We start from the raw sequence: 57274 nt of genomic DNA on the forward strand, positions 1-57274 counted from the left end.
ATCTTCCTGGACGAGGGCGAGCCGCACTTCCGCGAGCTGGAGCGCTCGGCCGTGCGGACGGCGCTGGCCGAGCACACGGGCGTGCTCGCGCTCGGCGGCGGCGCCGTACTGGCGGACGAGACCAGACAGCTGCTGGCCGGACGCCCGGTCGTCTTCCTGGAGATGGGGCTGACGGAGGCCGTCAAGCGCGTCGGTCTGGACGCCCCGCGCCCGCTGCTCGTCATCAACCCGCGCCAGCAGTGGCGCAAGCTGATGGAGGAGCGCAGACCGCTGTACACCGAGGTCGCCCGCGTCGTCGTCAGTACCGAGGACCGTTCGCCGGAAGAGGTCGCCGACGAGATCCTCACCGCCCTTCAGCTACCGTCCACCCAGCCGGAGAAGCAGCAATGACCACCCAGGAACCCGCCGCAACCCGCATCGCCGTCGGCGGCACGGCGGGTACGGCACCCTACGACGTGCTCGTCGGACGGCAGCTCCTCGGCGAGCTCACCGGCCTGATCGGCGCCGACGCGCAGCGGGTCGCCGTACTGCACCCCGAGGCGCTGGCCTCCACCGGCGAGGCGCTGCGCGAGGACCTGGCCGGCCAGGGGTACGAGGCCGTCGCCATCCGGTTGCCCAACGCGGAGGAGTCCAAGACCGCGGAGGTCGCCGCCTACTGCTGGAAGGCGCTGGGCCAGACCGGGTTCACCCGCACCGATGTGATCGTCGGCGTCGGGGGAGGGGCCACCACCGATGTGGCCGGGTTCGTCGCGGCGACCTGGCTGCGCGGGGTGCGCTGGGTCGCGGTGCCGACCACGGTGCTCGGCATGGTCGACGCGGCGGTCGGTGGCAAGACCGGCATCAACACCGCCGAGGGCAAGAACCTGGTGGGCGCCTTCCACCCGCCGGCCGGGGTGCTGTGCGATCTGGCGGCGCTGGACTCGCTGGGCGTCCACGACTACGTCAGCGGCCTCGCGGAGATCATCAAGGCGGGCTTCATCGCCGACCCCGCCATTCTGGAGCTGATCGAGTCCGACCCGCAGGCCGCCCGCAGCCCCCAGGGCCCGCACACCGCCGAGCTGGTCGAACGCGCGATCCGGGTGAAGGCCGAGGTGGTCTCGGAGGACCTGAAGGAGTCCGGCCGCCGGGAGATCCTCAACTACGGCCACACCCTCGGTCATGCCATCGAGAAGAACGAGCGCTACAACTGGCGGCACGGCGCGGCCGTTTCGGTCGGTATGGTCTTCGCCGCCGAGCTGGGGCGGATCGCGGGACGGCTGGACGACGCGACGGCGGACCGGCACCGCGCGGTGCTGGAGTCGGTCGGCCTCCCGGTCACCTACCGCGGTGACCAGTGGCCCAAGCTGCTGGAGACGATGAAGGTCGACAAGAAGTCGCGCGGTGACCGACTGCGCTTCATCGTGCTCGAAGGGCTCGCCAAACCGGCCGTCCTGGAGAGCCCCGACCCCGCGATGCTGCTGGCGGCGCACGCCGAGATCGCCGCCTGAGGCCCACCCCGTGCCCGGCGCGGCCCGGGCCCGGCGGACGCCGGGGCAGGGAACCGCGTTGATTGCCGCGCGCGTCGGGCACTCGGGAGCGGATCCGGCCGTTCACACGGGGACGGCCGGGGAAGGTACCGTCAGTATTCGCACAACACCTGGCGTTGCGTCGCAACGCCTTCACACGTGGGACGGAGTTGGGGTCCGGATGCAGCACAGCGGTGCCCAAGGCGCCTACGGAGGCTTCGGGGCACAGTGGCCCGCACCCCCGCCGGCCCCCGGCGCCCGCTCGGCACAGGGACAGGCTCGGCAGCAGTCGCACCCGCATCCGCACCCGCACCCACCGCCGCCGCGTCCTCAGCCGCAGCTTCCGCCGCCGCATCCCCACTCCCCGCCCCACCCGCACGCTCCGGCGCCCCAGCCGCCGCAGCCCCCGCAGCCACCGCCGCAGCAGCCCTCGCACCCGCGTCCCCTCCCGGCCCAGCCCCCGGCCAACCCCGTGCCGCCCGCCGGCGCGCCGCCGCAGCCGGGCAGCGGTGCGCCCACCGGGGAGTCGACGGGCCATGTGAAGCTGCCACCGGGCGGCCCGGTCCAGGTCCCGGCGCCGGGGGCGACCCCGGCCCAGCTGGACGCCACCCGGGCCGCCGTCGCCGTCCTGCTGATCGGTCCGGCGGGTGCGGGCAAGACCACCGTGGCGCGCTACTGGGCGGACCACCGTGCCGTCCCCACGGCCCACATCAGCCTCGATGACGTGCGTGAGTGGGTGCGTTCGGGCTTCGCGGATCCGCAGACGGGCTGGAACGAGAACTCCGAGGCCCAGTACCGTCTCGCCCGCCGCACCTGCGGCTTCGCGGCCCGCAACTTCCTGGCCAACGGCATCTCCTGCATCCTGGACGACGCCGTCTTCCCCGACTGGCCCGTCATCGGGCTCGGCGGCTGGAAGCGGCACGTGGGCCCCGGCCTCATCCCGGTGGTGCTGCTGCCGGGCCTGGACATCGTCCTGGAGCGGAACGCGGAGCGCTCGGGCAACAGGCGGCTGTCCGACGAGGAGGTGGCGCACATCCACGGCCGGATGGCGGGCTGGTACAGCTCCGGGCTGCCGATCATCGACAACTCCCGGCAGGATGTGGCCAGCACCGCGCAGATGCTCGACAACGTGGTCGCACGCAGCCTCGCCAGCCCCGTGAGCTGGTGAGCGGCGGCCGGCCGGCCCGGCACCGGGACCCTTTCCGCGGCGCGTGGCGCCGGCAGCTGAGCTGACAATCCTCATCGCTTCGCTCGCACGGCCGTGTCCGGGCGGCTGAGCGGCCGGGTGCTGCGTACTCTCGGCATATGTCCGAGGTGCATGTGTCCCGCCGTGCCCGGCTGCGCGACCGCTGTGCGGCGAACACCGCCCATGACGGTCCTGCCGACGCGGTGCTGATCTCCCGCCCCGCCAACGTCCGGTATCTGACCGGCCGCGCGGCGCCCAGCAGCGCGCTGCTGCTCGGCCCGGACGGTCAGGACACCCTCGTCTCGGCTCCCGGGGAAGGGCCCGCCAACGGCGCCCACCCGGCCGACGATCTGCGCGAGGTCACCCTGGACGTGCCGAGCGGGGCGCACGCCGCCGAACCGCAGGGCGGGGCCAGGAGCGACACCGCCGTGGCCGCCGCCGGGCTCGCCGAACGCGGTGGGGCGCGGGCGCTGGCCGTGGAGGAGCACCATCTGACCGTCGCCCGGCACCGGGCGCTGGCCGCCGTGGCGCCCTCCGTGCGCCTGACGGACCTCGGCCTGGCGGTGGAGCAGCAGCGGGTCGTCAAGGACGAGGAGGAGATCTCCGCGCTGCGGATCGCCGCCGAGATCACCGACCAGGCTCTCGGCGAGCTGCTGGAGTCGATTCTGGTGGGCCGTACGGAGCGCCATCTGGCGCTGGAGCTGGAGCGGCGGCTGATCGACCACGGGGCCGAGGGCGCCGCCCTGCCCACCTCCGTCGCCACCGGTCCCAACTCCGGGCTCGCCGGTCACCGCCCCACCGACCGGCGGGTGGAGGAGGGAGATTTCCTCTCCGTGCGGCTGGGCGCCCGCTACCGCGGATACGGCTGCCAGATCGGCCGTACGTTCGTCATCGGCACCGCGCCCGAGTCCTGGCAGATCGAGCTGTACGACACCGTCTTCGCCGCTCAGCGTGCCGCACGGGAGTCGCTGGGTCCGGGGACCGAGTGCCGGGAGGTGGACCGGGCGGCGCGTCAGGTGCTGGGGGCGGCGGGGCACGGCGGGGCGCTGGGTGAGTCCACGGGTCACGGGGTCGGACTGGAAATCGGTGAGGACCCTCGGCTCTCCCCCGAGGCCGTGGGTAAACTGGACGCTTGTGTGCCGGTCACCGTCGAGCCGGGGGTCCATCTCCCGGGCCGGGGCGGTGTCCGGATCGACGACACGCTCGTCGTCCGCCCGCAGGCGGACGGCGGACCCGAGCTACTCACCATCACGACCAAGGAGCTGCTCGCCCTCTAGCCCCCGCGGGGGCTCAGCCCACGGGCCGTCGGAGGCGGGTGGCCGCCCTGGTCTCCGCAGCAGTCTCAGGAGATTCCGCGACCGTGGCATCCACGAACGACCTCAAGAACGGCATGGTGCTCAAGCTCGACGGCGACCAGCTCTGGTCCGTAGTCGAGTTCCAGCACGTCAAGCCCGGCAAGGGGCCCGCTTTTGTCCGTACGAAGCTGAAGAACGTCCTCTCCGGCAAGATCGTCGACAAGACGTTCAACGCGGGCACCAAGGTCGAGACGGCCACCGTGGACCGACGTGACATGCAGTTCTCGTACATGGACGGCGACTACTTCGTCTTCATGGACATGCAGACATTCGACCAGCTCCACGTCGACCGCAAGACCGTCGGCGACGCGGCCAACTACCTCATCGAGGGCTTCGACGCCACGGTCGCGCAGCACGAGGGCGAGGTGCTCTACGTCGAGCTGCCCGCCGCCGTCGAGCTGGAGATCAAGCACACCGAGCCGGGCGTGCAGGGCGACCGCTCCACCGGCGGCTCCAAGCCCGCCGAGCTGGAGACCGGCTACAGCATCCAGGTTCCGCTCTTCATCACGACCGGCGAGAAGATCAAGGTCGACACGCGCTCCGGTGAGTACCTCGGTCGGGTGAACAGCTAACCGTGGCTGCACGCAACAAGGCCCGCAAGCGCGCCTTCCAGATCCTCTTCGAGGCCGACCAGCGCGGTGCCGACGTGCGCACCGTGCTCGCGGACTGGTTGCGGCTCGCCCGGACGGACACCCGGCAGCCGCCGGTCTCCGAGTACACGATGACGCTCGTCGAGGGCTACGCGGGGAACGCCGCACGCATCGACGAACTGCTGTCCACATATGCGGTGGGCTGGACGCTGGACCGGATGCCCGACGTGGACCGGAGCATCCTGCGGCTGGGCGTGTACGAACTGCTCTGGGTCGACGACGTTCCGGACGCGGTGGTCATCGACGAGGCCGTCCAGCTCGCCAAGGAGTTCTCCACCGACGAATCGCCGGGCTTCATCAACGGCCTGCTGGGCCGACTGAAGGAACTGAAGCCGACGCTGTTGCGGTGACCCCTGGTGGCCCGGGACCGAAAGACAGGACGGGGTGCCCTCTCACACCGGGTGTGAGGGGGCACCCCCTTGTCGCTTGTCGGACCGGTGTCGGCGGTCAGACCTCTTCGTGCGAGACGGCCCGCCGCGCGTCCGCGTCCAGTACGCCCCAGCTGATCAGCTGCTCTGTGAGCACGGACGGCGACTGGTCGTAGATGACGGCCAGGGTCCGCAGGTCGTCCTGGCGGATGGAGAGGACCTTGCCGTTGTAGTCCCCGCGCTGCGACTGGATCGTCGCGGCGTACCGCTGGAGCGGACCTGCCTTCTCGGCCGGTACATGGGCCAGGCGCTCAAGGTCGAGCACCAGCTTCGGCGGCGGCTCGGCGGCCCCGCCCGGAGTCGTTCCCGGCAGCAGCTCCTGCACCGGCACTCCGTAGAAATCAGCCAGCTCGGCGAGGCGCTGCACGGTCACGGCCCGGTCGCCGCGCTCGTACGAGCCCACCACGACCGCCTTCCAACGGCCCTGGGACTTCTCCTCGACACCGTGGAGGGAGAGGCCCTGCTGGGTGCGGATGGCGCGGAGCTTGGCTCCGAGCTGTTTGGCGTATTCGCTGGACATATGGCTCCCCGGACGCTGTATCGCTGAGCGGCTGCGCCACGCGGTTCTCTGCGCCGCGCGCCTCGCGCTTCGTAACTCACTGTGAGGTTACGCAGCGTAATGTGCCGCGTCAAGCCGAGGGGGTCCGAACGGCTGGCACCGCCCTGGGGCGGACCCGGATCCGGGCCCTGGTAGCGTTGAGCAGCGACAGTGCAGGCGTCCTTTAAGGCCCGTCCCGTGAGGCGGGGAAGGAGGTCCGATTCCCATGGACGACAGCAGCTCGAATTTGCATCCGGCACGCCCCGTACTGGAGGCGCCGGACATCAAGCGGGTACTCACCCGTATCGCCCACGAGATCGTCGAGCGCGCCAAAGGCGCCGACGACGTGGTACTTCTCGGCATTCCCACCCGCGGTGTCTTCCTCGCCCGACGGCTGGCCGCCAAGCTCGAAGAGATCACCGGCAGCGCCATCCCCGTCGGTTCGCTCGACATCACGATGTACCGGGACGATCTGCGTCTCGGCCCCGCGCGGGCCCTCGCGCACACCGAGATCCCGGCCGAGGGGGTCGACGGACGACTCGTCGTCCTGGTCGACGACGTGCTCTACTCCGGCCGCACGATCCGCGCCGCACTCGATGCCCTGGGTGACATCGGGCGTCCCCGCGCGGTGCAACTCGCCGTTCTCGTGGACCGTGGTCACCGCGAGCTTCCGATCCGCGCCGACTACGTCGGCAAGAACCTGCCCACCTCGCAGCGCGAAACCGTCAAGGTGCAGCTGACCGAGGAGGACGGCCACGACGGCGTACTGCTCGGCACCCGCGCACCCGCGTCCGAGCACGCCGAATCAGGCGCACGCCCGCGTCGCGGCACGGCTCCCGCGGGCTAGCGGCCACCCGAACCGCGTCCAGGCGCGCCCGCCCGGCGCACGTCTGCGGCGCGCGGAGCCAGGCCTCACGCCCGTGTGCTGCGCTGCACGGACCCGCCCGGCCGACGCGCCGCCCCGACGCGCCCGCTGCCCCGCCGCCCCGGTGCGCAACTCCCCAGGCCCCGGCCGGGAGGTGCCCCGGCGTGCGAGCTCTCGCGACGACCACACATCCCACCCCACGGAAGGCACAAGGCAACAGATGAAGCGTCACCTCATCTCGGCCGCCGACCTCACCCGCGACGACGCCGTCCTCATCCTCGACACCGCCGAGGAGATGGCCCGGTTCGCCGACCGGCCGATCAAGAAGCTGCCCACCCTGCGCGGCCGCACCGTCGTCAACCTCTTCTTCGAGGACTCCACCCGCACCCGGATCTCCTTCGAAGCGGCGGCCAAGCGGCTGTCGGCGGACGTCATCAACTTCTCCGCCAAGGGCTCCTCGGTCTCCAAGGGCGAGTCCCTCAAGGACACCGCGCTCACCCTGGAGGCCATGGGCGCCGACGGTGTCGTCATCCGGCACGGCGACTCCGGGGCCCCGCACCGGCTGGCGACCTCCGGCTGGATCGGCGGCTCCGTGATCAACGCCGGGGACGGCACCCATGAGCACCCGACCCAGGCGCTGCTGGACGCCTTCACCATGCGTCGGCGGCTGGTCGGGGAGGAGGGCGCCGCGCTCGACGGCAGGCGGATCACCATTGTCGGCGACATCCTGCACAGCCGTGTCGCCCGCTCCAACGTCCATCTGCTGAGCACCCTCGGTGCCCATGTCACCCTCGTCGCACCGCCCACCCTGCTGCCCATCGGGGTGGAGCGCTGGCCGTGCGAGGTCTCCTACGACCTGGACGCCGTACTGGCCAAGTCCGACGCGGTGATGATGCTGCGCGTCCAGCGCGAGCGGATGAATGCCGCCTTCTTCCCCACCGAGCGCGAGTACGCCCGCCGCTACGGTCTCGACGGCGAGCGCATGGCGCGGATGCCCGAGCACGCCATCGTGATGCACCCCGGGCCGATGAACCGCGGTATGGAGATCACCGCCGCGGTGGCCGACTCGCCCCGCTGCACCGCCGTGGAGCAGGTCGCCAACGGCGTCAGCATCCGGATGGCCGTGATGTACCTGCTGCTGGGCGGTGCCGAACCGGCCCTGTCCCGCGAAGACTCCGCCCACCCGTCACCCGCCACCACCCCGGACGGAGGCGCTGCGCGCCGCCCGGCCGTAGAGGAGAACAACTGAGATGACTGAGCAGAACAGGACACTGCTGCGCGGTGCCAAGATCCTCGGTGGCGAGCCGCAGGACGTGCTGATCGAGGGCGGCACCATCGCGGAGATCGGCCGGGACCTGCAGGCGGCGGGCGCGGAGGTGGTCGAGACCGACGGCGCGGTGCTGCTGCCGGGGCTGGTCGACCTCCACACCCATCTGCGCGAGCCCGGCCGCGAGGACTCCGAGACCGTACTGACCGGCACCCGGGCCGCCGCCAAGGGCGGCTACACCGCCGTACACGCCATGGCCAACACCTTCCCCGTCGCCGACACCGCCGGTGTGGTCGAGCAGGTGTGGCGGCTGGGCAAGGAGTACGGCTACTGCGATGTGCGCCCCGTCGGCGCCGTCACCGTCGGACTGGAGGGCAAACAGCTCGCCGAGCTGGGGGCCATGCACGACTCCGCCGCCGAGGTCCGGGTCTTCTCCGACGACGGCAAGTGCGTCGACGACGCGGTGATCATGCGGCGCGCTCTGGAGTATGTGAAGGCGTTCGACGGTGTGGTGGCGCAGCACGCCCAGGAGCCGCGGCTGACCGCCGGTGCCCAGATGAACGAGGGCATCGTCTCGGCGGAGCTGGGGCTGGCCGGCTGGCCCGCGGTCGCCGAGGAGTCGATCATCGCCCGGGACGTGCTGCTCGCCGCGCACGTCGGCTCCCGCGTCCACATCTGCCACCTGTCGACGGCCGGCTCCGTGGAGATCGTCCGCTGGGCAAAGTCCAAGGGCTGGAACGTCACCGCCGAGGTCACCCCGCACCATCTGCTGCTGACCGACGAGCTGGTCCGCTCCTACAACCCCGTCTACAAGGTCAACCCGCCGCTGCGCACCGAGGCCGACGTACTGGCGCTCCGGGAGGCGCTGGCCGACGGCACCATCGACTGCGTCGCCACCGACCACGCACCGCACCCGCACGAGGACAAGGACTGCGAGTGGGGCGCGGCCGCCATGGGGATGGTCGGGCTGGAGACCGCCCTGTCGGTGGTGCAGCACACCATGGTCGACACCGGGCTGCTGGACTGGGCGCAGGTCGCCGACCGGATGTCCTTCCGGCCGGCCGCCATCGGGCGGCTGGAGGGCCATGGCCGTCCCGTCTCACCCGGCGAGCCAGCCAACCTGGTTCTTCTCGATGCCGACTACCGTGGACAGGTGGACCCCGCGGGCTTCGCCTCCCGCAGCGCCAACACCCCCTACGAGGGCCGTGAGCTGCCCGGTCGCGTCACCCACACCTGGCTGCGGGGCCGCCCGACGGTCGTGGACGGGAAACTCGTGGGAGCAGCGTGAGCGGTGTGAGCAGTGTGAGTGCAACAAACCTCCCTCTGATCGGCCTTGCGGCGGATCAGAAGTCACAGCAGGTCACCGACTGGGCCGCCCGGATCGGCTGGGTCGTCGGCCTCGTCCTGTTCGTCGCGCTGCTGTACTGGCTGATGCGCCAGGGCTGGAAGTGGCGCGGCACCCTCCAGGGCGACCTGCCCGAGCTCCCGCAGTCGCCGGAGCACAGCGGCGAGCCGCTGCTGAGCGCCACCGGCCGCTACCACGGCTCCACCAGCGCGGGCCAGTGGCTCGACCGGATCGTCGCACACGGTCTGGGCACCCGCAGCCGCGCCGAGCTGGCACTGACCGAGCGCGGAGTGGATGTCGTACGGCCCGGCGCCCAGGACTTCTTCGTCCCGGCGGACCAGTTGCGCGGCGCCCGGCTCGACACCGGTATCGCCGGCAAGGTCCTCACCGAGGGCGGCCTGCTGATCGTCACCTGGGAGCACGGCGGACGGCGGCTCGACTCCGGATTCCGCTTCGACCACTCGGCCGACCAGGCCCGATGGGTCGAGAAGATCAACGCAATGTGCGGCGACAACGGCGTCGCGGCAATGCAGCAGCACAAGGAAGGCGCATGATGACGACCTCCGCCAGGGGAGCGACCGGAACCACGGCGAATCCCGCCCTTCTCGTCCTGGAGGACGGCCGTACCTTCCGCGGACGTGCCTACGGGGCCGTGGGGGAGACGTTCGGGGAAGCCGTGTTCTCCACCGGCATGACCGGATACCAGGAGACCCTGACCGACCCCTCCTACCACCGCCAGGTCGTCGTCATGACGGCCCCGCACGTCGGCAACACCGGCGTCAACGACGAGGACCCCGAGTCCGCCCGGATCTGGGTGGCCGGCTACGTCGTGCGCGACCCGGCGCGCACCCCCTCCAACTGGCGCGCCACCCGCTCCCTCGACCAGGAGCTGCGCGACCAGGGCGTGGTGGGCATCAGCGGCGTGGACACCCGCGCCCTGACCCGGCACCTGCGCGAGCGCGGGGCCATGCGTGTCGGCATCTTCTCCGGCGACGCCTGCGCGGCCGGGGAGGAGCAGCTGCTGGCCCGGGTGCGCGAGGCCCCGGCCATGAAGGGCGCCGACCTCGCCGGCGAGGTCGCCACGCAGCAGGCCTACGTCGTCCCGGCGATCGGAGAGAAGCGGTTCACCGTCGCCGCCGTCGATCTCGGCATCAAGGGCATGACCCCGCACCGGATGGCCGAGCGCGGCATAGAGGTGCACGTCCTGCCCGCCACGGCGAGCGTCGAGGACATCTACGCGGTGCGGCCCGACGGGGTCTTCTTCTCCAACGGCCCGGGCGACCCGGCCGCCGCCGAGCACCCTGTCGCCCTGATGCGGGGCGTGCTGGAGCGCGGCACCCCGCTGTTCGGGATCTGCTTCGGCAACCAGATCCTCGGCCGCTCCCTCGGGTTCGGCACCTTCAAGCTCAAGTACGGTCACCGCGGCATCAACCAGCCCGTCCAGGACCGTACGACCGGCAAGGTCGAGGTCACCGCGCACAACCACGGCTTCGCCGTGGACGCGCCGCTCGACCGCGTCAGCGATACCCCCTTCGGCCGCGCCGAGGTCTCGCACGTCTGTCTCAACGACGGCGTGGTCGAGGGGCTGCGGCTCCTGGACAAGCCCGCCTTCAGCGTCCAGTACCACCCCGAGGCGGCAGCCGGACCGCACGACGCCGCCTACCTGTTCGACCGGTTCGTCGCGCTCATGCGGGACAACCCCCAGCACAGCGCCAAGCTCATGGAGGACCAGCGTGCCTAAGCGCACCGATATCCAGTCCGTCCTGGTCATCGGCTCAGGACCGATCGTCATCGGGCAGGCCGCCGAGTTCGACTACTCCGGCACCCAGGCGTGCCGCGTGCTCAAGGCCGAGGGCCTGCGCGTGATCCTGGTCAACTCCAACCCGGCCACGATCATGACCGACCCGGAGATCGCCGACGCCACGTACGTCGAGCCGATCACCCCCGACTTCGTCGAGAAGATCATCGCCAAGGAGCGCCCCGACGCGCTGCTGCCCACCCTCGGCGGCCAGACCGCGCTCAACACCGCGATCTCCCTGCACGAGGCCGGGACGCTGGACAAGTACGGCGTCGAGCTGATCGGCGCCAACGTCGAGGCCATCAACAAGGGCGAGGACCGCGACCAGTTCAAGGAGGTCGTCGAAGCCGTCCGCGGCAAGATCGGCCACGGCGAGTCCGCCCGCTCCTACATCTGCCACTCCATGGACGACGTACTGCGCGGCGTCGAGGAGCTCGGCGGCTACCCGGTCGTCGTCCGCCCCTCCTTCACCATGGGCGGCGCCGGCTCCGGCTTCGCCCACGACGAAGAGGAGTTGCGCCGTATCGCCGGGCAGGGGCTGACCCTCTCGCCGACCACCGAGGTGCTCCTGGAGGAGTCGATCCTCGGCTGGAAGGAGTACGAGCTGGAGCTGATGCGCGATCACCACGACAACGTGGTGGTCGTCTGCTCCATCGAGAACTTCGACCCGATGGGGGTGCACACCGGCGACTCGATCACCGTCGCGCCCGCCATGACGCTCACCGACCGTGAGTACCAGATCCTCCGTGACATCGGCATCGCCGTCATCCGTGAGGTCGGCGTCGACACCGGCGGCTGCAACATCCAGTTCGCCGTCAACCCGGCCGACGGCCGGATCGTCGTCATCGAGATGAACCCGCGGGTCTCCCGGTCCTCGGCGCTCGCCTCCAAGGCCACCGGCTTCCCCATCGCGAAGATCGCCGCCAAGCTCGCCGTGGGCTACACACTGGACGAGATCCCCAACGACATCACCGAGGAGACCCCGGCCTCCTTCGAGCCCACGCTCGACTACGTCGTCGTCAAGGCGCCCCGCTTCGCCTTCGAGAAGTTCCCGGCCGCCGACTCCCAGCTCACCACCACCATGAAGTCGGTCGGCGAGGCCATGGCCATCGGCCGCAACTTCACCGAGGCGCTGAACAAGGCGCTGCGCTCGCTGGAGAAGAAGGGCAGCCAGTTCGACTTCGCCACGCCCGTGGCCGAACTCGGCGACAAGGCCGAACTGCTCGCCCTGGCCGCCCGCCCCACCGACGGCCGGATCAACACCGTGATGGCCGCCATCCGGGCCGGCGCCACCCAGCAGGAGGTCTTCGACGCCACGAAGATCGACCCCTGGTTCGTCGACCAGCTCTTCCTCATCAAGGAGATCGCCGACGAGATCGCCGCGGCCCCCGAGCTGAGCTCCGGGATGTTCGCGGAGGCGAAGCGGCACGGCTTCTCCGACGCGCAGATCGCCGCCATCCGCTCGCTGCGCGAGGACGTGGTGCGCGAGGTGCGGCACGCGCTGGGCATCCGCCCTGTCTACAAGACCGTGGACACCTGCGCCGCCGAGTTCGCCGCCAAGACCCCGTACTTCTACTCCTCCTACGACGAGGAGACGGAGGTCGCGCCGCGGGAGAAGCCCGCGGTGATCATCCTGGGCTCGGGCCCCAACCGCATCGGTCAGGGCATCGAGTTCGACTACTCCTGCGTCCACGCCTCCTTCGCGCTGGGTGCGGCCGGGTTCGAGACCGTCATGGTCAACTGCAACCCGGAGACCGTCTCCACCGACTACGACACCTCCGACCGGCTCTACTTCGAGCCGCTCACTCTGGAGGACGTGCTGGAGATCGTCCACGCCGAGCAGCAGGCGGGTCCTGTCGCCGGCGTCCTCGTCCAGCTCGGCGGCCAGACCCCGCTCGGCCTCGCCCAGGCGCTCAAGGACAACGGTGTGCCCATCGTCGGCACCTCGCCCGAGGCGATCGAGCTGGCCGAGGAGCGCGGCGCGTTCGGCCGGGTGCTCACCGAGGCCGGGCTGCCGGCCCCCAAGTACGGCACGGCCTTCTCCTTCGAGCAGGCCAAGGGCATCGCCGCCGAGATCGGCTACCCCGTCATGGTCCGCCCCTCCTATGTGCTGGGCGGCCGCGGGATGGAGATCGTCTACGACGAGCCCTCGCTGGAGTCCTACCTTCAGCGGCACGCCGGGCTGATCGAGAAGCACCCGGTCCTCATCGACCGCTTCCTCGACGACGCCATCGAGATCGACGTCGACGCGCTCTACGACGGCCACGAGCTCTACCTCGGCGGCGTCATGGAGCACATCGAGGAAGCCGGTATCCACTCCGGTGACTCGGCCTGTGCCCTGCCCCCGATCACCCTCGGCGGCTACGACATCAAGCGGCTGCGGACCTCCACCGAGGCCATCGCCCGCGGCGTCGGCGTCCGAGGCCTGATCAACATCCAGTTCGCCATGGCGGGCGACATCCTCTATGTGCTGGAGGCCAACCCGCGCGCCTCCCGCACGGTGCCCTTCACCTCCAAGGCCACCGCCGTCCCGCTCGCAAAGGCCGCAGCCCGGATCTCGCTGGGCGCCACCATCGGCGAACTGCGCGCCGAGGGGCTGCTCCCGGCCGAGGGCGACGGCGGCGACCTGCCGCTGGACGCGCCGATCTCCGTCAAGGAGGCGGTCCTGCCCTGGAGCAGGTTCCGCGATGTCCAAGGGCGCGGCGTGGACACCGTGCTGGGCCCGGAGATGCGCTCCACCGGCGAGGTCATGGGCATCGACACGGTGTTCGGCACCGCCTACGCCAAGTCGCAGGCCGCCGCGTACGGGGCGCTGCCGGACAAGGGCCGGGCCTTCGTCTCGGTCGCCAACCGCGACAAGCGCTCGCTGATCTTCCCCGCGCGGGAGCTGGTCGCCATGGGCTTCGAGCTGCTGGCGACCTCCGGCACCGCGGAAGTTCTCAAGCGCAACGGGATCAACGCGACGGTCGTCCGCAAGCACAGCCAGGGCCCCGGCCCGCAGGGCGAGCCGACGATCGTGCAGCTCATCCACGACGGCGTGGTCGACCTGATCGTCAACACCCCGTACGGCACGGGCGGCCGTCTGGACGGGTACGACATCCGCACCGCGGCCGTCGCCCGGTCGGTGCCGTGCCTGACGACCGTCCAGGCGCTGGCCGCGGCGGTCCAGGGCATCGACGCCATGGCCCGCGACGAGGTCAGCGTGCGGTCCTTGCAAGAGCACGCCGATCACCTGGTCGCCGCCCGCCGGAGCTGATCGCACCACCCTCCCCCGGCCAGGCCGGGGGAGGGGCCGGGCCACTCCCACCGACAGGAACCCACCACACTCCATGTACGGACTCCTCTTCCGCGCCGTCTTCTGCCGAATGGACCCGGAAAAGGCCCACCACCTGGCCTTTTCCTGGATCCGCTCAGCAGCCCGCACCCCCGTTCTGCGCACCTTCGCGGCAGCCGCTCTGGCCCCGCGCCGCAAACAGCTCCGCGTCGAGGCGCTGGGCCGCCGGATGCACGGCCCGTTCGGTCTGGCCGCCGGGTTCGACAAGAACGCGCAGGGCATCGACGGTCTGGCCATGCTCGGCTTCGACCACGTCGAGATCGGCACCGTCACCGGCAGCGCCCAGCCCGGCAATCCGAGGAAGCGGCTGTTCCGCCTGGTCGAGGACCGGGCACTGATCAACCGCATGGGCTTCAACAACGAGGGCTCGGCCGCCGTCGCCGCCCGGCTGGCCGCCCGGAAGCCGGTCTTCCGTACGACCGTCGGCGTCAACATCGGCAAGACGAAGACCGCGCCGGAATCCGCCGCGGTCGCCGACTACGTCACCTCCACCGAGGCGCTGGCGCCGCACGCCGACTACCTGGTCGTCAACGTCTCCTCACCCAACACTCCCGGCCTGCGCGACCTGCAGGCCACCGAGCAGCTGCGCCCGCTGCTGACCGCCGTACGCGAGGCCGCCGACCGCACGGTCACCACGCGCCGAGTCCCGCTCCTGGTCAAGATCGCACCCGATCTGGCGGACGAGGACATCGACGCGGTCGCTGACCTGGCCGTCGAACTCGGGCTGGACGGGATCATCGCCACCAACACCACCGTCGCGCGCGACGGGCTCGGCCTCGCCGCCGACCCCGCACTGACCGCCGAGACGGGCGGGCTGTCCGGCGCCCCCGTCCGCGACCGGTCCCTGGAGGTGCTGCGCCGGCTGTACGCACGCGTCGGCGACCGGCTCACGCTCGTCGGTGTCGGCGGCATCACGACCGCCGAGGACGCCTGGCGCCGCATCCTGGCCGGGGCCACGCTCGTGCAGGGCTACACGGCGTTCCTGTACGAGGGTCCGTTCTGGATGCGGCGGATGCACCAGGGGCTCGCCGAGCTGCTGGCGGCCAGCCCCTACGCCACTCTCGCCGAGGCCGTCGGCGCCGAGCACCGGCACCCCCGGGAGGCAGCAGCGTGACCGTTCAGGAGACCACCCCGCAGGAGCCCTTCGGCGCACGGTTGCGCCGCGCCATGGACGCCCGGGGCCCGCTGTGCGTCGGTATCGACCCGCACGCCTCCCTGCTGCACGCCTGGGGGCTGGAGGACGACGTGGCGGGGCTGGAGCGGTTCAGCCGCACGGTGGTGGACGCGCTGGCCGACCGTGTCGCCGTGCTCAAGCCGCAGGCCGCCTTCTTCGAGCGCTTCGGCTCACGCGGCGTCGCCGTGCTGGAGCGGACGGTGGCCGAGGCCCGGCAGGCGGGTGCGCTGGTGGTCATGGACGCCAAGCGCGGCGACATCGGCTCCACCATGGACGCGTACGCCGCGGCCTTCCTCGACCCCGGCAGCCCGCTGTTCTCCGACGCGCTGACCGTCAGCCCCTATCTGGGGTTCGGCGCGCTGGAGCCCGCCGTTGCCGCGGCCACCGCGAACGGGTGCGGGCTGTTCGTCCTGGCGCTCACCTCCAACCCCGAGGGGCAGGAAGTCCAGCGCGCGGTCCGCGAGGACGGCTCGACGGTGGCGGCCACGGTACTGCGGCACCTTGCCGACCGGAACGCGGGAGCCGAGCCGCTGGGCTCCTTCGGCGCGGTGGTCGGCGCGACGCTGGGCGACCTCTCGGCGTTCGACCTGGCGGTGAACGGCCCCCTGCTCGCCCCGGGCATCGGGGCGCAGGGTGCGACCCCCGCGGATCTGCCCGCGGTCTTCGGCGGCGCGGTCCGCAACGTGGTGCCGAGCGTCAGCAGGGGAGTGCTCCGTCACGGGCCCGACACAACCGGACTGAGAGATTCCGCGATCAGCTTCGCCGACGAGGTGCGCAGCGCGGTGGGCTGAGCGGGACGTGATCCCACGCCGAGAGCGGAAAATGTGCCGGTTTTGCCCAAAAAAGTCCGGGTCGGCAGAGGCTGACCTGGACTTTTCGTCTGTTCTCGCTGACTCCGGCGCTCACGCCCGCTAGTCTCCGTCGAGAGCACCGCGAACAGGCGCGTTGCTCGTTGCTCCGCAGGTGCGGGCCTACTAGGTTCCTCACCGATCCGTATCCGACAGTTCAACATCCGAGGTGACGTAGGCGTGGCTCTTCCGCCCCTTACCCCTGAACAGCGCGCAGCCGCGCTCGAAAAGGCCGCCGCGGCTCGCCGGGAGCGCGCCGAGGTCAAGAACCGGCTCAAGCACTCCGGCGCGTCTCTGCACGAGGTCATCAAGCAGGGCCAAGAAAACGACGTGATCGGCAAGATGAAGGTCTCGGCGCTCCTGGAGTCCCTGCCCGGCGTCGGCAAGGTCCGCGCCAAGCAGATCATGGAGCGGCTGGGGATCTCCGAGAGCCGGCGGGTCCGTGGTCTCGGCTCCAACCAGATCGCTGCCCTGGAGCGCGAGTTCGGCGGTGCCAACGCCTGAGGTCTCAGGCACTCGCGTTAACCGGGATAATCGCTGCATGAGTTCTGCAGTTCCCCGGGGGGAGACCCCGGCACCCCCGGTCGGCACATCGCGGCTGACCGTGCTCTCCGGCCCCTCCGGGGTCGGCAAGAGCACGGTCGTCGCACATATGCGCAAGGCCCATCCCGAGGTCTGGCTCTCCGTCTCCGCCACCACTCGAAGGCCCCGCCCGGGCGAGCGCCACGGAGTGCAGTACTTCTTCGTGGGCGACGAGGAGTTCGACAAGCTGATCGCCAACGGCGAGCTGCTCGAATGGGCGGAGTTCGCGGGCAACCGCTACGGCACCCCCCGACAGGCGGTGCTGGAGCACCTGGAGCGCGGGGAGCCCGTCCTGCTGGAGATCGATCTGCAGGGCGCCCGGCTCGTCAAGCAGTCCATGCCCGAGGCGCAGCTCGTCTTTCTGGCCCCGCCCAGCTGGGAGGAGCTGGTCAGGCGGCTGACCGGCCGGGGCACCGAGGCGCCCGAGGTCATCGAGCGCCGGCTGGAGGTCGCCCGTACCGAGCTGGCGGCCGAGGCCGAGTTCGACCGGACCCTGGTCAACACCTCTGTCGAGGAGGTCAGCGCTGAACTGCTAGCCTTGATGAGTATCGATTGACCTGACCTCCAGCGCTCGGCTGCGCCCGAAGGGCACCGAGCGAGCATCGAAACGGAAGGCAGAGAGTGGCCTCTTCCATCACTACGCCCGAGGGCATCATCAACCCGCCGATTGATGAGCTGCTCGAGGCCACCGACTCGAAGTACAGCCTTGTGATCTACGCCGCCAAGCGCGCGCGTCAGATCAACGCGTACTACTCCCAGCTCGGTGAGGGCCTTCTCGAGTACGTCGGCCCGCTGGTGGACACCCACGTGCACGAGAAGCCGCTGTCCATCGCGCTTCGGGAGATCAACGCGGGTCTCCTCACCTCCGAGCCCGTGGAGGCTCCGCCGGTCGCCCAGTAGCCGGTCGGCACCACTTCCACCAGGGGCCCGGCAGCGCGGCTGCCGGGCCCCTGGTGTGTCATAGGACAACGACGCGTGTGGCATGTGGGGAGAGACGAGTGACGCAGCAGCGGGACGGGCGGGCGGCGGCCGGCAAGCCGAAGGTCGTACTCGGGGTGAGCGGCGGCATCGCCGCCTACAAGGCGTGCGAGCTGGCGCGGCGGCTGACCGAGAGCGGCCACGACGTGCGGGCCGTCCCCACCGAGTCGGCGCTGCACTTCGTCGGAGCCGCCACCTTCTCGGCGCTGACGGGCCACCCGGTGGCCACCGATGTGTGGGAGTCCGTGCACGAGGTGCCGCACGTGCGCATCGGGCAGGGCGCGGACCTGGTGGTCGTCGCGCCCGCGACCGCCGACCTGCTGGCCAAGGCCGCGCACGGCCTCGCCGACGACCTCCTCACCAACACGCTGCTCACCGCGCGCTGCCCCGTCGTCTTCGCTCCCGCCATGCACACCGAGATGTGGGAGCACCCCGCGACACAGCAGAACGTGGCCACCCTGCGGAGCCGCGGCGCCCTCGTCATCGAGCCCGCCGTGGGCCGGCTGACCGGGAAGGACACCGGCAAGGGGCGGCTGCCGGACCCCGACGCGATCTTCGACGTCTGTCGCCGGGTGCTGCTGCGCGGCGCGGCGGGGACGGCCCCGGATCTCGTCGGACGGCATGTGGTCGTCAGCGCGGGCGGCACCCGTGAGCCCCTCGATCCGGTGCGTTTCCTGGGCAACCGCTCCTCCGGCAAACAGGGGTACGCGCTCGCCCGGGTCGCCGCCGCGCGTGGTGCGCGCGTGACGCTCGTCTCCGCGAACAGCGCGCTGCCCGACCCGGCGGGCGTGGACGTCGTACGGGTCGGCAGCGCCCTGGAGCTGCGCGAAGCGGTGACGAAGGCGGCTGGGGACGCGGACGCCGTGGTGATGGCCGCCGCGGTCGCCGACTTCCGTCCCGCCGTGTATGCGACCGGGAAGATCAAGAAGAAGGACGACCAGGAGCCCGAGCCGCTGACCTTGGTGCGCAACCCGGACATCCTCGCCGAAATCTCGGCGAGTCGTCCCCGTCCCGGTCAGATCGTGGCCGGCTTCGCGGCCGAGACGGACGAGGCGCTGGCCCACGGCCGCGCCAAGCTCGCCACGAAGGGCTGTGACCTGCTGGTCGTCAACGAGGTGGGGGAGAGCAAGACCTTCGGCGCGGAGGAGAACGAGGCCGTGGTGCTCGGCGCCGACGGCAGCGAGACGCCGGTCCCGTACGGGCCGAAGGAGATGCTCGCGGAGACCGTGTGGGACCTGATCGCGGAGCGCCTTCCGGAGCTTCCCGAGGAGTGAGGCACCGCTGCGGCTCGCGGAGCTCTCGATGGCGGGAGGGGCGGGAGAGGACAACCGGAACCACTGCTTCCGAATGTTCGTTCGGGTGGCTTCCGGGTGGTCGTCCGGGGAAATTCGGCACCCGGGCCGAGTGGGCCGGAAGTCGTCGTACCAGGCCGGAACGGCGCTCTTGACCAGTACCTTCGCCGACCGACACGCCCTGACATGTCCGGATCTCAGGTGGCCTTCCGGTGCCATTGGAGTCCGGATTGAGCAGGTCATGGTCGTCTCGTAGTTCGAGAGTCCGTGATTGGATGCGGGTGGAGATGGATAAACTGGCCGCGGACCGTGCTTGGGCGCAGCCCCCGACCGGTCCGCCCCATGCTCAGCCAGCAGCCGCTGCAACCCCAGGGAGCGATGTGTCGCGCCGCTTGTTCACCTCGGAATCTGTGACCGAGGGTCACCCTGACAAGATCGCTGACCAGATCAGCGACACCATCCTCGACGCCCTTCTCAAGGAAGACCCGCACTCCAGGGTCGCCGTCGAGACGCTGATCACCACCGGCCTCGTGCATGTGGCCGGAGAGGTGACGACCAAGGCTTACGCCCCGATTTCGACGCTCGTGCGCAACAAGGTCCTCGAGATCGGCTACGACTCCTCCAAGAAGGGCTTCGACGGCGCCTCCTGCGGCGTCTCCGAGTCCATCGGTGCCCAGTCGCCCGACATCGCGCAGGGCGTCGACACCGCCTACGAGAGGCGGGTGGAAGGCGCCACCGCGGGTGAGGAGATCGACGAGCTCGACGAGCAGGGCGCGGGCGACCAGGGCCTGATGTTCGGCTACGCCTGCGACGAGACCGCCGAGTACATGCCGCTGCCGATCACCCTGGCGCACCGGCTCTCGGAGCGCCTGTCGGCCGTCCGCAAGAACGGGACCATCCCCTACCTGCGCCCCGACGGAAAGACGCAGGTCACCATCGAGTACAACGGCGACAAGGCCGTGCGGCTGGACACCGTCGTGGTCTCCTCCCAGCACGCGGCCGACATCGACCTGGACTCGCTGCTCGCACCCGACATCCGCGAGTTCGTCGTCGAGCCCGAGCTGAAGGCCCTGGTGGACGAGGGCATCAAGCTGGACACCGAGGGCTACCGGCTGCTGGTCAACCCGACCGGACGCTTCGAGATCGGCGGCCCGATGGGCGACGCCGGCCTCACCGGCCGGAAGATCATCATCGACACCTACGGCGGTATGGCCCGCCACGGTGGCGGTGCCTTCTCCGGCAAGGACCCGTCCAAGGTCGACCGCTCCGCCGCCTACGCGATGCGCTGGGTCGCCAAGAACGTGGTCGCCGCCGGCCTCGCCTCCCGCTGCGAGGTGCAGGTCGCGTACGCCATCGGCAAGGCCGAGCCGGTGGGTCTGTTCGTGGAGACCTTCGGGACCGCCACGGTGGAGGACGAGAAGATCGAGCAGGCCATCTCGGAGGTCTTCGACCTCCGTCCGGCCGCGATCATCCGCGACCTCGACCTGCTGCGCCCCATCTACGCGCAGACCGCCGCCTACGGCCACTTCGGCCGCGCGCTGCCCGACTTCACCTGGGAGCGCACGGACCGGGTCGACGCCCTGCGCAAGGCGGCCGGGCTCTAGCCCTTCCGCTCGCGTATCCGTCCTCCGCTTCATCGCCGGAGGCCCGGCACCCCATGCTGGCGGGGTGCCGGGCCTCCGGTGTGTCCGCACCCTCGTGCGGCACCGACCTCCGCCCCTCGCGTTCGCTCGCGTCGTCTCCGGGCCGCTTTCCGGACGCGAACGCCGCAAATAATCCTTCGCCCGCAGCGGGCTGCCGCTCCTAGGGTGAAGACGGACGCGCCCGGTGCGCAGGCGGGGGATACTTCATCACCGGAGTTTTGACTCCTCGCGGGTTCGAATCCCGTCGCCGACCTCACCTCGCGTGACGTGGCGTGGCCGAGCGGCCGAAGGCAGTGGCCGGGCAGTCGCCCACCCCCCGGCCGAATCAGATCTCGGGCGCGTCCGCTCCGTCCTCCTCCCCGGGCACCGTCGACGAGCTCGGCTCCGGAGCGGCCGCCGGGTCGAAGCGCCTCCGGATGTCTTCGCTCGCCTCCTCCCGACCGACCTGGGCGGCCCCCTCGTACAGCGCCCGGGCCAGGACGCCCGAGTCCTCGTGCCCGGTCGGTACGCCCATCGCGGCCAGCAACCGCTCGAACGCGTCCACCGGCGCGGGCACCCCCGTACCCTCCTCCCCGAACGCCCGCCCGAACTGCGGCAACCCGTTGTGCCCGTAGCCGTTGTGGCCGTTGCCGTTGTACCCGTAGCCGTTGTGGCCGTTGCCGTTCGGCCGCCCGTCGGCCTCCGGCGCTCCCGTCGGGCGGGGCACCAGAGCGGCGTAGCGCTCCGGGACGTCGCGGTTGTTCGCGGCTGCCGAGAGCTGGGCGAGTACACCCAGGTCGTCGACGGTCTTGCGGATCTGGTCGTCGTTCTTGGCGAGCCACCACACCACGGCACTGCCGGTGTCGTGGAGCACGTCCTTGCCCAGATACTCGCGCCGATCGCGCTCGTACCGGCGTTCGTGCGACCACAGGATCTCGTCCTTGCGGACCGTGGCGAGCTTGCGCAGCCGCACCGCGTCGGCCTCCGCGAGGGTGAGCGTCACGTTCTCCGCCATGGCGAGCACCCGCCCGCCCGGATCAGGCAGCATGACCGCCAGCTCGCCGACGAGTCGGTGCTGCGCCAGCGAGCCACGGTGGGGCTGCCAGCCTTCGGTCACCGCGCGAGCCCGCTCCAGTACCGCGCTGACCGCCACACCCGCGGGGGAGAAGGGCGGACTGTCCTTCGGCAGTTCCTGCGGCCACCAGCGCACCGTGGCCGAGAAGCGGAAGTCGTAGTCCTCGGCCGCCGAGGGGAGCACCACATCGGTCACCGTCTGCTCGCGGCGCTCGGGCGGATCGGTGGGCCGGTCGGGCTCTGCCGTGAACTCCTGCGAGAGAGGATCCACAGCGGGAGTCGCCAGCCGGGACAGCACGAGAGCGGCAGCTGCGAACAAGAACGCGGCAACGGCCCACGCCCACACAGGCCAGTGCAGCACGTGGCCGACGAGGACCAGGACGAGGCCCAGGAGGACGGTGCAGAAGCCGCTCACCGTCTTGTGGCCAGAACTCATGGGGTCTCCTGACACATCATGGGGACCGCTGCGGCGGTCAAGGGGCTGCGGGGGCGGGACGGTGGTTCGGCGCGGTCCTGGAGGTGGTCCACAGTGCGTCCACCGTGCGGGCGCGGGCAGGGTCTGTACCGGCCCAGGCGCATGCCACGGCGTATACGGCACCGAAGGCCGCCCGGTGCCGCGCGCATGCCGCCCCCAGGACATCCAGGGGCGTGGGCCCGACGCCGGGCCGGGAGTGGGCCCGGTCCAGCCACGCGCTCAGCGGCCTCTCCCAGTCGGCGCGGGGCACAGCGGCGAGCGTTTCCGCCCAATGGTCCGTAAGAAGGACGCGTACCTCACCGTCGTCCATCAGCCGTGCCGGATCGGCGACCTGGAGGAAGATGTCGAGGTCGCGGCGGCCGCGCGCGTCGGCACCTGGCCGCAGCCGGTTCAGCAGGCTGCGGTAGAGCCGGTCGTCCGAGTCGGTGATCCGCGACAGAGCCTCGCGTGCCGTCTCGCGGACGCCCGGTTGGTGGTGCCGGCTCAAATGGCGCAGGCGGACCATCGCCTGGTCGGGGAAGCGGCGGGAGAGCACTTCGGAGCACACCCCGATCAGGACGTGGGCGCGCGCCGTCGGCAGTGCCGCATCCTGCGCCCAGGCGTAGAGCCGGTGCCGGAAGAAGCTGCCGTACCGGGAGTGCACCACGCTCTCCCCCAGCGCACGGGCGGCCATGGACAGCTCGTCCTTCGAGGCCGACGGCCGGGACCAGCGCTCGGCCAGATCGCCGAGGCCTTCCGGTGGTCCGGTGCGCAGGCACTCGCGGGCGAAGCGCGTGACGAGCTCCAGCCGGTCGGAGGTGCCGAGTGCCTGGAACTCCGTTGCCTGGCGCATCCAGCGGCCGAGCGGGGCGCGCAGTTGCGGATAGTTGTCCCAGAAGTACGCGCGCACCCGGTCGTCGTAGGCTGCCGCGTCGAAGCGGACCCGGCCGTCCGCCCCCACAGCGGCCTTGATGTCACCGAGCCGCGCAGTCAGTGCGCGGTGCTGGAGGGGCGGTGCGGTCACCTCGGGGTGCTCTGTGACCCGCACCAGCCGGACCGCCGCCTCGTGCACGGTGTCGGCGCGTGCTCCGTGCAGCAGCGCTGTCGCCAGCAGGAGGGCGCGTTGTGCGCCGCCCTGCAACTCGGCCAGATGCTTGTCGACGTCACGCATCCCCGGCTGCCGCGCTGCGAGAGCCGTGCTGAGCCAGGACTCGAAGCCGGCCCCCTCCGGTGCGCTCTCACCGGCTGCCGCGATCTCCTCGGCCAGGTCCGCGACCTCGGCCATGGTCGCCTTGGCCAGCAGAAGGCTCAGCTCCTCCCCGGCCAGTTGCGAGGGGGCGGGGCCGATGCCGCAGCCGCGCAGATGCACACGCAGTACATCCAGGACGTCGGGGCGCCCCAGCGGCGCCACGAGTCCCTGCAGCATGCGGTCGAACCCGGCCTGCCACTCTCGTGGAAGCACGGTGGCGAGCCATGCGCCGCGTTCCCGCACGACCTTGATCAGGCCGGGCAGATCGGCCATGAAAGCGGCGTAGCGGCTGTCCGACACCCCGGACAGGTCGAGCAGCAGAGCAGCGCCTTTCCCCACCTGGTCGGCGTCGAGCGCCCGGCCGGTGTCCTCCTCCTCGGCCTGGTCGACGAGTTCACGGAAGCGCTGTGTGCCCTGGGGGAGTTCGCACAACAGCACCTTGGCCGCCGTCAGCGCGCCGTGTCCGGGGCGGGCGCTGAGAAGGACCGCACGCTTGTCCTCCAGCAGCCGTCGGGCCCGGTCCGCGCCGGGTGGCGGCACGAAGCGCTGTTTGAGCCTTCGCAGTTCCTCCGCGGCTGCCTGGCGTGGGTCCCGGCCGCTCCTGTCGCGTGCCGCGGACGCCCTGATGTCCTGGTAATAGGCGATGTACTGGGGCCCTGGGCCGGAGTTGACGGGACCGTGCGAGCTGTCGAAATGGGTGCTGTTCGTCATCACCGCTCTCCGAACCGGTGCTTGACGCTTCCCTTGTTGTCGCCGCCGATGTAGGTGGCTCCGTCGCCGTCGATATGGGGCTGGTGCACATGCTGTGGTCCGGAGCCGGTGTTGACGGGGCCGTGGGAGTCGTGGATGACGGTGGAGGTGAGACCGCCGCTGACGTCCCGCGCCTGGATGCGGCTGTCCCCGTCTCCGTCCATCGTGTTGGTCACGGCACCGGACGCCGGGTCCCCGGGCTGCTCCGGGGACTCCGGTTCGGCGAGTCCGGGCACGAGATCGGTGAGCACCTCGGCGATCCGGGCGAGGTCGGTGGACGCCTGCTGGTGGTCGTAGCGCAGGGACTGGGTATACGCGAGGCGGACGAGCGGCCGGGGAAGGGCGGCAGCCGTCAACCGCTCCGTACGTCGGCCGAGCAGCACGGGGATCACGGGCAGTCCGCGGGAGAACGCTTCCAGTATCTCCTTGCGCACCCAGTCCTCCGCGTTGTCGAGTGCCCTGCGGCCCGGCCGGGTGCTGTCGGGGGCGTCGAGCCAGTGCGGCCCGATGAGGGCCAGGAGTGCGTCACTGCGGCGTACACCTGCGAGCAGTTCTTCGGGATACAGCTGCCCTGGGCGGATCGATTCGCTGGCGCGGAAGACCGGACCCGGGCCGAATCGGTGCGTCAGATCGCGCGCGATCGTGGTCGCGGCCTGCTCGCCGTCGCCGGTGCGGTAGTTGACGAAGACGTGCGGCATGAGGGCTCCTTCGCAAGGCGGGAGTGCGGACTGTCGGACCTGTCGGACCTGTTGGATGGCGGGTCGGGCCGGAGTGCCGCCGGCGCGGCGGTAGCGCCGGTCAGATGTGGGTGGCCAGCCAGGGCGAGAGGTGCTGGGCGGCCGAGGTGGGGTGGCGGCGCAGCACATGTGCGAGGCGGCGCAGGTCGGTCGCGACCGTCGCGGACGCGACGGCGTCCGTTGCCTCGGTGAGGGCCTCGAGAAGCGCACACGCGTGGTCGATCTCGCCCGCCGTGGCGTGGGCGAGTGCGCGCCGCATCCCGTACCGCGCCTGCGACCTGAGGGCGTCCCGGGGCAGTTTGGCCGTCTCGCGGTCCAGGATCTCAGCGGCCTCGCCGGGCCGGCCCAGGTCGTGCAGGCACCAGCCGGTGATCATCGACACCGGGTCGGTCAGTGTGCTGGGTCCGATGACCGGAGAGGGCGAGGCGGCCTGCGCGCTGCTGCTGGTGGGACGGTCGGTGGCGGTCAGCAGGGCTCGCGCCGTGTCGAGGCCGCGCATACAGGCGCGGTGATCGCCGGCGAGGGCGTGCCCCTGTGCTTCGCGCTGCGCGGCCAGACCGCATACCCGGTCGCTGTCGGCGAGCCGTTGGGCGCGGCGGGCCAGTTCCACGGTCTGCTTGGCGTCGCCCCGGTAGAGCGTGATCAGCGCGCGGCGCACCAGTGCATAGGCCGTCAGCCCGTGGTCTCCACCGGCCTCGGCGAGCTCCACCGCGCGGTCGGTCCACCACAGTGCTCCGCGCTCGTCCCCGGTTTCCTGTACGAGCCAGCCGATGTACTCCGCGTAGCGGGAAGCCAGCGACAGCAGACCCTCCCTGGTGCGGGGGCCCGCCTGTTTCGCCAACGTACGAAGGGTGTGGGTCTGGGCGATGAGTGGTGGGAGGACGAGTTGGGAGCCCGCGCTCTGGCCGAGGCGCCGGTAGTGGTCGAACAGCGAGCGGGCGGTGCGCAGGAGTGTGGCGTTGTCCGCCTGCGGTGCCGGTTGGCCCAGCGGGATCACGGACGCCGCGCCGGCGGCCATCAACGTTCTGCGGGGTACGGACTGGAAGGTGGCACCGCCACTGGGATCCAGATGCATCAGCCACATCTCGTCTTCGTCGGAGTCGGGCTCGGGAGTGTCGGTCGTGGGGCGCGGAGGCGGGACCAGCGCTGCCAGGGCACCGTCGGCCCGGAGAGTGGCGTCGCACAGACGGGCCAGTTCGGGGGAGGGCGCTTTGAGGCCGCGTTCGACCTTGCTCAGCTGACTTTTGCTGTAGTGGACGCGGGCGCTGAGGTGGCCGAGGGTGAGTCCACCGGCGAGGCGCAGTCTGCGGAGCTCGGGACCGAAGCGAAGCTGCTGCTGCTCCTGTTGAGGCACTGGTGATCTCCGTATCTCTCCTTCCGGGACGGCGGCCCTCGCCTGGAATTCAGCTTGGGTCGCGCCCGCCCGGACCGACAAGGCGCGGGGGGTGTTTCCCGTTTCCTCTCCTCACCGCTCTCCCTCTGCGGTTCGCGGTGCCCCGCCCGTCCACCGCCTCCGTCCGCAGTGGTCGCGCGGCCGGGCAACACCCCCTCGCGAGCAGGCAAGCAGCGGAGAGTCAGCACGTCGAGAGGGCGTCGTGGCGGAGTGAGCCCTCACTCATTGACGGAGTGAGTGCTCACTCCGTATGCTGGGTCCATGGACGAAACGACGGGCAGGCGCCGAGCGCCGGCCATGGATCCGGAGCAGCGGCGCGCCATGATCATCTCGGCGGCGTTGCCGCTCGTGGTGGAGTACGGGCCGTTGGTGACGACCGCGAAGATCGCGCGGGCCGCCGGGATCGGGGAGGGCACCATCTTCCGGGTCTTCACGGACAAGGAGGAACTGTTGGCCGCGTGTCTGGAGGAAGCCCTGCGGCCCGACGACACCGTCGCGCATCTGGGTGGGATCTCGCTCGACCAGCCGCTGGCCGCGCGGTTGGTCGAGGCGGCCGGGGTGATGCGGGGCCATATGGACCGGATAGGGGAGGTGGCCGGGGCCTTGGCCTCCCGCGGCAAGGTCGAGCGGGCGGGCACCGCCGACATGGAGGAGGGGCAGCGAGCGCGCGAGTCCGGGCTGGCTGCGCCGCGGGCGGCGTTGGCGGCACTGCTGGAGCCCGAGCGGGAGGCGCTGCGGCTGGCGCCCGAACGTCTCGCCGACCTCTTCCAGTTGATGCTGATGAGTGCCGGACGCTCCGGTGTGCGGGACGTGAGCGACGCCGAGATCGTCGACCTCTTTCTGCACGGGGCCCTGTCCGCACAGCGGGGCTCCGATGCCTGACAGCTCCTCGACCCGGCCGGCGGTCGGCCGGGCACCCGCCCATGCCGGAGATCCCCGTGGTGGGGGCCGGGGCAGGACGACGGCGAGCGGCGGCGTCTGCGCGGCTTCCGTACGGAACGTCGGGCGCCCGGCGCGGGCAGGTGGGCGGCGCCCGTCGGTGCTGTTTGCGAGACTGAGGCTGTGAGCAGGGGTGACGACAACGGCGAGGGGGAGCGGCAGCGGGATGCGCCGGAGCAGCTGGCGCTGATCCGGGAGACGGTACGGGAACGCAAGGCCCGGCAGCCGAGGGCCAAGCCGCGTACCTGGCGGGGTGCCGAGATGGCGGAGCGGCTGCCCGTGGCCCGAGTGCTGGTCGACAAGGGGCTGGTCCATCTCGACCGGTTCTTCGACTACGCCGTTCCGGCGGCGATGGACGAAGAGGCCCAGCCCGGCGTGCGGGTGCGGGTCCGGTTCGGGGCCGGTGAGCGGGAGGGGCGCCGCGAGGGGGGCGGCCTGGTCAACGGGTTCATCGTCGAGCGCCGGGCCGACACCGACTTCGCGGGGCGGCTCGCCCCGATCGCCCAGGTGCTGTCACCGGAGCCCGTGCTCACGCCCGAACTGCTCCAGCTGTGCCGGGCGGTGGCCGACCGGTACGCGGGATCGCTCGCCGACGTGGTGCAGCTCGCCGTCCCACCGCGCCGGGCCAGGGCGGAGAAGCAGCCCTCGCCGCGCCGCCCGCCCAAGCCGCCGGTGCCCGAGCCCGGTGGGTGGGCGCGCTATCCGGAGGGTCCGGCGTTCCTTCGGGCGCTCGCCGACAAGGCCGCGCCCCGCGCCGTGTGGACGGCGCTGCCCGGTCCGGAGAGCTGGGCGGACGAGCTGGCCCGTGCCATGGCCACCACCCTGGCGGTGGGCCGGGGGGCGCTTGCCGTACTGCCCGACGGCAAGTCGGCGGCGCGGGTGGACGCGGCGCTGACCGCGCTCGTCGGCGAGGGGCAGCACGTGCTGCTGACGGCGGACGCCGGTCCCGAGCCACGCTACCGGCGTTGGCTGGCCCTCAGCCGCGGTGCAGTGCGTGCGGTGGTCGGAACGCGCGCCGCGATGTTCGCGCCCGTCCGCCGTCTCGGCCTCGCCGCGATCTGGGAGGACGGCGACAGCGGCCACAGCGAGGAGCGGGCGCCGCAGCCGCACGCCCGCGAAGTGCTGCTCCAGCGGGCGGTCACCGAGCAGGCTGCCTTCCTGCTCGGCGCATACGGTTGCACCGTGGAGGCCGCGCAGCTCGTGGAGTCGGGGTTCGCACGGCCGTTGGCGGCCGACCGGGACACCGTGCGGGCGGTGATGCCCCGGGTCCGTACGGCTGCCGAGGGCGACGAGGGGCGCGACCCGGCGGCTCGCAGTGCGCGGCTGCCGAGTCTGGCCTGGCGCACCGCGCGGGACGCGCTGGAGCGCGGCCCGGTGCTGGTGCAGGTGCCGCGCCGCGGCTACGTGCCGCGTCTGGTGTGCGAACGGTGCCGGGAGCCGGCGCGCTGTGCGCACTGCTCGGGGCCGTTGGAGGCGGCGGGTGCCGGTACGGCGCTGCGCTGTGGCTGGTGCGCTCGGGAGACACCGCAGTGGAGCTGCCCGATGTGCTCGGGCACGCGGCTGCGCGGCAGCGTCATCGGTGCCCGGCGTACGGCGGAGGAGCTCGGCCGTGCGTTCCCCTCGGTGCCCGTACGGACCTCGGGCGGCGCACATGTGCTGGGGTCGGTGCCGGGCCGTCCGGCGCTGGTCGTGGCCACCCCCGGAGCCGAACCCGTACCGGAGGGCGGCGAGGGGTACGCGGCGGCGCTGTTGCTCGACGGCTGGGCGCTGCTGGGCCGCCCCGACCTGCGCGCGGGGGAGGAGGCGCTGCGTCGCTGGTTGGGCGCTGCCTCCCTGGTGCGGCCGCAGGGCGAGGGCGGGAGCGTGGTGGTGGTCGCGGAGGAGACGATGCGGCCCGTGCAGGCCCTGGTGCGCTGGGATCCGGCGGGGCACGCGCTGCGGGAGCTGGCCGACCGTGCGGAGCTGGGCTTTCCGCCGGTGTCCCGGATGGCGGCGGTCACCGGTCCGCCGGAGGCCGTCGCCGCCCTGCTGGCCGGCGCTCGGGGAGCCGGACTCCCGGAGAGCGCGCAGGTGTTGGGGCCCGTTCCGCTACCGGTACGGGAGCCGGGTCGGCCGCGCAACCCGGGCGATCCGCCGCCCGGCGAGCTGTGGGAGCGGGCGCTGGTGCGGGTGCCGCGCGGCAGTGGCGCGGCATTGGCAGCGGCGTTGAAGACGGCGCAGGCGGGCCGGTTGGCGCGCCGGGAGGGCCCGGTCGCACACGTACGGGTCGATCCGCTGGACATCGGGTGACGACCGGGGCCGCCCGGTGTTCGGCGGCGGCGGGGACGTCGTGGGAGTGGGCCGCACCGGCCGGTCCCGGACGCCGCGCTGCCCGGTGCGGGCGGCACCGGGCAGCGCGGGGAGGGAGGGGACGCATCGGGCGGCAGGGTGCTCGGCGAAGGGAGCATCCCCGGGGGCCCGGAGACCTGTGACCGGGCCCGAGGGGAGGCAACCGGCGGGCAGGGACAGGCCGGTCAGCCGTTGCGGGGTGAGGGCAGCGCTCCCGGACGTGGCTCGGGGCGGGCGTCACGGTAGGTGTCCTGGCGAACATCCTGGCGAACGTCATGGCGCGGTTCGTGGCGCGCGTCATGCCGGCTCTCGTGGCGCGGCTCGTGCCGGGTGTCGTACGGCTGCGGGGCCGGCGGCTGCTGCGGGATGGAGCGGGCGGCAGGCACCGCGGGGGGCCGTGGAGCCGTCGCCGTACCGGGAGTTGCGGGCAGCGTACGGGTGGCGGCGGACATCGGCTCGGGCTGCCGGGGGACGCCCGGGGCGGGCGAGGGGGACGGCGCGGTCGACGGAGCCGCGGTGGAGGTCTCGACGCCCTCGGGGGAGTTGCGCGTGCTGCCGCGCCGGGAAGAACCGTACCTGCGGTGCACGGCCTGCTTGGTGACGCCCAGCGCCGAGCCCACGGCGTCCCAGGAGAAGCCGAGCGAACGGTCGAAGTCCACCGCCGCCGTCACCAGCGTCTCGACGCTGTCTCGTAGTTCCTGGGCGAGCCTGACGGTCGGCGCGGGAGCGCGGCCGTAGACGACGAAGCCCGCGGAGGGGCCGGTGCGCCGTGGGCGATAGACGTTGCCCAACTGCGCCGTGAGGGTGCGCAGCGCGTCCACCTGCCGGCGGACCCGCTCGATGTCCCGCACCAGAAGGTGCAGGCTTGCCCGCGCCTGGGCGTCGTGGGTTGCGTGGTCGGCCATGAAGAAGCCTCTCGGACCGGCTGACATGGAGGTGTTCAGCTAGGGGGTGTTCAGCTGTGGTGCTGGATGGGGTGACTGGCTGTGGGGGTGGGGGCGAGGCCGCGGTGCGTGGGCGGGGCGGCGCTCGGTTCGGTCAATCTGACTTGACCAACGCCGCGATGGGCTCTCTGGTCACGCTGCGGGGGCGCGGAAGGGGCATCGACAGGGCGCGCGGGTGCCCGCACGCCCCCTCGGTCAGCGGCGTCGCGCTGACCGTAAACTGGGCTGTCTTTCCATGCTGTCCGACCAGTCCACGCGCTCCGCGCACGCCGGTGCTCCGCAGGCTCCGCGCACTTCCGTGGCCTCCGGACAGCCCACGCTTTCCACGGGTGAGAGGTAGTTCGCCACTGATGAGGCTCGTCTTCGCAGGCACCCCCGAGGTCGCCGTCCCCGCGCTCGACACATTGATCGCCTCCGAGCGGCACGAGGTCGCCGCCGTGGTCACCCGGCCCGATGCCCGTGCTGGGCGCGGTAGGCGGCTGGTGCCCAGCCCGGTGGCCCAGCGGGCCGAGGAGGAGGGCATCGAGGTGCTCAAGCCCACGCGCCCACGGGACGAGGACTTTCTGGCGCGGCTGCGCGACATCGGGCCGGACTGCTGCCCCGTCGTGGCCTACGGCGCACTGCTGCCCCGTGTCGCGCTCGACGTGCCCGCCAAGGGGTGGGTCAATCTGCACTTCTCGCTGCTGCCCGCCTGGCGCGGCGCCGCGCCCGTGCAGCACGCGCTGCTGGCGGGGGACGAGATGAGCGGCGCCACCACGTTCCTCATCGAGGAAGGGCTGGACTCCGGACCCGTCTACGGCGTGGTGACCGAGGAGGTACGGCCCAGGGACACCAGCGGCGATCTGCTCACCCGGCTCGCCTTCGCGGGCGCCGGGCTGCTGGCCGCCACCATGGACGGCATCGAGGACGGCACGCTGCAGGCGGTGCCGCAGCCGGAGGAAGGCATCTCCCTCGCGCCGAAGATCACCGTGGAGGACGCCAGGATCGATTGGGCGGCGCCGGCGCTGCGCGTCGACCGTGTGGTGCGGGCGTGTTCGCCCGCGCCCGGAGCGTGGACCGTCTTCCGCGGGGAGCGGCTGAAGGTTCGCTCGCTGGCGCCCGCCCCGGACGCGGTTGTGGACGGGGCGACCCCCGGCGAGCTGCGTATCGGCAAGAATTCGGTGCATGTGGCCACCGGCTCGCACCCCGTCGAGTTGGAGTGGGTCCAGCCGCAGGGCAAGAAGCCGATGCGAGCGGCGGACTGGGCCCGCGGTACGCGCATCGAGGAGGGCGCCCGCTTCGACGTCCCCGCATCCTGAGCCGGACGTGACCGTGCCCGCGTCCTGAGCCGGACGCCACCGTGCCCGCACCCTGTGCGGACGTGACCGTGCCCGCGTCCTGAGCCGGGTGCGACCGGTGGCCGCTTCCGGGCAGCCGGGTCGTAGGGTGGAGGTTCGACCCTGCGACACCCCGCGAAGCACCGACCCTCATCTTGCGGAGCACCTTCAACTGTGAGCACTCATCCCCGCCGGGGCGGCAACCGGTATCGGCGTCCGCGAAAGGACCCCGTCCGTATCCTCGCCTTCGAGGCGCTGCGGGCCGTGGACGAGCGGGACGCCTATGCGAACCTCGTCCTTCCCCCGCTGCTGCGGAAGGCCCGCGAGAAGGATCCCGCGCACGGCGGTCTCGACGCACGGGACGCCGCGCTGGCCACCGAGCTGGTGTACGGCACGCTGCGCAGGCAGGGCACCTACGACGCGATCATCGCCGAGTGCGTCGACCGGCCGCTTCGCGAGGTGGACCCGCCCGTGCTGGACGTCCTCTCTCTCGGAACCCACCAGTTGCTGGGCACCCGCATCCCGCAGCACGCCGCAGTGAGCGCGACCGTCGAACTGGCCCGCGTGGTGCTGGGCGACGGGCGGGCGAAGTTCGTCAACGCGGTGCTGCGGCGCATCGCGGCCGAGGACCTGGACGGCTGGCTGGAGCGGATCGCGCCGCCGTACGACGACGATCCGGAGGAGCATCTGGCGCTGCGCCACGCGCATCCGCGCTGGGTGGTCTCCGCGCTGTGGGACGCGCTGGGCGCACCCGCGACGGGAGTCGGCGGAGGCGGACGCAAGGACATCACCGCGCTGCTGGAGGCCGACAACGAGCGGCCCGAGGTCACCCTGGTCGCCAGGCCCGGGCGGGCCACCCCCGAGGAACTGCTCACCGCAGTGGACAGCGCGGCGGTGGGCAACACCCAGGCGGGGCACCCCGAGGCGGGGCACACCGAAGTCGGCGAGGACACCGGGACAGAGGACGCCGGGACCGGGGGCGTCGGGCGGCAGAGCGCCGCAGGCAGGGCCGTGCCGGGGCGCTGGTCGCCGTACGCGGTGCGGCTGACCGAAGGCGGTGAGCCCGGCGCGCTGGAGGCCGTACGCGAGGGCAGAGCGGGCGTGCAGGACGAGGGCAGCCAGCTTGTCGCCCTCGCCCTCGCCAACGCGCCGCTGGAGGGCTCCGACACCCGGTGGCTCGACTCCTGCGCGGGCCCGGGCGGCAAGGCCGCGCTGCTGGGGGCGCTGGCGGCCGAGCGCGGTGCGGCGCTGCTCGCGTCCGAGAAGCAGCCGCATCGCGCCCGCCTCGTCGCCCGGGCGCTGGAGGGGAACCCCGGTCCCTGGGCGGTCGTCAGCGCGGACGGTACCCGGCCGGCCTGGACGCCCGGCAGCTTCGACCGGGTGCTCGTCGACGTCCCCTGCACCGGGTTGGGGGCGTTGCGGCGCAGGCCCGAGGCACGCTGGCGGCGCACCCCCGAGGACCTGGCGGGGTTCGCGCCGTTGCAGCGCGGACTGCTGCGGCAGGCGCTCCAGGCGGCGCGGATCGGCGGGGTCGTCGCGTATGTGACCTGTTCCCCGCATCTGGCGGAGACCCGCGCCGTGGTGGACGACGTACTGCGCGGGTCGGCGAAGGAGCGGGACACCGCGGAGCCGGGGACGGCGGCCGCGGAGCCGGTGGACGCGCGACCGCTGCTGCCGGGCGTGCCCGACCTGGGGGAGGGACCCGACATCCAGCTGTGGCCGCATCTGCACGGCACCGACGCGATGTACCTGGCGCTGCTGCGCCGCACCGCCTGATCATCTCGAACGCCCACACGGAATACTGGTAGCCATGGCTCAGATCAACCCCAGCATCCTGTCCGCCGACTTCGCACGCCTCGCCGAGGAGGCGCGGCGTGTCGAAGGCACCGACGGGGCGGCGGGCGCCGACTGGCTCCACGTCGATGTCATGGACAACCACTTCGTGCCCAATCTGACCCTGGGCACGCCCGTGGTCGAGTCGTTGCGCAAGGCGACGGACATCCCGCTGGACTGCCATCTGATGATCGAGGAGCCGGACCGCTGGGCGCCCGCCTATGTGGAGGCCGGGGCCGGTTCCGTCACCTTTCACGCGGAGGCCGCTGCGGCGCCGGTGCGGCTGGCCCGGGAGATCCGGGCCAAGGGAGCGCGCGCCTCGATGGCGCTGAAGCCCGCCACCCCGATCGAGCCGTACGAGGATCTGCTGCCCGAGCTGGACATGCTGCTGGTGATGACGGTGGAGCCGGGCTTCGGTGGACAGGCGTTCCTGGACATCATGCTGCCGAAGATCCGCCGGACGCGGCAGCTCATCGACAAGCACGGCCTGCAGCTGTGGCTGCAGGTCGACGGCGGCGTCTCGGCCTCTACGATCGAGCGCTGCGCCGAGGCGGGCGCCGATGTGTTCGTGGCGGGTTCGGCCGTCTACGGCGCGGACGATCCGGCCGCGGCCGTCCGCGCGCTGCGGCAGCAGGCCGAGGAAGCGGCGGGGTCGGGCCGGGAGGGTTGAGGTGAACGCTGGGTGACCGCGGTCACACACGTCAGGGGATCTGCAAGGATGAACGCGCGGCGCGAGTGTGCCGACCGTGCGTACGTGGGCACGACAGCAAGACAGTGAGGTGAGAGCGGTGTCGTCGGGGCGAGCCACGCGAATGGGACCCGCCGAACTCATGCAGGCTGCGGCGATGGCGCGCCGCTTCTATCTGGAGGGCAAATCCAAGATCCAGATTGCCGACGAGTTCGGGGTCAGCCGCTTCAAGGTGGCCCGGGTCCTGGAGACCGCGCTCGAGCGTGATCTGGTGCGTATCGAGATCCGGGTGCCCGCCGAGCTGGACGCCGAGCGCTCGGACGCGCTCCGCGCCCGTTTCGGCCTGCGGCACGCGGTGGTCGTCGAGTCGCCCACCGAGGCAGTGGACGACGCGGCGGACCCGGAGAACCTCGGCGAGGTCGCCGCCGATCTGCTCGGTGAGCTGGTCACCGATGGTGATGTGCTGGGGCTGGCCTGGGGCCGCTCCACCATCCACATGGCGACCGCGCTACGTCAGTTGCCGCCCTGCACCGTCGTCCAGTTGACGGGGGTGTACGACGCCGGCACGGCCGATCGCGGCTCCGTGGAGGCCGTACGCCGGGCGGCCGAGGTCGCCGGGGGAGAGGCGCACCCCATCTACGCGCCGATGCTGTTGCCGGACAGCGCCACCGCGTCCGCGCTGCGCAGCCAGACGGGCATCGCCCGTGCCTTCGAGTACTTCGACAAGGTCACCGTGGCGGCCGTGTCCATCGGTTCCTGGGAGCCGGGGATCTCCACGGTGCACGACATGCTCAGCGCCAAGGAGCGCGACCACTACTCGTCGCTGGGGGTGGCCGCCGAGATGTCGGCCCATCTCTTCGACGCGCAGGGCCGGCGGATCGGCCGGGATCTGGGGGAACGCTGCATCACCGTGGAGGCGGAGCGGCTGCGCCGGATCCCGGAGGTCGTCGCCATCGCGGGAGGGCACCGCAAGGCTGCGGCCATCGGCGCGGTGCTCCGCTCGGGCCTGGTCACCAGCCTGGTGACGGACACCGCGGCAGCCGACTGGCTGCTGAACGAGGAACAGCCGGGCCCCCGTCCGGCGTTGGAGCGTACGGACCCGGACAGCACCGCCGCTTCGTAGCGGTCCGGGTCCCAGAAGGTTCTCAGAAGGGCAGTACGCCATGACGACCAAGAGCACCAAGCTGCCGGGGCTGGGCAAGCAGTACGACATCACCACCCGGACCGGGCGACACATCTCGGTGGTGGCGCACCAGGACGGCCGCCGGTTCCTGGGCTTCTACCGGGAGGACGACCCGGACGCCTGCCAGGCGACGGTCCAGCTCGACGGTGAGGAGGCCGCCTCCCTCGCGGAGATCCTCGCCCCGGGCGAGAGCCCCAGGCTGGGCACGTGCGAGCTGGAGATCGACCTGGTCACCGTCCGCATCCCGATGTCCGGCCAGTCGCCGTACAGCGGGGAGCTGCTGGGGGCCACCCAGGCGCGCACCCGCACCGGCGCCTCCATCGTCGCCGTGCTGCGCCGTACCGGCCCCGTCCCCTCGCCGGGTCCGGACTTCCGGTTGGAGGCCGGGGACACCCTGGTGGCCGTCGGTACCCGCGAGGGAGTCGACGAGCTGACCCGGATCATCGCCGGAACCTGACTCGATTCATCGCCGGAACCTGACCGGATCGTCGGCGGAACCTGGCCGGACCGGCCGCCCGGCCCGGGACCGGGCGCGACCACCCGGTCCGGACCGCCATCGGCACACCTGAGCCGTTCCGGACAGCCGCTGGACAACTGAAAGGCCCTCTGTGCACGACACCACCGTTCTGCTGATCGAACTCGGCGCCGTCATCCTGGGCCTGGGACTTGTCGGCCGCTTCGCGGGCCGGATCGGGCTCTCCCCGATTCCGCTGTATCTGCTGGGCGGCCTGGCCTTCGGGCACGGCGGCGTCTTCCCGCTGAAGGCCAGCGAGGGGTTCATCGAGGTCGGCGCGGAGATCGGGGTGATCCTGCTCCTGCTGCTGCTCGGCCTGGAGTACAGCGCCTCGGAGCTGGTGACCAGCCTGAAGACCCAGTACCCGTCCGGGATCGTGGACTTCGCGCTGAACGCGGTGCCGGGTGCGGTGGCCGCGCTGCTGTTGGGCTGGGGGCCGGTCGCGGCCGTCGCGCTCGCGGGCGTCACCTGGATCTCCTCGTCCGGTGTCATCGCCAAGGTGCTCACCGATCTGGGGCGGCTCGGCAACCGGGAGACACCGGTCATCCTGGGCGTGCTCGTCATCGAGGACCTGTCCATGGCCCTCTATCTGCCGCTGCTGACCGCGCTGGTGGCCGGGCTCGGGGTGGCGGGGACCAGCGTGGCGATGATCGTGGCGGTCGGCACCGTGGGCCTCGTACTGTTCGCGGCGCTGCGGTTCGGGCGGCACATCAGCCGCGCCGTCAGCTCCGACACGCCCGAGATGCTGCTGCTCGTCGTTCTCGGACTGACCCTGCTGATCGCCGGTATCGCGGCGAAGCTCCAGGTCTCGGCGGCCGTCGGCGCCTTCCTGGTGGGTATCGCGCTGTCCGGGGAGACGGCGGAGAACGCGCGCAGTCTGCTGACGCCGCTGCGTGATCTGTTCGCCGCCGTCTTCTTCGTCTTCTTCGGACTCAACACCGCGCCGTCCGAGATCCCCCCGGTGCTGCTGCCCGCATTGGCGCTGGCGGCCGTCACCGTGGTCACCAAGGTGATCACCGGCTGGTACGCGGCGGGCCGCGCGGGGGTGGGCAGCAAGGGCAGGCTGCGGGCCGGCGGGGCGCTGGTGGCACGGGGCGAGTTCTCCATCGTCATCGCTGGGCTCGCCGCGAGCACGGACGCGCGGATCACTCCGCTGGCGACCGCGTATGTGATGATCCTGGTGATCTTCGGCCCGCTGACGGCCCGCTGGACCGAGCCCGTCGTCCGCGGCGTCAAGGGGCTGGTCGACGCCCGACGCACCCGCCGGGAGACCGAGCGCGCGGGGACCGGGCAGCACGGAGGGTCCATACCCGGTGCGGGGGAAGCCACCGCCCCGGACCCGGTGGGCGGTACCGGTCACCCCTCGTAGTCGCCACCCCGGGTGAGCGGCTGCCCGGCAGCCCTGTCCGCTGCGGCCTTCTGGAGCCCGGACTCCTACGAGCCCGGACTCCTACGATCCCTGCCTCGTACGATCCCACCAGCGCGTCCGCGGTACTCCGGCGGAACGTCCGTAGTCGTATGGATGTGCGGGCGTGGGAGAATGAAGTACGTGCGTTTCCTCAATGATCAGCGGCCCCCGTACGACCTGACGTACGACGATGTCTTCATGGTGCCCAACCGCTCCGCGGTCGGCTCCCGGCAGGGCGTGGACCTGTCCTCGCCCGACGGAACGGGCACCACCATCCCGCTGGTGGTCGCCAATATGACCGCCATCGCCGGACGCCGGATGGCCGAGACCGTGGCCCGCCGCGGCGGGCTCGTGGTGATCCCCCAGGACATCCCGATCGACGTCGTCACCGAGGTCATCGGCTGGGTCAAACAGCGGCACCACGTCCTGGACACCCCCATCACCCTCGCGCCCACCCAGACCGTGGCCGACGCGCTCTCGCTGCTGCCCAAGCGGGCACACGGCGCGGGTGTCGTGGTCCGCGACGGGCGGCCCGTGGGCGTCGTCACCGAGTCGGACCTGACCGGCGTCGACCGCTTCACCCAGCTCTCCGAGGTCATGACGGCCGAGCCGATGGTGCTGGACGCGGACATCGATCCGCGTGACGCCTTCACCAAGCTGGACGCCGCCCACTTCAAGTTCGCCCCCGCCGTGGACGCGGACGGCAAGCTCGTCGGCATCCTCACCCGCAAGGGCGCGCTGCGGGCCACGCTCTACACCCCCGCCGTCGACGCCGACGGCGCCCTGCGCGTCGCCGCTGCCGTCGGTATCAACGGCGAGGTCGTCGCGCGGGCCAAGGCGCTGCTCGACGCGGGTGTCGACACCCTGGTCGTCGACACCGCCCACGGCCACCAGGAGGGCATGCTGGAGGCGCTGAAGGCCGTCCGCGGCCTCGACCCGGCCGTGCCGATCGTGGCGGGCAACGTGGTCGCAGCCGAGGGCGTGCGCGACCTCGTCGACGCGGGCGCGGACATCATCAAGGTCGGCGTCGGCCCCGGCGCGATGTGCACCACCCGCATGATGACCGGCGTCGGCCGGCCGCAGTTCTCCGCCGTCCTGGAGTGCGCCGCCGAGGCGCGCAAGTACGGCAAGCACGTATGGGCCGACGGCGGGGTGCGCCACCCCCGCGATGTCGCCATGGCGCTGGCGGCCGGGGCCTCCAACGTGATGATCGGCTCCTGGTTCGCCGGTACCTACGAGTCCCCGGGCGACCTGCAGCAGTCCGCCGACGGGCGGTTCTACAAGGAGTCCTTCGGCATGGCCTCGGCCCGCGCCGTGCGCAACAGGACCGCCGAGGAGTCCGCCTACGACCGGGCCCGCAAGGGGCTGTTCGAGGAGGGCATCTCCACCTCCAGGATGTTCCTGGATCCGGCACGCCCCGGCGTCGAGGACCTGATCGACTCGATCATCGCCGGCGTCCGCTCCGCCTGCACCTACGCGGGCGCCGCGACACTGGACGAGTTCACCCGGAACGCCGTCGTCGGTGTGCAGAGCGCCGCCGTGTGTACGGCTTGTGCGCTAGGCGCCGAGCCCGTCCCGCTCGGGCTCCCGGCGCCGGGCACCGTCGTCCCGCCCCACGCCGAACTCCTCCCGCAGCGCACGGACCACCGCGGCGGCGACCAGGGCGTGTCCGGTGTCGTCGGGGTGGACGCCGTCGACCAGCTGCTCGGCGGTGACCAGGCCGGCGCCAGGGAGCAGGGCGAGGCTGTCGTCGCCCTCGGCGATCCGGGCGCGGACGGCCCCCTCCTGCGCGCTCCGCAGGTCGGCGAGGGTGGCGCCCAGGGCGTTCGGGGTGTGCTCGGCCTCCGGGCGCTGCAGCGGCGAGACGACCAGCAGCGGGGTGCGTGGGTGGCCGGTGCGCACGAGCTGCAGGAACGCGCTGGTCATCTGCGCCATCAGCGCCGCCGAACACGGCACGCCCGTCCAGCAGTTGCAGCCGAACGCCACGGTGAGCGCCGCGCCCGGCAGCGTGGCGAGCTGCTGGGCGGTGGCCGGTTCGCCGTGCGCGGAGCCGGTGTAGCCGAGGTTGACGGTGTCCCAGCCCAGCTCGCGGCCCGCGAGCGCCGCCCAGCCGCGGGAGGGCGCCGTCGCCGACCAGCCCTCGGTGATCGAGTCGCCGTACACCAGCCAGCGCGGGCGCGGCGGTGCCGGCTCGGCACCCCGCACCGCCAGCAGCACCGGGGCGTACGCCTCGGGGGTGTGGAGCACTCCGGGCCCGCCCGGCCAGTCGACGCGCAGCACCCGCACCTCCTCCCGAGGGGTCTCCGGGAGCAGGGCGACCCGTTCCCCGTCCGGCCGCAGCGCCTCCCAGGCGCGGCAGCCGTCGCGCAGCGCGTCGACCGTTCCCAGGGCACCGGCGCGGTAGCGGACCTCGAAGGGGCCCGGGGCGGTGAACTCCAGCCGGATGCCCACCGGTATCGCGGCGCGGGCCCACAGCTCCAGCGGCAGCCGCTGGGCGTCCGCCGGGTCGGCCCGCACGCAGCGCTCACCGTCCCACCAGCTCACACCCCGTACGAAGGGCCTGGCGTGCTGCCAGTCGCCGACCACATCTGCCACGCCGTTCCCGGTCCTTTCGTCGTGTTCTACTGTCGCCGTGTCACTGAACGATCTCGACGAACGCATCGTCCACGCCCTCGCCGAGGATGCCCGCCGCACCTACGCCGACATCGGAGCCGAGGTCGGCCTGTCCGCACCGGCCGTCAAACGCCGGGTGGACCGGCTGCGGGAGCGGGGCGCGATCACCGGGTTCACCGTGCGGGTCGACCCCTCCGCGCTGGGGTGGCAGACGGAGGGATTCATCGAGATGTACTGCCGCTCTCGCACCTCGCCGGAGGATATCCACCGGGCGCTGTCCCACTATCCCGAGGTGGCGGCGGCCTCCACCGTCACCGGGGAGGCCGACGCGCTGGTGCAGGTCTTCGCGGCCGACATGCGGCACTTCGAGGCCGTGCTGGAACGGATCGCCGGGGAGCCGTTCGTCGAGCGCACCAAGTCGGTGCTGGTGCTCTCCCCGCTGCTGCGCCGCTACAACGCCGGTCCTCCGCTGTAGCGGCCGCCGTATGCGCAACGGATCGCCGCCATCCCGGTCGATCACGCAACAGAATGCGGGTCCACTCGCAAGATCCACCGCTTGTGGCGCTCCCCGGCCGACCGTAGCGTCGAAGGTGTGCGAATCGCTCTCCACCAGACCCGTTCCCAGCCCCGCACGCCGGGCGCCCCGGGCCTGACCGCCCTTGAGAACGCTGCCCGGGAAGCCGCCGCGCGGGGTGCCCGGCTGCTGGTCACCCCGGAGCTCTCCCTCACCGGCTACGCGCTCCCGGATCCGGCCCAGCTCGCCGAGCCGGCGCAGGGCCCCGGCGCAGCGGCCGTCTCCCGGATCGCCCGGCAGCACGGTGTGGCCATCGCCTACGGCTACCCCGAGCGGGGCGAGGGCGGGGCGCTCCACAACTCCGTGCAGCTCATCGGCCCGGACGGTGCCGCACGTGCGAACTACCGCAAGACGCACCTGTACGGCCCGTACGAGGCCGAGCACTACACCCCCGGCGATCAGCTGCCCGTCCAGGCGGAGCTGGACGGCATCCGGTTCGGGCTGCTGATCTGCTACGACGTGGAGTTCCCGGAGGCCGTCCGGGCGCACGCCCTGGCCGGCACCGACGTACTGCTGGTGCCGACGGCGCTGATGCGGCCGTACGAGACCGTCGCCGAGACCCTCGTGGTGGCGCGCGCGGTGGAGAGCCAGCTGTATGTCGCGTACGCCAACCGCGTCGACCGCGAGGGCGAGTTCGACTTCGCGGGCCTGAGCTGTCTGGCCGCGCCCGACGGCACCGTCCCGGTGCGCGCCGCCGGCAGCGGCGAGGCCCTGCTGGTCGCCGACATCGACCCCGCGGCGCTGCGGGCCTCCCGCGAGCGCAACCCGTATCTGGCCGACCGCCGCCCAGAGCTGTACGCGCACTAGCCGCGCGGGCCGTGCCCACGCCGGCTGCCGCGCCCCTCCCGTACCCGGTACCACCAGGAGCGAGACCCCTCATGACCTCCACCGTGCCCACCGCCGCCCACGAGCACGACGAGCAGCAGGACGCCGCCCGGCAGGGCGGGCAGCGCCCGCTGACCATGTTCGGCCCCGACTTCCCGTTCGCCTACGACGACTTCCTGGCGCACCCGGCCGGTCTCGGCTCCGTACCGCCGACCGAGCACGGCACCGAGATCGCCGTCATCGGCGGCGGCCTCTCGGGACTGGTGGCGGCGTACGAGCTGATGAAGATGGGACTCAAGCCGGTCGTCTACGAGGCCGACCAGCTCGGCGGACGGCTGCGGACGGCCACCTTCGAGGGCGGCGACCCCTCGCTGCACGCCGAGATGGGCGCCATGCGCTTCCCGCCGTCCTCGACCGCGCTCCAGCACTACATCGACCTCGCGCAGCTGGAGACCAGGCCGTTCCCCAACCCGCTGGCGCCCGACACCCCCTCCACCGTCGTGGACCTCAAGGGCGAGTCGCACTACGCCCGCACGCTGGAGGACCTGCCGCCCGTCTACCACCAGGTGATGGACGCGTGGAACGCGTGCCTGGAGGAGGGCGCCGACTTCTCCGCGATGCAGCAGGCGATACGCGAGCGGGACGTGCCCCGCATCCGCGAGATCTGGTCGGAGCTGGTGGAGAAGCTGGACAACCAGACCTTCTACGGCTTCCTGTGCGACTCGGCGGCCTTCTCCTCCTTCCGGCACCGGGAGATCTTCGGCCAGGTCGGATTCGGCACCGGTGGCTGGGACACCGACTTCCCCAACTCCATCCTGGAGATCCTGCGCGTCGTCTACACCGGCGCCGACGACGACCACCGCGGCATCGTCGGCGGCTGCCAGCAGCTTCCGCTGCGGCTGTGGGAGCGCGAGCCCGGCAAGCTCGTCCACTGGCCGCAGGGCACCAGCCTCAAGTCGTTGCACCCGGGCGGCAAGCACCGCCCCGCCGTCACCCGGCTGCACCGTACGGCGGGCAACCGCGTGACGGTCACCGACGCGGACGGCGACATCCGCACCTACCGGGCCGCCGTCTTCACCGCCCAGTCCTGGCTGCTGCTGAGCCGGATCGACTGCGACGACGCGCTGCTGCCCATCGACCACTGGACGGCGGTGGAGCGCACCCACTACATGGAGTCCTCCAAGCTGTTCGTACCCGTGGACCGGCCGTTCTGGCTCGATACGGACCCGCGCACCGGGCGCGACACGATGAGCATGACCCTCACCGACCGGATGACGCGCGGCACCTACCTGCTGGACGACGGCCCCGACAAGCCGGCCGTGATCTGCCTGTCGTACACGTGGTGCGACGACAGCCTCAAGTGGCTGCCGCTGGACGCGGGCGAGCGGATGGAGGTGATGCTCAAGTCGCTCGGCGAGATCTATCCCGGGGTCGACATCCGCAAGCACATCACCGGCAACCCGCTCACCGTCTCCTGGGAGGACGAGCCGTACTTCCTCGGCGCGTTCAAGGCCAACCTGCCGGGCCACTACCGCTACCAGCGGCGGCTGTTCACCCACTTCATGCAGGAGTCCCTCCCCGCCGACCGGCGCGGCCTCTTCCTCGCCGGAGACGACATCTCCTGGACAGCGGGCTGGGCCGAGGGCGCCGTGCAGACCGCGCTCAACGCCGTCTGGGGCGTCATGCACCACCTGGGCGGTACCACCGACCCCGCCAACCCGGGGCCGGGGGACGTCTTCGACCAGATCGAGCCGGTGCGGCTCCCGGAGGACTGACGAAGGAGCGGGGCTGGGCGGGGCTCAGTGCCACAGCGGTGTCAGCAGGCAGCGGCCCGCCATACCCACCGTCGCGTCCAGCCCCTCCGCCATCTCCTCCAGCAACTCCCCGCACACCCGCAGTCCCCACAGCGCGCGGAAGGACACCCACGCACCGGCCCGCGCCCGTTCCAGACTCCACGAGCCGATCAGATGCGTCAGCGGGTCGGCGACGTCCAGCAGGTCGGGGCCCGGCATCAGATCCTCGCGGATGCGCTCCTCCAGGCCTGTCAGCAGCTCCCCGATCCGCTCGAAGTCCGCCTCCAGATCGTCGGGGTCGGCGTCCACCGCCCGGCAGGTGTCCACGAGCGCGAGCGGCAGGTCGTGGCCGATGTGCGCATTGATGCCCGCCAGCGCGAACTGCAGCGGATGGATGGAGGGGTGGCGCCGGAAGCGGAAGAGCGGCCGCCAGCACGAGGGCATCCGCAGCCCGGCAGCCTCGGCGTCCACCGCGTCCAGGAAGCGCCGAGCGAACCGGGTACCCAGCTCACCGGTGGCGGCACGGTCCTCGAAGTGTCCGGCGACCAGGCGCCGTTCCAGCTCCTCCGTCACCGACAGATACACCCGGTTGAAGACCGCCACACCGTCCTGCCGGGGCAGCGTCGCGCCGATCTCCCGCATCTGGGCCGTCACTTCGGCGATGGGTGCCGACGTCACCGCGCGCTGCGCGGGCACCTGCTCCGTAGAGGTCATGCCCGCAGCCTGGCAGCCGCCTGCTCCCGATGGGGGCAGCCCCGCCCGTACGGCCCCCGGACGGAGGACGGATCCGCTGCCGGCAAGCCGTCCGCAAGCCGCCTGCCGGCCGTCGGTGAGCCGTCGGCAAGCCCTCGGCAAGCCCTGGGCAAGCCGTCGGTAATGCGGGTGCGGTGCGGTGTGCGGGCGTGATACGCCACCTGTCATGACCGACGCCCTTGCCGCAGTTGCCGATCTGCACACCGAACGCCTCGTACTGCACCCCATGACACCCGAGGAGGCCGAGCGCGTGGTGGCCGAGACGCCGGGCGCCGGCGATCTGTGGGGGCCCGAGTACCCGGACGCGATGGACGTGGAGGGCGCCACGGACCTGCTGAAGGCGTGCGCGACCACGGGCGACCCGCGCCCCTTCGGCAACTACGAGATACGGCGCCGCACCGACGGCCGCGCCATCGGCGGCATCGGCTTCAACCGGACACCCGATGCCGAGGGCACCGTCACCGTCGGCTACTCCCTCAACGCCTCGGCACGCGGCAAGGGTTACGCCTCCGAGGCCCTGCGCGCCCTGCTCGCCTTCGCCTGGTCCCGGGGCGTCACCCTGGTCCAGGCCGACGCCGATCTCGACAACCTCGCCTCGCAGCATGTGATGACGGCCGTCGGCATGCGGGTGGTGGGGGAGGACCACCGGGTCCGGTACTTCGAGATGAGGGCGCCGGGCGAGGGCGCCGCTCAGCTCGGTTCCTGGCCCTCGTCGTAACCGCTGGTGCCCTCGTCCAGCAGCGGCTCCTGGGCCTTGAGGTGCGGCGGGGCCAGCGCCTTGAGGGCGTGGTAGCCGGTGAGGACGACGAGCGTGCCCAGGGCGATGCCGCCGAGTTCGAAGTTGTCGGTGAACTTCAGGTCGACGCCGCCGATGCCGATGATGATGCCCGCCGCGACCGGCACCAGATTCAGCGGATTGCGCATGTCCACACCGTTGTTGATCCAGATCTGCGCGCCGAGCAGCCCGATCATGCCGTAGAGGATCACGGTGATACCGCCGAGCACTCCGCCCGGGATGGCAGCCACCACGGCCCCGAACTTGGGGCAGAGCCCGAAGAGCAGCGCGAAGCAGGCGGCGGCCCAGTAGGCGGCCGTCGAGTAGACCCGGGTCGCGGCCATGACGCCGATGTTCTCCGAGTACGTCGTCGTGGCCGGACCGCCGAATGCCGTCGACAGCACGCTGCCGGCCCCGTCCGCGGAGATCGCGGTGCCGAGCTTGTCGTCCAGCGGGTCGCCGGTCATCTCACCGACCGCCTTGACGTGCCCCGCGTTCTCGGCCACCAGCGCGATCACCACCGGCAGCGCCACCAGGACGGGCGACCAGGAGAATTCGGGGGCGTGCACGGAGGGCAGTCCGAACCAGTCGGCCTTGCCCACGGCCGACAGGTCCAGGCGCCAGTGGTCCACCGTCTTGCCGCCGGCGTCCGGGGAATGGATCCGGCCGAAGACCGTGTCGAACGCCCACGACATCAGATAGCCGGCCACCAGCCCCAGGAAGATCGCGATCCGCGACCAGAAGCCGCGCAGGCACACCACCGCGAGTCCGGTCAGCAGCATGGTCAGCAGCGCCGTCCACTGGTCCTGCGGCCAGTACGTCGAAGCGGTGACCGGGGCGAGATTGAAGCCGATCAGCATGACGACCGCGCCGGTCACCACGGGCGGCATCACCGCGTGGATGATCCGCGCGCCGAACTTCTGCACGGCCAGACCGACGAGGAAGAGTACGGCGCCGACCACCAGGATCGCGCCGGTCACCGTGGCGCTGCTGCCGCCCTGGCCGCGGATGACCGCGGCCACCCCCACGAAGGAGAGGCTGCATCCCAGATAGCTCGGCACCCGGCCGCGGGTCGCCAGCAGGAAGACCATCGTCGCGAGCCCGGACATCATGATCGCCAGGTTCGGGTCCAGCCCCATGAGGACCGGGGCCACGAAGCTGGCACCGAACATCGCCACCACGTGCTGGGCGCCGAGCCCCGCCGTGCGCGGCCACGACAGCCGCTCGTCCGGGCGCACCACCGCACCGGGCGCCGGGACGCGCCCGTCGCCGTGCACCGTCCACCGCACGCCGAGCCCGCGCATGCCGCTCCGTCCCTTGGCCGATTTTGATCGCCGCACATACTAGTCCGACCGCTCATGGCCCGGCGCCGCGGTGGAGGGCGCCCCGAAGAGGTGCGGGATACCGCTCCACCGGCCTTCGGCCGGGAGGGGCCCGTGGGGCGCTCCGTCAGGTGCGCAGCACCCTCGCTCCGGCCACCAGGCCCAGCAGCAGCGCGGTGACGACGCCGAAGGACACCGACAGCGAGGTCGACTCGGCGATCCAGCCGACGACGGCGGGTGCGGCCAGCCCGGAGGCGTAGGCCAGGGTGGCGACTCCCGCGATGGCCTGGCCGGGGGCGGCCGTGGCGGTGCGGCCGGCCGCCGCGAAGCACAGCGGGACGACCACCGCGATCCCGACCCCGACCAGGGCGAACCCGGCGACGGCCGCGGCCGGTGTCCGTGCGGCGACCACCAGCGCGGCGCCCGCTGTGGCGAGCACACCGCCCACCCGTACCGTCGCCACCGGGCCGAACCGGCGCACCACGGCGTCGCCCGACAGCCGGGCGAGGGCCATCGTGCAGGCGAAGGCCGTGTAGGCGGAGGCGGCCAGACCGGGTTCGGCGTCCGTCACATCGGCCAGATAGATACCGGACCAGTCCATCGAGGCGCCCTCGGCGAACACCGCGCAGAAGCCGAGCAGCCCGATCGCCAGCACCCCGCGCGAGGGCAGCGCGAAGCGGGGCGGGGCCTCGGCCTCGTCCTCGCCGCCCGATCCGGCAGCCGGAAGCTCGGCGCCGCGGTCGTCCTCCCCGGGGGTCCACCGGGCCGCGACCACCGCCACCGCGGCCAGCACCGGGGCGGCGGCCCCCAGGTGCCACCGCCCGTCCAGCCCGGCGTGCGCGGCGACCACGCCTCCCGCGCCGCCCAGCAGCGTCCCCACGCTCCACAGTCCGTGCAGCCCGGACATCACGGAGCGGCCGTACTCCGCCTCGACCCGCACGCCCTGGGCGTTCATCGCGACGTCCATCAGGCCGAGCCCGCAGCCGTACACGAACAGCGCCAGGCACAGCCAGCCCAGGGCGGGGGCCAGCGGCGGCAGCACCAGACCGGCGCAGCAGGCCAGCGAGACGGCGGCGAGTGCGCGGCGCGGGCCGTAGCGGTGTGCCAGCCGCGCGGAGAGCGGCATGGCCGCGGAGGCCCCGGCCGTCATGAACACCAGCGCCAGGCCCAGCCAGCCCGGGCTCAGCTCCAGATGTTCGCGGAGCCATGGGATGCGGGTGGCGAAGGTGCCGCTCGCCATCCCGTGCACCGCGAAGACGACCGAGACCGCCACCCTTCCGGCCCGTGCGGCCGGTGCCGGGCACCCGGCGATGCCGGATTCCGCCGGGTGCCCGGGCGGGCCGGACCCGGTTCCCCCGTGCGGCGCCGTCCCGGGGTGCGGCTGAGTCCCGCCGTGCACCCCCGCTCCCGCGCGCTGCCCCGCCCCCGCCCGCGGCTGCGGACCGGCGTTCGGCTCCGGCCCGTCGTCACCTGTCCGCATCTCGTCTCCCTGCCGCACCCGTGCCGCCCCCCGAGCCGTCCGTACCGTGCACCCATGACCGTCCCGCTGCCGCACCGGCGCCACGGCCGCGGGTACGGGCCCGCGCAGATCGTGCCCCGATCGGGTAGCGCTCGAACTCCTGCGGTGGCTGCCGACGCATGTGGTGCGACGTGGCTGCTGTGAGTCACCACACAGGCTCCGCTCGCATGGTCCCCGCCCCGGCGTGGCAGACTTGTGGGTATCTCCCGGCCACTGGCTGGGGGAGTACCAGTGACGTCAGCGCACTCCGGGGTCGGTGAAAGTCCGAACCGGCGGTTACAGTCCGCGACCCGGCCGCAGCCAGCGGTCGGTTGACCAGGTGAGATTCCTGGACCGACGGTGAAAGTCCGGATGGGAGGCAGTGCGCGGCGGACCGCGAACCGGTGCACCGCCGAGGTTGCGGTCCCGTTCCGGAGCGAGCAGCAGCGCCGGAGTGGGATCTTGACCGTCCCGGCAGGTCGTTCCCCGCGCGTCCGTCCCAAGTCCCGCAGCGCCCCGGAGTCCGTGCCCGAAGAGGCAGGAGGACCCGGTGGCCCCCCACCCCCAGGCGCCGTACGCGCCGCAGGCGGAGCGCGACGCGATGCGCCGTGCCATCGCTCTTGCCGCGCGGGGACTCGGCTCCACCAGCCCCAACCCCGTCGTCGGCTGTGTCGTCCTCGACCAGGCCGGGCGCACCGTGGGGGAGGGCTGGCACCAGCGGGCCGGCGGCCCGCACGCCGAGGTCCATGCGCTTGCCGAGGCGGGCGAGGACGCGCGTGGCGGCACCGCTGTCGTCACTCTCGAACCCTGCGACCACACCGGACGCACCGGCCCCTGCTCGCAGGCGCTCATCGACGCGGGCGTCTCCCGTGTCGTCTACGCCGTCTCCGACCCCACTCCGGGCGCCGCGGGCGGCGCGCTGTCGCTCGCCGCGGCCGGTATCGACGTCGAGGGCGGCCTGCTGGCCGACGAGGCGGCTGCGGGCAACGCCGCCTGGCTGACCTCCGAACTGCACGGCCGCCCGTACGTGACCTGGAAGTACGCCGCCTCGCTCGACGGCCGCACCGCTGCCGCCGACGGCTCCAGCCGCTGGATCACCTCCGCCGAGGCCCGTGCGGATGTGCACCGGCTGCGCGCCGAGTCCGACGCCGTCCTGGTCGGCTCCGGTACGGCCCGCGCCGACGACCCGCAGCTGGCCGTCCGCGACGTCCCCGGCGCCGTTCAGCCGCTCCGCGTCGTCGTCGACACCGAGGCGACCGTCGTCAGCGCCGGAGCGCGGGTTCTCGACGACGTGGCACCCACGCTGATCGCCGTCGCACAGGACGCCGACACCGCCGCGTTGGAGGCCGCCGCCGGCGCGAGCCCGGCCGAGGTGCTGCGGCTGCCCCGGGCGGCGGACGGCGGACCGGGGCTCGACCTGGACGCGCTGCTGACGGCCCTGCAGACCCGCGACGTGCGCGCCGTACTGCTGGAGGGCGGCGCCACCCTGGCCGGCTCCTTCGTCTCCGCCGGGCTGGTCGACCGGGTGGTCGGCTACATCGCCCCCGTACTGCTGGGCGCGGGGCCGCCCGCGTTGGGGGAGGCCGGAATCAGCACCGTCGCACAGGCGTTGCGGCTCACCGTGAGCGACACCGTGCGGCTCGGCCCGGACCTGCGGATCACCGCGGTCGGCAGCACCGCGCCGCAGACGGCCCGCACGGTCGCCGCCGCCGTGCCCACCGCCGCCGCCCCCACCACCGTCACTGCCGAGCGGGCCGAGCGGTCCCCGCAGTCCCAGCAGACCGAGGAGTCCTGAGTGTTCACCGGAATCGTGGAAGAACTGGGCGAGGTCGTCGCCGTCGAGGAGCAGGGCGCCTCCGCCCGGCTGCGACTGCGCGGACCGCGCGTCACCGCCGACGCACGGCACGGCGACTCGATCGCCGTCAACGGCGTGTGCCTGACCGTCGTCGAGACCGGCGACGGCGAGTTCTCCGCCGACGTCATGGCCGAGACGCTGCACCGCTCCAGTCTCGGGGCGCTCACCGTGGGCTCGCCCGTCAACCTGGAGCGTCCCCTGGCGCTCGGCGGGCGGCTGGACGGCCACCTCGTCCAGGGCCACGTCGACGGCACCGGCACCATCACGGCACGGCACGACGCGGACAGCGGCACGGACATCACCATCGGCCTGCCCGAGGGGATGAGCCGGTACCTGGTCGAGAAGGGCTCCATCACCGTCGACGGCATCAGCCTCACGGTCGTGGAGGCCGCCGAGGACCACTTCACCGTCTCCCTCATCCCCACCACGCTGGCGCTCACCACACTCGGCACCAAGCAGCCCGGCGACCCGGTCAACCTGGAGGTCGACGTGCTGGCCAAGTACGTCGAGCGGCTGCTGGGCGCCTCCGCGCGCAACGCCCCGCAGCCGCTGGACGAGACGCTCTCGCAGCAGAGCGAGGCGACCCGATGAGCGGCTTCCACTGGCTGAACCAGGAGGCGTTCTCGGCCTTCGGCCAGCACGTCATCTGGTCCGACATGCTCGGCAACCTCATGGGGCTGCTCGGGCTGGCGCTGGGCTGGCGGCGCTCCATAGGCACCTGGCCCGTGCAACTGCTGTCCGGGCTGATACTCGTGGGTGCCTTCGCCTCCGCCCAGCTGGCGGGCGGCGTCGGAAAGCAGCTCCTGGTCATGGCGGTCGCGCTGTGGGGCTGGCGCCAGTGGCGGCGCGGCAAGCAGCAGGCGCAGGACGGATCCATCGCCGTACGGTTCGCCACCTGGCGCGAACGCGGTCTGCTGGCGCTCGGCACCGCGCTGGGCACCGCCGCCGTCGGCACCCTCTTCACCCTCGTCCCGGCCCTCTCCTGGAGCCCCTGGGCGGACGCCTACATCTTCGTCGGCACGCTGGCGGCCATGGTGGCCCAGGCCCGCGGACTGGTGGAGTTCTGGTTCGCCTGGCTGCTGGTGGACGTGGTCGGCGTGCCGCTCGCCTTCAGCAGCGGGCTGGCCTTCTCCGGCCTGGTCTACGTCGTCTACCTCGGCCTCGTCCTGTGGGGCCTGCGCGCCTGGTGGCAGCGCTCCCGGGTGGACGCCCGCGCGGCCGCCGTCAGCACGGAGCCCGCGCTCAACTCCGCCGGAGCGGCGCTGTGAACGCCGGCCGGAGCCGCGCAGCGGACGCCGAGCACGCCACCGAAGCGCACCACCAAGGAAGGAGCACGCCCATGACCGCGCTGCCGAACTGGTACGACGCGCCACCCGCCCCACGCGTCCCGGCCCCGGAGGAACCGGCGGAGGCGGACGGGGCGTTCGTGCTCACCCTCGACCCCGTGGCGGAGGCGATCCGGGACATCGGCGAGGGCCGCCCGGTCGTGGTCGTCGACGACGAGAGCCGGGAGAACGAGGGCGACCTGGTGATGGCCGCCGAGCTGATCACCCCCGAGGCCGTCGCCTTCATGATGAGCGAGTGCCGCGGGCTGATCTGCACCCCGATGGAAGGGGCCGACCTCGACCGGCTGGCGCTGCCGCAGATGGTCGCCGAGAACACCGAGTCCATGGGCACCGCGTTCACCGTCACCGTCGACGCGACCAGCGCCCACGGCGTCACCACCGGCATCTCGGCGGCCGACCGCGCCGCCACCATCCGGCTGCTCGCCGACCCCGACACCACACCGCGGGACTTCGTCCGCCCCGGGCACGCCTTCCCGCTGCGCGCCAAGCCCGGCGGGGTGCTCTCCCGCGCCGGGCACACCGAGGCGGGTGTGGACCTGGCCCGGCTGGCGGGGCTGCGGCCGGCCGCAGCCATCGTGGAGATCGCGGGCGAGGACGGCACCATGCTGCGGTTGCCCGAGCTGGTGCCGTTCGCGCGCAAGCACGGGCTGCGGATCATCTCCATCGAGGACCTGATCGCCTACCGCCGCTCCGCCGAGCCCACCGTGCGTCGGGAGGCCGCGACGCGGCTGCCCACCCGGCACGGCGAGTTCCGTGCCTACGGCTACCGCTCCATCGTGGACGGGGTGGAGCACATCGCGCTGGTCACCGGCGACATCACCGGCCCGGGTGACCTCGCGCGCTCCGCCGGCGGCGAGGACGTGCTCGTACGGGTGCATTCCGAGTGCCTGACCGGGGACGTCTTCGGCTCCCAGCGGTGCGACTGCGGACCGCAGCTGGAGGCGTCCTTGGAGCGCGTCCAGCGGGAGGGCCGGGGGATCGTGCTCTATCTGCGCGGGCACGAGGGCCGGGGCATCGGACTGCTGTCCAAGCTGCGCGCCTACGAGCTGCAGGAGCGCGGTCGCGACACCCTCGACGCCAACCTCGAACTGGGCCTCCCGGCGGACGCGCGCGACTACGCGGCGGCCGCGCAGATCCTCACCGACCTGGGCGTGAAGTCCCTGCGGCTGATGACCAACAACCCGGAGAAGACCGCCGCGATGGTGCGGCACGGGCTGCGCGTCACCGGTCGGGAGCCGATGCCGGTGCAGGCGGGGGAGCACAACCTGCGCTATCTGCGCACCAAGCGCGACCGGATGGGCCACGACCTGCCGTGGCTGGACGCCGAGCGCACCTCCCCGTGCGGCACGCAGTGACCGGCGGGTCACCCCGTCCCGGCCCGAGGGCCGACAGCGCCGGCACCCGTCACCAGCCGCACCGGCACCCCTTCCCCAGAGCGTCAGCACCCACTTCCAGTACGACCAGCAACCACTTCGAGCACGAGGAGCACCGTGAGCGGCAAGGGCGCACCTGAACTGACCGTCAAGAACTGCCAGGACCTGCGCGTGGCCGTGGTCGCCGCGCAGTGGCACCAGCAGGTCATGGACGGCCTCGTCGACGGCGCCCTGCGGGCGCTGGGCGAGCTGGGCATCGACGAGCCCACCCTGCTGCGCGTCCCGGGCAGCTTCGAGCTGCCCGTCGTCGCCAAGGTCCTCGCCGACCGCGGCTACGACGCGATCGTGGCGCTCGGCGTCGTCATCCGGGGCGGCACCCCGCACTTCGACTACGTCTGCCAGGGCGTCACCCAGGGGCTCACCCAGGTGTCGGTCCGCACCGGCGTTCCGATCGGTTTCGGGGTGCTGACCTGTGACGACGAGGAGCAGGCCCTCGCTCGCGCCGGGCTGCCCGGCTCCACCGAGGACAAGGGCCACGAGGCGGTCACCGCAGCCGTGGCGACGGCTGCGACTCTGCGCACGGTCGCAGAGCCCTGGCGGTGAGCGGCCCGGGCCACCACGTAGGCTGTCAGGCACCATGGCGAACAAGACATTCGAGCAGCTCTTCGCCGAGCTGCAGCACAAGGCCGCCACCGGCGACCCGGCCACCTCCCGCACCGCCGAGCTCGCCTCGCAGGGCGTGCACGCCATCGGCAAGAAGATCGTGGAGGAGGCCGCCGAGGTCTGGATGGCCGCGGAGCACGAGGGCGACGAGCGCACCGCCGAGGAGATCTCGCAGCTCCTCTACCATCTGCAGGTGCTCATGGCCGCCAAGGGCCTCTCCCTCGACGACGTATACGCTCACCTTTGAGCCTCGCCCCGGCTCTTCGTCCGCTCCGCACACCCCCTTCACGAACAAAGGAAGCTCATGCTGCGCATCGCCGTCCCCAACAAGGGTTCCCTCTCCGGCCCTGCCGGGGAGATGCTGCATGAGGCCGGATACCAGCAGCGCAAGGCCACCAAGGAACTCGTCCTGGTGGACCCCGAGAACGAGGTCGAGTTCTTCTATCTGCGCCCCCGCGACATCGCGATCTACGTCAGCTCCGGGCGGCTCGACATCGGCATCACAGGCCGCGATCTGCTGCTGGACTCCGGGGCGCGGGCCGAGGAGGTGCTCCCCCTCGGCTTCGCCCGCTCGACCTTCCGCTACGCGGCCAAGCCCGGCACCGTCGACACGCTCGACGACCTGGCCGGGCTGACGGTCGCCACCTCCTACGAGGGCATCGTCGCCAAGCACCTGGCGGACAAGGGCATCGACGCCTCCGTCGTCCACCTGGACGGCGCTGTGGAGACGGCCATCGAGCTGGGCGTGGCACAGGTCATCGCGGACGTCGTGGAGACCGGTACCTCGCTGCGCAACGCCGGTCTGGAGATCGTCGGAGAGCCGATCCTGCAGTCCGAGGCCGTCGTCATCCGGCGCACCGGAGCCGACCCGAACGGCCCCAAGGTGCAGCAGTTCCTGCGCCGGCTGCAGGGCGTCCTGGTGGCCCGCAGCTACGTGATGATGGACTACGACATCCGCGCCGAGCACCTGGAGGCGGCCGTCGCGCTCACTCCCGGTCTGGAGTCGCCGACCATCTCCCCGCTGCACGACCAGGGCTGGGTCGCCGTCCGCTCCATGGTGCGTACCACCGAGGCGCAGCGGATCATGGACGATCTCTACGACCTGGGCGCCCGTGCCATCCTCACCACAGGCATCCACGCCTGCCGTCTGTGACCGCGACCGGAGCACGCTCATGACCGACAGCCCCCGGCATCCCGCGCTTCCCGTCACCTTCCGGCCCACCCGCACCCGCGCGGTGCTGCTGACGGCCGGTGTCGCCGTGTTCGTCGTCCTCACCGTCATCTCGCTGATGCTCCAGCTCGGCGGCGGGGAGCGGGCCAGCTTCATCTTCATGGCCGCGCTCTGCCTGGGGGTGCTGATGCTGCTGAGCCGTCCCAGGGTGACCGCGGACGAGGACGGGGTGACGGTCGTCAACCTCACGACCAAGCGGCACCTCGAATGGGCACAGGTGCTCGCCGTCCGGCTGCGGCCCGGCGACCCATGGGTCTCGCTGGACCTCGCGGACGGCACCAACCTGCCGGCCATGGGCATCCAGCCGGGCATCGCCAAGCAGCAGGCACTCGCCGACGCCCGTGCCCTGCGCGCTCTCGTCGACCTCAAGGGCACCCCGCAGGACAGCTCGAACGGAGCATCGCACGACGCCGCGGAGGACGCCGGTCAGGACCCCGGAAACTAGCCGCTTCCCGGCCCGGATCGGCAACCTCGGCCCGGTGCCGTGCGTCTTCGCGGGGTGCGGCGGAGTGTCTACTCTGTTGCACACCGGCATGAGCCGCCCCGCGCTCGCGCGGGCACCTGCGAACCGAGGAGTGACCACCTCCAGCGATGGACGGATCGTCCTGTAGTACGTGCGCCGCGTCCCGTCTCCATGGGGGCGTGGCATGACCCTCCCACTGCTGCTGCTCGGTGTGGCGTTTGCGCTCGTCCTCGCCAACGGCTTCTTCGTCGCCGCGGAGTTCGGGCTCGTCACCGTCGAGAAACCCGAGGCCGAACGCGCCGCCGCACAAGGCGACCGGAAGGCCCGCGCCGTCGTCCGGGCCCTGCGCGAGCTGTCCTTCCAGCTCTCCGGCACCCAGCTCGGCATCACCCTCACCTCCCTGGTCACCGGCATGCTCGCCGAGCCCGCGCTGGCCCGGCTGCTGGACGGCCCGCTGACCGCGATGGGGATACCGCGGGGCGCGGTCGGCGGGGTCGCCGTCGTCACCGGCATGCTGACCGCCTCCGCCGTCCAGATGGTCGTCGGCGAGCTGGTGCCCAAGAACTGGGCCGTGTCCCGGCCGTTGGCGGTGGCCCGGTTCGTCGCCGGCCCGCAGCGCCTCTTCTCCGGTACGTTCCGGCCGGTGATCGCGGGGCTGAACGCGGCGGCCAACCGGATGGTGCGGCTCTTCGGCGTCCAGCCCGCCCAGGAGCTGGCCTCCGCCCGCACCCCCGGTGAACTCGTCTCCCTCGCCCACCACTCGGCCCGCGCCGGAGCCCTCGAACAGGACACCGCCGACCTGTTCGTGCGCACCCTGGCGCTGGGCGGGCTGACGGCGCAGCACGTGATGACGCCCCGGGTACGGGTGAGCGCCCTGCAGGCGCTGGCCACCGCCGAGGACGTCCTCAACCTCACCCGCGCCACCGGGCTCTCCCGCTTCCCCGTCTACCAGGACACGCTGGACGAGGTCGTCGGCATGGTCCACCTCAAGGACGCCCTCGCGGTCCCCGCACACCGGCGGCTGCACACCCCCGCCGCCCGTATCGCCGTGCCCGCGCTGCTCGTCCCGCAGACCCTCCCCGTCCGGCCGCTGCTGGCCCGACTGCGCAGCGAGCAGCCCATCGCCGTCGTCGTGGACGAGTACGGCGGCACGGCGGGCGTCGTCACGCTGGAGGACATCGTCGAGGAGATCGTCGGCGAGGTACGCGACGAGCACGACGGACAGCTCTACGACGAACTGCCCGCGCTGGCCCCCGCGTCGCCCGACCCGGAGGGCCGCCCGGCGTGGGAGGCCGACGGCGGCTGCCGGGTGGGCGCGCTGCGCGGCATCGGCCTCGAAGCGCCCGAGGGGCCGTACGAGACCGTGGCCGGACTCGTCGCCGACCTGCTGGGCCGCATCCCGGTGCCCGGCGACACGGCGCGTCTGCGCGTGCCGGACGCCCGCACGGGGCAGGGCACGCCGGTGAGCGCGGGGGAGTGGCAGCTGCGGGTGCGGCACGTAGCACACCACCGCGCCGAGCGGGTCCGCATCGTCGCCCCCGACCGAGCCGGTTCCCCCGTCGGAGGCGGCCCTGCCGACCGCCTCGGCGGGGCTGCCCCGCGTCCGGCGCGCGACATGGAGGCGGCGGCGTCATGAGTGCCCTCCAACTTCTGTTCGCGGCACTGCTGGTGCTCGCCAACGGCTTCTTCGTCGGTGCCGAGTTCGCGCTCGTCTCCGTACGCCGCAGCCAGATCGAACCCCTCGCGGCCGCGGGCTCCCTGCGCGCGCGGCGGGTGCTGCGCGGGTTGGAGACGCTGCCGCAGATGATGGCGGCGGCGCAGTTCGGCATCACGGTGTGCTCGCTGACGCTGGGCGCGGTCGCCGAGCCGACGCTGGCGCATCTGCTGGAGCCCGCCTTCCACGCCGCACGGCTGCCCCAGGCGCTGGTGCACCCCGCGGGGTATGTGATCGCACTGGCGGTGGTGGTCTTCTTCCACCTGGTCGTGGGCGAGATGGTGCCCAAGAACCTCGCCATGGCCGCCCCCGAGCGCACCGCGCTGTGGCTCGGTCCCGCGCTGGTCGCCTTCGCGCGGCTGACCCGCCCGGTCACCGTGGCGCTGGGCGCGTGTTCGACCGTCATCCTGCGGCTCTTCCGGGTCGAGCCCAAGGACGAGGTGGCGGCGGCCTTCACCAGCGAGCAGCTCAACCAGCTGGTCGAGGACTCCGGACAGGCCGGCCTGCTGGAACCCGACGAACAGGAGCGGCTGGCCGACGCCCTGGAACTGGGCTCCCGGCCGCTGACCGAGGTGCTGCTGGGCCGTACGGAGCTGGTCACCGTCGGCATCGATGTCACCCCGCGCCAGGTGGAGGAGCTGACGGTACGCACCGGCTACTCCCGCTTCCCGGTACGCTCCGACGACGGTGGCTTCCTGGGGTATCTGCACGTCAAGGACGTACTCGACCTGGAGGAGGCCGACCGTGCGGTGCCGCAGCGGCTGTGGCGGCCCATGACCACACTGCGCGGCGAGCTGCCGCTGGACGACGCGCTCACCGCCATGCGGGCCGGCGCCTCGCATCTGGCGGCCGTCGCCGACGCCACGGGACGGGTGCTGGGCGTGGCGGCGCTGGAGGAC

General features: G+C 72.2%; 51 protein-coding genes, 1 pseudogene and 1 riboswitch (2 of these 53 only partly in view). Of the genes and pseudogenes, 42 read left to right on the forward strand and 10 right to left on the reverse strand.

Going from position 1 to position 57274, the window contains the following annotated elements:
- From JW613_RS16605 to nusB, 6 genes are all read left to right on the forward strand, one after another.
- Positions 1-390: the 3' portion of a shikimate kinase gene (locus tag JW613_RS16605; protein WP_099878669.1), read on the forward strand. It extends 144 nt beyond the left edge of the window; the window shows 390 of its 534 coding nt (coding positions 145-534); its start codon lies beyond the left edge, outside the window; its stop codon occupies positions 388-390.
- Entirely contained in the window at positions 387-1487 is a 1101-nt protein-coding gene (gene aroB, locus JW613_RS16610; RefSeq protein WP_209211591.1) for a 3-dehydroquinate synthase, read from the forward strand. The genes JW613_RS16605 and aroB overlap by 4 nt, the downstream gene beginning before the upstream one ends.
- A gap of 199 nt (positions 1488-1686) precedes the next feature.
- On the forward strand, positions 1687-2673 hold the full coding sequence (locus tag JW613_RS16615) for an AAA family ATPase (protein WP_209211592.1): 987 nt from the start codon (positions 1687-1689) through the stop codon (positions 2671-2673).
- A gap of 137 nt (positions 2674-2810) precedes the next feature.
- A complete protein-coding gene (locus tag JW613_RS16620) occupies positions 2811-3968 on the forward strand; it encodes an aminopeptidase P family protein (RefSeq protein ID WP_209211593.1) in 1158 nt (385 codons plus the stop codon).
- An 83-nt stretch (positions 3969-4051) separates the two neighbouring features.
- Positions 4052-4618 carry an elongation factor P gene (gene efp / locus JW613_RS16625; protein WP_099878661.1) on the forward strand — a complete coding sequence of 189 codons (567 nt, stop codon included), beginning with the start codon at positions 4052-4054 and terminating at the stop codon, positions 4616-4618.
- Between the two features lie 2 nt (positions 4619-4620).
- Positions 4621-5046 (forward strand): transcription antitermination factor NusB, encoded by a 426-nt coding sequence (gene nusB / locus JW613_RS16630; protein ID WP_209211594.1) that lies wholly within the window; start codon positions 4621-4623, stop codon positions 5044-5046.
- A gap of 97 nt (positions 5047-5143) precedes the next feature.
- Here nusB and bldD read toward each other — a convergent pair whose 3' ends face one another.
- On the reverse strand, positions 5144-5644 hold the full coding sequence (gene bldD, locus JW613_RS16635; RefSeq protein ID WP_030407913.1) for a transcriptional regulator BldD: 501 nt from the start codon (positions 5642-5644) through the stop codon (positions 5144-5146).
- A 244-nt stretch (positions 5645-5888) separates the two neighbouring features.
- Between bldD and pyrR the strand changes: the two genes are divergently transcribed.
- The 13 genes from pyrR to metK all read left to right on the forward strand — a co-directional run bounded on the left by pyrR (position 5889) and on the right by metK (position 20749).
- Positions 5889-6509 (forward strand): bifunctional pyr operon transcriptional regulator/uracil phosphoribosyltransferase PyrR, encoded by a 621-nt coding sequence (gene pyrR / locus JW613_RS16640; RefSeq protein WP_209211595.1) that lies wholly within the window; start codon positions 5889-5891, stop codon positions 6507-6509.
- Between the two features lie 238 nt (positions 6510-6747).
- Positions 6748-7776 carry an aspartate carbamoyltransferase catalytic subunit gene (locus JW613_RS16645; protein WP_209211596.1) on the forward strand — a complete coding sequence of 343 codons (1029 nt, stop codon included), beginning with the start codon at positions 6748-6750 and terminating at the stop codon, positions 7774-7776.
- 1 nt (position 7777) lies between these two features.
- Positions 7778-9082, forward strand: a complete 1305-nt coding sequence (locus JW613_RS16650; protein WP_209211597.1) for a dihydroorotase — start codon at positions 7778-7780, stop codon at positions 9080-9082.
- 14 nt (positions 9083-9096) lie between these two features.
- Entirely contained in the window at positions 9097-9693 is a 597-nt protein-coding gene (locus JW613_RS16655) for a PH-like domain-containing protein (RefSeq protein WP_209211748.1), read from the forward strand.
- Entirely contained in the window at positions 9693-10880 is a 1188-nt protein-coding gene (gene carA / locus JW613_RS16660; RefSeq protein WP_209211749.1) for a glutamine-hydrolyzing carbamoyl-phosphate synthase small subunit, read from the forward strand. Before JW613_RS16655 ends, carA begins: the two co-directional genes overlap by 1 nt.
- Positions 10873-14193: a carbamoyl-phosphate synthase large subunit gene (carB, locus tag JW613_RS16665; protein ID WP_209211598.1), complete on the forward strand. Its 3321-nt coding sequence runs from the start codon at positions 10873-10875 to the stop codon at positions 14191-14193. The genes carA and carB overlap by 8 nt, the downstream gene beginning before the upstream one ends.
- Before the next feature lie 73 nt (positions 14194-14266).
- Complete coding sequence (locus tag JW613_RS16670) at positions 14267-15385, forward strand: quinone-dependent dihydroorotate dehydrogenase (RefSeq protein WP_209211599.1); 1119 nt, start codon at positions 14267-14269, stop codon at positions 15383-15385.
- Positions 15382-16236 (forward strand): orotidine-5'-phosphate decarboxylase, encoded by an 855-nt coding sequence (pyrF, locus tag JW613_RS16675; RefSeq protein ID WP_209211600.1) that lies wholly within the window; start codon positions 15382-15384, stop codon positions 16234-16236. Before JW613_RS16670 ends, pyrF begins: the two co-directional genes overlap by 4 nt.
- Before the next feature lie 237 nt (positions 16237-16473).
- A complete protein-coding gene (locus tag JW613_RS16680) occupies positions 16474-16797 on the forward strand; it encodes an integration host factor (protein WP_019356158.1) in 324 nt (107 codons plus the stop codon).
- A gap of 37 nt (positions 16798-16834) precedes the next feature.
- On the forward strand, positions 16835-17431 hold the full coding sequence (gmk, locus tag JW613_RS16685) for a guanylate kinase (RefSeq protein ID WP_185016307.1): 597 nt from the start codon (positions 16835-16837) through the stop codon (positions 17429-17431).
- Positions 17432-17496: 65 nt separating this feature from the next.
- Positions 17497-17775 carry a DNA-directed RNA polymerase subunit omega gene (gene rpoZ / locus JW613_RS16690; RefSeq protein ID WP_209211601.1) on the forward strand — a complete coding sequence of 93 codons (279 nt, stop codon included), beginning with the start codon at positions 17497-17499 and terminating at the stop codon, positions 17773-17775.
- A 98-nt stretch (positions 17776-17873) separates the two neighbouring features.
- Positions 17874-19127: a bifunctional phosphopantothenoylcysteine decarboxylase/phosphopantothenate--cysteine ligase CoaBC gene (gene coaBC / locus JW613_RS16695; protein WP_209211602.1), complete on the forward strand. Its 1254-nt coding sequence runs from the start codon at positions 17874-17876 to the stop codon at positions 19125-19127.
- A 398-nt stretch (positions 19128-19525) separates the two neighbouring features.
- Entirely contained in the window at positions 19526-20749 is a 1224-nt protein-coding gene (gene metK / locus JW613_RS16700; protein ID WP_209211603.1) for a methionine adenosyltransferase, read from the forward strand.
- A gap of 364 nt (positions 20750-21113) precedes the next feature.
- Here the strand turns inward: metK and JW613_RS16705 are convergent, their stop codons facing one another.
- The 4 genes from JW613_RS16705 to JW613_RS16720 all read right to left on the reverse strand — a co-directional run bounded on the left by JW613_RS16705 (position 21114) and on the right by JW613_RS16720 (position 26385).
- A complete protein-coding gene (locus JW613_RS16705) occupies positions 21114-22277 on the reverse strand; it encodes a hypothetical protein (protein WP_209211604.1) in 1164 nt (387 codons plus the stop codon).
- A 37-nt stretch (positions 22278-22314) separates the two neighbouring features.
- A complete protein-coding gene (locus JW613_RS16710; RefSeq protein WP_209211605.1) occupies positions 22315-24255 on the reverse strand; it encodes an amino acid adenylation domain-containing protein in 1941 nt (646 codons plus the stop codon).
- The gene (locus tag JW613_RS16715) at positions 24255-24992 is read right to left on the reverse strand and encodes a toll/interleukin-1 receptor domain-containing protein (RefSeq protein WP_209211606.1); all 738 of its coding nucleotides are present in this window, start codon (positions 24990-24992) and stop codon (positions 24255-24257) included. The genes JW613_RS16710 and JW613_RS16715 overlap by 1 nt, the downstream gene beginning before the upstream one ends.
- 100 nt (positions 24993-25092) lie before the next feature.
- Positions 25093-26385, reverse strand: a complete 1293-nt coding sequence (locus JW613_RS16720; RefSeq protein ID WP_209211607.1) for a helix-turn-helix domain-containing protein — start codon at positions 26383-26385, stop codon at positions 25093-25095.
- A 300-nt stretch (positions 26386-26685) separates the two neighbouring features.
- Here JW613_RS16720 and JW613_RS16725 point away from each other — a divergent pair, with 300 nt between their 5' ends.
- Together JW613_RS16725 and JW613_RS16730 are read left to right on the forward strand one after the other, a co-directional pair.
- A complete protein-coding gene (locus tag JW613_RS16725) occupies positions 26686-27306 on the forward strand; it encodes a TetR/AcrR family transcriptional regulator (RefSeq protein WP_245225792.1) in 621 nt (206 codons plus the stop codon).
- A 180-nt stretch (positions 27307-27486) separates the two neighbouring features.
- Positions 27487-29652, forward strand: a complete 2166-nt coding sequence (locus tag JW613_RS16730) for a primosomal protein N' (RefSeq protein ID WP_209211608.1) — start codon at positions 27487-27489, stop codon at positions 29650-29652.
- Between the two features lie 224 nt (positions 29653-29876).
- Here the strand turns inward: JW613_RS16730 and JW613_RS16735 are convergent, their stop codons facing one another.
- Entirely contained in the window at positions 29877-30596 is a 720-nt protein-coding gene (locus tag JW613_RS16735; protein WP_209211609.1) for a hypothetical protein, read from the reverse strand.
- Positions 30597-30985: 389 nt separating this feature from the next.
- Here JW613_RS16735 and fmt point away from each other — a divergent pair, with 389 nt between their 5' ends.
- The 7 genes and pseudogenes from fmt to JW613_RS16770 form a co-directional block, all read left to right on the forward strand.
- Entirely contained in the window at positions 30986-31933 is a 948-nt protein-coding gene (gene fmt / locus JW613_RS16740) for a methionyl-tRNA formyltransferase (protein WP_209211610.1), read from the forward strand.
- A gap of 192 nt (positions 31934-32125) precedes the next feature.
- Complete coding sequence (locus JW613_RS16745) at positions 32126-33727, forward strand: RsmB/NOP family class I SAM-dependent RNA methyltransferase (RefSeq protein WP_209211611.1); 1602 nt, start codon at positions 32126-32128, stop codon at positions 33725-33727.
- 34 nt (positions 33728-33761) lie between these two features.
- On the forward strand, positions 33762-34454 hold the full coding sequence (gene rpe / locus JW613_RS16750) for a ribulose-phosphate 3-epimerase (protein WP_209211612.1): 693 nt from the start codon (positions 33762-33764) through the stop codon (positions 34452-34454).
- Positions 34455-34596: 142 nt separating this feature from the next.
- Positions 34597-35595: a sugar-binding transcriptional regulator gene (locus JW613_RS16755; RefSeq protein WP_099878619.1), complete on the forward strand. Its 999-nt coding sequence runs from the start codon at positions 34597-34599 to the stop codon at positions 35593-35595.
- Between the two features lie 40 nt (positions 35596-35635).
- Positions 35636-36112, forward strand: a complete 477-nt coding sequence (locus tag JW613_RS16760) for a cation:proton antiporter regulatory subunit (RefSeq protein ID WP_099878617.1) — start codon at positions 35636-35638, stop codon at positions 36110-36112.
- A 151-nt stretch (positions 36113-36263) separates the two neighbouring features.
- A complete protein-coding gene (locus JW613_RS16765) occupies positions 36264-37538 on the forward strand; it encodes a cation:proton antiporter (RefSeq protein WP_209211613.1) in 1275 nt (424 codons plus the stop codon).
- 171 nt (positions 37539-37709) lie between these two features.
- A pseudogene (locus JW613_RS16770) lies at positions 37710-39116 on the forward strand (GuaB1 family IMP dehydrogenase-related protein); the annotation flags it as partial.
- Positions 39117-39134: 18 nt separating this feature from the next.
- Here the strand turns inward: JW613_RS16770 and JW613_RS16775 are convergent.
- Positions 39135-40172, reverse strand: a complete 1038-nt coding sequence (locus tag JW613_RS16775; protein WP_307865924.1) for a GDSL-type esterase/lipase family protein — start codon at positions 40170-40172, stop codon at positions 39135-39137.
- A gap of 37 nt (positions 40173-40209) precedes the next feature.
- Here JW613_RS16775 and JW613_RS16780 point away from each other — a divergent pair, with 37 nt between their 5' ends.
- The 3 genes from JW613_RS16780 (at position 40210) to JW613_RS16790 (ending at position 43364) form a co-directional block, all read left to right on the forward strand.
- Entirely contained in the window at positions 40210-40665 is a 456-nt protein-coding gene (locus JW613_RS16780; RefSeq protein ID WP_099878611.1) for an Lrp/AsnC family transcriptional regulator, read from the forward strand.
- Positions 40666-40782: 117 nt separating this feature from the next.
- Positions 40783-41571, forward strand: a complete 789-nt coding sequence (locus JW613_RS16785) for a carbon-nitrogen hydrolase family protein (RefSeq protein ID WP_209211615.1) — start codon at positions 40783-40785, stop codon at positions 41569-41571.
- A 71-nt stretch (positions 41572-41642) separates the two neighbouring features.
- A complete protein-coding gene (locus JW613_RS16790) occupies positions 41643-43364 on the forward strand; it encodes a flavin monoamine oxidase family protein (protein WP_209211616.1) in 1722 nt (573 codons plus the stop codon).
- A gap of 24 nt (positions 43365-43388) precedes the next feature.
- Here JW613_RS16790 and JW613_RS16795 read toward each other — a convergent pair whose 3' ends face one another.
- On the reverse strand, positions 43389-44096 hold the full coding sequence (locus JW613_RS16795; RefSeq protein WP_209211617.1) for a DUF5995 family protein: 708 nt from the start codon (positions 44094-44096) through the stop codon (positions 43389-43391).
- A gap of 205 nt (positions 44097-44301) precedes the next feature.
- Between JW613_RS16795 and JW613_RS16800 the strand changes: the two genes are divergently transcribed.
- Positions 44302-44853, forward strand: a complete 552-nt coding sequence (locus tag JW613_RS16800; RefSeq protein WP_209211618.1) for a GNAT family N-acetyltransferase — start codon at positions 44302-44304, stop codon at positions 44851-44853.
- On the opposite strand, the gene JW613_RS16805 is transcribed toward JW613_RS16800, so the two are convergent.
- Both JW613_RS16805 and JW613_RS16810 read right to left on the reverse strand, forming a co-directional pair.
- Complete coding sequence (locus JW613_RS16805; RefSeq protein ID WP_209211619.1) at positions 44826-46214, reverse strand: uracil-xanthine permease family protein; 1389 nt, start codon at positions 46212-46214, stop codon at positions 44826-44828. The two genes, JW613_RS16800 and JW613_RS16805, sit on opposite strands and share 28 nt — an antisense overlap.
- 145 nt (positions 46215-46359) lie before the next feature.
- Positions 46360-47472 (reverse strand): MFS transporter, encoded by a 1113-nt coding sequence (locus tag JW613_RS16810; RefSeq protein WP_372447955.1) that lies wholly within the window; start codon positions 47470-47472, stop codon positions 46360-46362.
- A gap of 517 nt (positions 47473-47989) precedes the next feature.
- Positions 47990-48120: riboswitch (FMN riboswitch) on the forward strand.
- Positions 48121-48331: 211 nt separating this feature from the next.
- On the opposite strand from JW613_RS16810, the gene ribD reads away from it, so the two are divergent.
- The 10 genes from ribD to JW613_RS16860 all read left to right on the forward strand — a co-directional run.
- Entirely contained in the window at positions 48332-49525 is a 1194-nt protein-coding gene (ribD, locus tag JW613_RS16815; RefSeq protein WP_209211751.1) for a bifunctional diaminohydroxyphosphoribosylaminopyrimidine deaminase/5-amino-6-(5-phosphoribosylamino)uracil reductase RibD, read from the forward strand.
- On the forward strand, positions 49526-50176 hold the full coding sequence (locus JW613_RS16820) for a riboflavin synthase (protein ID WP_209211621.1): 651 nt from the start codon (positions 49526-49528) through the stop codon (positions 50174-50176).
- Positions 50173-50853, forward strand: coding sequence for a nicotinamide mononucleotide transporter family protein (locus JW613_RS16825; RefSeq protein ID WP_099878596.1), 681 nt, complete (start codon positions 50173-50175; stop codon positions 50851-50853). Before JW613_RS16820 ends, JW613_RS16825 begins: the two co-directional genes overlap by 4 nt.
- A gap of 71 nt (positions 50854-50924) precedes the next feature.
- Entirely contained in the window at positions 50925-52286 is a 1362-nt protein-coding gene (locus JW613_RS16830) for a bifunctional 3,4-dihydroxy-2-butanone-4-phosphate synthase/GTP cyclohydrolase II (protein WP_245225793.1), read from the forward strand.
- Positions 52287-52421: 135 nt separating this feature from the next.
- Positions 52422-52907 (forward strand): 6,7-dimethyl-8-ribityllumazine synthase, encoded by a 486-nt coding sequence (gene ribH / locus JW613_RS16835; RefSeq protein WP_099878594.1) that lies wholly within the window; start codon positions 52422-52424, stop codon positions 52905-52907.
- Between the two features lie 34 nt (positions 52908-52941).
- Positions 52942-53214, forward strand: a complete 273-nt coding sequence (locus JW613_RS16840; RefSeq protein WP_185016298.1) for a phosphoribosyl-ATP diphosphatase — start codon at positions 52942-52944, stop codon at positions 53212-53214.
- 57 nt (positions 53215-53271) lie between these two features.
- Positions 53272-54120 carry an ATP phosphoribosyltransferase gene (hisG, locus tag JW613_RS16845; protein ID WP_209211622.1) on the forward strand — a complete coding sequence of 283 codons (849 nt, stop codon included), beginning with the start codon at positions 53272-53274 and terminating at the stop codon, positions 54118-54120.
- A gap of 19 nt (positions 54121-54139) precedes the next feature.
- Entirely contained in the window at positions 54140-54643 is a 504-nt protein-coding gene (locus tag JW613_RS16850) for a PH domain-containing protein (RefSeq protein WP_209211623.1), read from the forward strand.
- 202 nt (positions 54644-54845) lie between these two features.
- Positions 54846-56297, forward strand: coding sequence for a hemolysin family protein (locus JW613_RS16855; protein ID WP_209211624.1), 1452 nt, complete (start codon positions 54846-54848; stop codon positions 56295-56297).
- Positions 56294-57274, forward strand: the 5' portion of a protein-coding gene (locus tag JW613_RS16860) for a hemolysin family protein (RefSeq protein ID WP_209211625.1). Its footprint extends 270 nt past the window's final position; the window shows 981 of its 1251 coding nt (coding positions 1-981); its start codon is at positions 56294-56296; its stop codon lies off the right edge, out of view. Before JW613_RS16855 ends, JW613_RS16860 begins: the two co-directional genes overlap by 4 nt.

It is taken from the genome of Streptomyces smyrnaeus (assembly GCF_017676345.1).
Classification (GTDB): domain Bacteria; phylum Actinomycetota; class Actinomycetes; order Streptomycetales; family Streptomycetaceae; genus Streptomyces; species Streptomyces smyrnaeus.

Excerpts from the sequence above, each read along its gene's own strand:
- aroB (WP_209211591.1), top strand. The coding sequence starts at position 387 with ATGACCACCCAGGAACCCGCCGCAACCCGCATCGCCGTCGGCGGCACG.
- JW613_RS16615 (WP_209211592.1), top strand. The coding sequence starts at position 1,687 with ATGCAGCACAGCGGTGCCCAAGGCGCCTACGGAGGCTTCGGGGCACAG.
- JW613_RS16620 (WP_209211593.1), top strand. The coding sequence starts at position 2,811 with ATGTCCGAGGTGCATGTGTCCCGCCGTGCCCGGCTGCGCGACCGCTGT.
- bldD (WP_030407913.1), bottom strand. The coding sequence starts at position 5,644 with ATGTCCAGCGAATACGCCAAACAGCTCGGAGCCAAGCTCCGCGCCATC.
- pyrR (WP_209211595.1), top strand. The coding sequence starts at position 5,889 with ATGGACGACAGCAGCTCGAATTTGCATCCGGCACGCCCCGTACTGGAG.
- JW613_RS16645 (WP_209211596.1), top strand. The coding sequence starts at position 6,748 with ATGAAGCGTCACCTCATCTCGGCCGCCGACCTCACCCGCGACGACGCC.
- JW613_RS16650 (WP_209211597.1), top strand. The coding sequence starts at position 7,778 with ATGACTGAGCAGAACAGGACACTGCTGCGCGGTGCCAAGATCCTCGGT.
- carA (WP_209211749.1), top strand. The coding sequence starts at position 9,693 with ATGACGACCTCCGCCAGGGGAGCGACCGGAACCACGGCGAATCCCGCC.
- JW613_RS16670 (WP_209211599.1), top strand. The coding sequence starts at position 14,267 with ATGTACGGACTCCTCTTCCGCGCCGTCTTCTGCCGAATGGACCCGGAA.
- gmk (WP_185016307.1), top strand. The coding sequence starts at position 16,835 with ATGAGTTCTGCAGTTCCCCGGGGGGAGACCCCGGCACCCCCGGTCGGC.
- JW613_RS16705 (WP_209211604.1), bottom strand. The coding sequence starts at position 22,277 with ATGAGTTCTGGCCACAAGACGGTGAGCGGCTTCTGCACCGTCCTCCTG.
- JW613_RS16710 (WP_209211605.1), bottom strand. The coding sequence starts at position 24,255 with ATGACGAACAGCACCCATTTCGACAGCTCGCACGGTCCCGTCAACTCC.
- JW613_RS16715 (WP_209211606.1), bottom strand. The coding sequence starts at position 24,992 with ATGCCGCACGTCTTCGTCAACTACCGCACCGGCGACGGCGAGCAGGCC.
- JW613_RS16725 (WP_245225792.1), top strand. The coding sequence starts at position 26,686 with ATGGACGAAACGACGGGCAGGCGCCGAGCGCCGGCCATGGATCCGGAG.
- JW613_RS16735 (WP_209211609.1), bottom strand. The coding sequence starts at position 30,596 with ATGGCCGACCACGCAACCCACGACGCCCAGGCGCGGGCAAGCCTGCAC.
- fmt (WP_209211610.1), top strand. The coding sequence starts at position 30,986 with ATGAGGCTCGTCTTCGCAGGCACCCCCGAGGTCGCCGTCCCCGCGCTC.
- rpe (WP_209211612.1), top strand. The coding sequence starts at position 33,762 with ATGGCTCAGATCAACCCCAGCATCCTGTCCGCCGACTTCGCACGCCTC.
- JW613_RS16755 (WP_099878619.1), top strand. The coding sequence starts at position 34,597 with ATGGGACCCGCCGAACTCATGCAGGCTGCGGCGATGGCGCGCCGCTTC.
- JW613_RS16760 (WP_099878617.1), top strand. The coding sequence starts at position 35,636 with ATGACGACCAAGAGCACCAAGCTGCCGGGGCTGGGCAAGCAGTACGAC.
- JW613_RS16790 (WP_209211616.1), top strand. The coding sequence starts at position 41,643 with ATGACCTCCACCGTGCCCACCGCCGCCCACGAGCACGACGAGCAGCAG.
- JW613_RS16795 (WP_209211617.1), bottom strand. The coding sequence starts at position 44,096 with ATGACCTCTACGGAGCAGGTGCCCGCGCAGCGCGCGGTGACGTCGGCA.
- JW613_RS16800 (WP_209211618.1), top strand. The coding sequence starts at position 44,302 with ATGACCGACGCCCTTGCCGCAGTTGCCGATCTGCACACCGAACGCCTC.
- JW613_RS16805 (WP_209211619.1), bottom strand. The coding sequence starts at position 46,214 with ATGCGCGGGCTCGGCGTGCGGTGGACGGTGCACGGCGACGGGCGCGTC.
- JW613_RS16810 (WP_372447955.1), bottom strand. The coding sequence starts at position 47,472 with ATGGCGAGCGGCACCTTCGCCACCCGCATCCCATGGCTCCGCGAACAT.
- ribD (WP_209211751.1), top strand. The coding sequence starts at position 48,332 with ATGCGCCGTGCCATCGCTCTTGCCGCGCGGGGACTCGGCTCCACCAGC.
- JW613_RS16825 (WP_099878596.1), top strand. The coding sequence starts at position 50,173 with ATGAGCGGCTTCCACTGGCTGAACCAGGAGGCGTTCTCGGCCTTCGGC.
- JW613_RS16830 (WP_245225793.1), top strand. The coding sequence starts at position 50,925 with ATGACCGCGCTGCCGAACTGGTACGACGCGCCACCCGCCCCACGCGTC.
- JW613_RS16840 (WP_185016298.1), top strand. The coding sequence starts at position 52,942 with ATGGCGAACAAGACATTCGAGCAGCTCTTCGCCGAGCTGCAGCACAAG.
- hisG (WP_209211622.1), top strand. The coding sequence starts at position 53,272 with ATGCTGCGCATCGCCGTCCCCAACAAGGGTTCCCTCTCCGGCCCTGCC.
- JW613_RS16850 (WP_209211623.1), top strand. The coding sequence starts at position 54,140 with ATGACCGACAGCCCCCGGCATCCCGCGCTTCCCGTCACCTTCCGGCCC.
- JW613_RS16855 (WP_209211624.1), top strand. The coding sequence starts at position 54,846 with ATGACCCTCCCACTGCTGCTGCTCGGTGTGGCGTTTGCGCTCGTCCTC.